The organism is Streptomyces tyrfis (assembly GCF_037034285.1).
Lineage (GTDB): Bacteria > Actinomycetota > Actinomycetes > Streptomycetales > Streptomycetaceae > Streptomyces.
On record NZ_JBAGJZ010000006.1, the window covers coordinates 113,482 to 170,751 of the forward strand.

A 57,270-nucleotide genomic window follows, 5' to 3' on the forward strand; every position below is an offset into this window, starting at 1 on the left:
ACCGGCCCGGCGGACGGCAGCGCGTCGCCCTCTGTGACGGGAGCTTCGTCGACGCGGACGTGGTGGTCCTCGCCCAGGGCAACATCGACGGCAGCATGGACGCCGCGCAGCGCCAGCACGCGTCGTCCGCCGCCCGCTGGGGCGGGGCCTATCTGCCGCCGAGCTGCACCGCGGACGTCGATCTGTCCGCCTTCCCGCCCGGGGCCGATGTGATCGTCTCCGGTCTCGGCCTGGCGTTCGTCGACCTGATGTCCCTGATGAGCGAGGGACGGGGCGGCCGCTTCGTCCGGGACGACGGGGGCGGCCTGCGCTACGAGGCGTCGGGGTCGGAGCCCGTGCTGTGGGTGGGATCCCGCAGGGGCGTGCCCCATCTGCCCAAGAACGGGCTCCGGACGCGGGGCGCGGAGCCCGGACCGGCCCGGTTCGCGACCGTGGCGAACTTCAAGGCGGCCCTGGCCGGCGCCCCGGACGGCCCGGCGCCCGGCGCCGGCCCGGCGCCGGCCCCCGAGGCGGACCCGGCCCCCGACCTGTGGTCCCTCACCGCCAAGGAGGTCGGCTGGGGCTACTACCGGGAGCTGTTCACCGGGCACCCCGGCCGGACCGCCGTGTCCTGGGCCGACTTCGCCCGGGCGTACGCCGAACTCCCCTGGGACGGACCGGAGTCGCGCGCGCTGATCCGCCGGTCGGTGCCGACGGCCGACGACCGGCTGGACCTCGACGCGCTGCGGCGGCCGCTGGCGGGCCGGCGCTTCCCGTCGGGGCGCGCGCTGGACGCCTGGATGCGCCGCCATGTGCGGGCCTCGGTCGACCGGGCGACCCGGCCGGTCCACAGCGCCTGGGCCGGAGCGGCGCGGGCCCTGTTCGAGGCGGGCAACGAGCTCGGCGAACTGCTGGTGTCCGACGGGGACGCGCTGGGCCCGGGCGGCGAGCGGGACATCGAGCGGATATCCGAGTTCAACAGCTTCTTCACGTCCGGGCCGCCGCCGTTCCGGCTGGAGCAGCTCATGGCGCTGTCCGACGCCGGTCTGGTCCACTTCCTCGGGGCCGGACTGCGGGTCCGCGCCGACGAGACGGCGGGCTTCTTCGCGGCCGCGTCCGACTCGCTCGCGGACGAGTTCCGCGGCCGGTACTTCGTCGAGGCGCGCCTGGCCGCGCCGGACGCGCGCGGCGGCGAGGACCGGCTGCTGCGCGGCCTGATCGCGCGGGGCCGGGCGACGGCCCGCCGCCCCGCGGACGCGGAGAACGCGTCCCGGCTGGTCGCGCGGGAGGGCGACTACCGGATCACCGAACCGTCCGGGGAACCGCACCCGCGCCGCTACGCGCTGGGCGCGTTCGCCACGGGAGGCAGCCTCGGCTCGTTCTCGGTCCCCGGCACGAACTCACCGTTCTTCCGGCAGAACGACGACGTGGGCCGCCGGCTGATACGGCAGCTCCGCGCCCTGAGGTCCGTCCCGTGATCCGCGGCCGCGGCGGGCCGGCGCGCGGCGCTTTTGGCCGGGGCGGTGCGCACCGTCCCGGCCTTTCCCCCTCACCGGGGGCGGGGCCCGCCCGGGGGCTGTCCCGTCATCACGTGCCCGCCGCGGACGACGGGACGGCCCCTACTTCTGGGCGACTCCCCGGTACAGGCCGTACAGCACCTCCAGCGCGCCCAGGGCCATCAATACGACACCGAGCTTGGTCAAGGTGACGACAGGCGTCTCTATGTCCCCGGTGAACTGCCAGAGCACCAGGCCGATGACGAAGGTGATGCCGCCGCCGACCAGCGCCTTGAAAGCCGGATTCATCTCATACCCTTCTGGCCCTGACGGGCCGGCTTCTCTTTTCGCACCTTGACCCCGGCCGCGGCGGCCGGTGAGACTTCGACCGCGCCGGGACGTGCGAGCGTTTCCGCACCCGACGGGCGGGAAACATCTTTCTTTTCCTTCTTCACTCCGATTTCCTCGGCGTGAATCCTTTCCAGGTCCTTCCGCAGGAGACCGACATGGCGACGTTGCAGGAAATAGCCGAGTGGTACCAGGAACGAGCGGGCCGGCACTGCGGCCACAGCGACTGGTTCGAGATCACCCAGCGGGACGTGAACGCCTTCGCCGACCTCACCCGTGACCGGCAGGAGATCCATGTGGACCCCGACCGGGCCGCGGCCGGGCCGTTCGGGGCCCCGGTGGCCCACGGCTTCCTGGTCCTGTCCCTGATCACCTTCCTGACCGACAGCCTGCTGGATCTCGACTGGTCCGAGGTGGGGCTGAACCACCGTCTGGACCGGGTGCGGTTCCGCGCCCCGGCCGTCGTGGGGCGCCGGGTGCGGGCCGGTGTGACCGTCGTCGGGGCCCGCACCCGGCCGCGGGACTACCTGGAACTGGTGCTGGCCGTCGCCATCGAGGCGGAGGACGGCGGTGTGGTGTGCACCGCGGAGCAGACCCGTCTCTACCGGGCCCGGCCCGATGCGCGGCTGCCCCGCTTCCCGTCGCCGGAGGCCGACGTCCCCCGGGTCCCCGGGCCGGAGGCCCACGCCTGACACCGCCCTTCCGCCGCGCCGCCGGCCGTCATCCGCCGTCGGGCAGGTCGTCCGCGAGAGCCAGTCTCGTCCCGACCTGCTCGGCGAACTCCCGCCACAGCTCGGCGTTCTTGCGGGCGGTCTCGACCACGACGCCGACCTGGTGCGGGGGCACCCGGTCGATGAAGTGCCGCCACTCGTGCGGGGAGATCAGCCGGGACTCGAACCAGCGGAGGAAGTCGCGCCCGGCGGTGCTCAGGCGCAACGACGGGTCCTTGCGCAGCAGTTCCAGCACGTCGATGCCGCTCTGCCGCGCGCCGGTCCGGCCGGGGGCCGCGCCGCGGGCGCCGACGGCCGAGGCCGCCGACCGCTGCCGGGGGACCGCGTCGAGCGTCGCCGCCCCGGGCCGGCTCCTGGCGGCGGCTGCCATCGCCTTGCGCTGGCGCGGCGGCACGGGGTCCTCGCCGCGCTGGACCCGCGCCCGCACGTCCCAGGCCGTCGAGATGGAGATCCCGGCCCGCTGCGCGATCTCCCGCAGCGGGGTGTCCGGCCTGCGGCGCAGCAGCTCATGGGCGCGCAGCCGGCCGGAGGCCCCGTTGAGCGGTCGTAAGCGGCCGTCCTTGCCGATCCGGACGTTCGACTGCGCAGACCCCTCGGTCGAACGTCTTCGTACCCCGGCGACGGTCCTGGCCGAGAGGCCGACGGCCTCCGCGATGATCCGGTCCGACCACTGCGGATGGCTCTCCATGATGCGCCGCGCCGCCGCGGTGCGCTCGGCGACGGACAGCGGCAGACCGTGGGTGACGTTGGTGTGGACGGCGAGCACGAACGCGTCCTTCGCGTCGCCCTCGAAGAAACGCGCCTCGATCTCCTCCTCGCCCCGCAGTTCGGCGGCAAGGACCCGGTGGATGCCGTCGATCACCCGCATCGACTCCCGCTCCACGAGGATGGGCGGCAGGTCCGCGTCCGAGTCGGCCAGGAGCCGCGCGTGGTCCTCCCGTCTCGGCGCGAGCCGCGGTGAGTCGGTCATCCGCAGCGACCGGATCGGGATTCTGACCGCGGCGCCCTCGCGGGCCCGGCGGACCAGTCGCGGTATCGCCGCGTCGGCGCCCTCCGCGGGCAGGGCGGATTGATCATGTACAGCGCTTGCCATTGAAGTACTCCCCCGCTGAGCTCAATCGACGATCCGATCCTTCCATCAGCGGACGGGTACGACACCCTACGAAAGTAGGAGAACCCTCCCATCAGGCAGAACGGGCGTCGGGCGGGGTGCGCGCGGCCGTTCCTAACCGGGGCGGCACAAGGCCGCGGGCCGTGTCCGGGGGCGGTCGCGCCCCGATTCCCGGGGCCGCCGCGGCCTGTGTTCCGGGGCCGGGCGCGGGCCGCACCCGGGGCCGCCGCGACCCCGTGGGCCGGACGTCCGCACCGGCGTCCGCCGTACGACGGCGGTGTGCGAACCCGGCCCCGGGGCCACTGCTTTAACCTTTATGCACCTCGGGTGACGGTGCGCGGAGGCTTGTACGCCGTGCGGTCCGCGCCGCCCGCGTCCTGCGCCCCGAGGGTGCTCCGCGTGCTGTGGACGCCCGGTGTGCTCTGGATCCCCGCGGCCCCGGGCACGCCCGGCGCGGTCCTCCCGGACGGGCCGCCCTGCCCGGCCCGTCGCACCGGGACGACCTGATGCACCGGCACGGCCTGGGCCGGCGGGGCCTCCCGGTCGATCTCGCACCAGATGCGCTTGCCCGCGCCCTCCGGCTGCCAGCCCCAGCGGTCGGCGAGGCCGTCGACGAGCTCCAGGCCCCGGCCGCCGGTGTCCTCCCCCTCCGCGTGACGCTGCCGCGGCGGGCGGCAACTGGCGTCCGCCACCTCGACCCGTACCGTGCCGGATCCGCCCGCCGAGCCGAACAGCATGCGCAGCACGGCCGGGCACCCGGTGTGGACCACCGCGTTGGTGACCAGTTCCGAGATCAGCAGGATGAGGGTCTCGGCCAGCGGCTCGTCCCCCCTCATCCCCGACCCGATCAGTCTCGACCGCGCCCATCTGCGTGCCCGTCCGACCTCCGCGGGATCCGGACCGACCTCCAGCTGAACCTGAAGCACCTGCACCGCTCACACCATCCGAACCGGCGGACACATCGCCTCGCGCCTCCTCGGGGTCACGGAACGTGACTCCCCTACGAGACAGCATGGTTGACGTACAGTCACCGCAACAAGCGCTTCGGGCATATTCCAGCGCGAAGGAGTACGCGTAGTGCATACTGTGCGACGCACATTGCGGGGAGTCGAACAGAAGCGCGTGGAGGCTGCGGGAATCTCCCGGGCGGGACCGGCGTCACCACCCGGAACACAGGCCGGACGACCTTTCGGGACCGGCGTCGCCACAGGGGCGACACCCGGATCACCCGGCACACCCGGTTCCAGAACCTCTCGCACCCCACGGAGGGTACCCGAGGCCGCCGCCGACTCCGCCCCGTGACGAATCCCACTGCCGGGACGGACCCGGACCCGGACGCGAACGACTCCGCTGCGTGACTCCGCAGCGTGAGGTTCAGCGGCTCACCTGCCCCCTGCCCAGGTCAGCCACTCGCACATTCCTGCGGGCAAAGGCCTTCACGGAACCCGACCGGCATCAGCACAGATCCGCCGCGAGGTGCTCCTCGGCGGCGTCCGCCGCGAGCCACTGCCCGGCCCTCAGCCAGGCCCGTTTGAGGTGCAGATGGACGTCCGCCTCCCAGGTGAAGCCCATGCCGCCGTGCACCTGGAGGCAGTCGCGGGCGTTGCGGACCGCCGCGTCGTCGGCGAGCAGTTTGGCCCCCGCGATCTCGACCGGGTCCCCGGTCACGGCCGCCGCGTAGACGGCGCAGCGCGCCAGTTCGGCCCGGACCAGCATGTCGGCGCACAGGTGCTTGACCGCCTGGAAGGAGCCGATCGGCGCGCCGAACTGCTCGCGCGCGCCGGCGTGCCGGACGGCCAGGTCGGTGGTGCGGGCGGCGCTGCCGAGCTGTTCGGCGGCGGCGAGCAGGGCGCCCTCGTCCCGCAGCCGGGCCCCGTCGGGCAGCGGCTCGCCGAGGGGCCGCGCGCCGGGTGTCCGCGCGCCGGGCCCGGCGGTCGTCGCCCCGGCGCCGTCGGCCGGGCCGGCGATCCGCCACAGGGGGGTGAGCGGGTCGAGGGACCTGAACGGCTCGGCGAACTCCCGTACGAGATCACGCAGTTCCTCCCCGGTCAGGGCGCACGCCTGTTCCACCGGGCGTTCGGGTGCCTGTTGCGTCGGATGTTCGGGGGGCTGTTCCCGTTCGGCTCCGGGGCCCAGCAGCAGCAGCCCGTCCACGTCCCCGAGGTGTCCCACCGGCCGGCCCGGCTCCAGCGCGGCGACCACCGCCGTGCCCTCGGCCGCGCCCTTCACGGCCCCGGCGGCGAGGTGGGTGGCGATCAGCGGTCCGGGGAGCAGCACCCGCCCGGCCTCCTCGAAGAGGAGGACCGCCTCGGGCAGCCCGAGTCCGGCGCCGCCGTCCGCCTCCGGCAGCCGCAGCGCGAAGAACCCGGCCTCGCCGAGCTCCCGCCACAGCCCGCGGTCCACCCCCGCGCCGGCGTCGAGGGCGGCCCGCATCCGGTCCCGGCCGAAGCGCCCGGCGAGGATGTCCCGTATCCCGGCGCGCAGCGCCCGCTGGTCGTCCGAGAGCTGGAAGTCCATGTCGGCTCAGCGCCCCTTCGGCAGGCCGAGTATCCGCTCGGCGACGATGTTCCGCTGGATCTGCGAGGTGCCGGCGGCGATGGTGTACGAGAGCGAGGAGAGCCGGTCCAGGACCCATTCCCGGTCCAGGTCGGCGCCGTCCGCGCCGAGCACCTCGGCGGCCGCCTCGTAGAGCTCCTGGCGGGCGTGCGAGTAGCGCAGCTTGAAGACCGAGCCGCCGGCGCCGGGCACGCCGCCCGGGGCGCGGCCGGCCGCGCCCGCCTGCGCCTCGCTCACGTTCCACTGGGTGAGCCGCCACAGCGCCCGGAACTCGGCGTTCAGCCTGCCCAGCCGGCGGCGCAGCACCGGGTCGTCCCAGCGGCCGTTGGCCCGCGCCCCGGCGGCCAGGGCGTCCAGGGTGCGGCGGCAGGCGACGACCTCGCCGACGAACGCCGTGCCGCGCTCGAAGGAGAGCGTGACCATGGTGACCCGCCAGCCGTCGTTCTCCGCGCCGACCCGGTGGGAGACCGGCACCCGCACCTCGTCCAGGAACATCTCCGCGAACTCGGTGGACCCGGCGAGGGTGCGCAGCGGGCGGACGGTGACGCCGGGGCTGTCCATCGCCATGGCGAGCCAGGTGATGCCGCGGTGCCGGGGGGCCGCCGGATCGGTGCGCACCAGCAGTTCGCACCAGTCCGCGACCTCGGCGTGCGAGGTCCAGATCTTCTGCCCGCTGACCACGTAGTGGTCGCCGTCGCGCACCGCCCGGGTGCGCAGCGAGGCGAGGTCGGACCCGGCGTCGGGCTCGCTGAAGCCCTGGCACCAGATCTCGTCGCCGCGCAGCACGGGCGGCAGCCAGCGCGCCCGCTGTCCGGCGGTGCCCTCGGCGGCGACGGTCGGCCCGGCGTGCAGCAGTCCGACGAAGTTCGCGCCGACGTAGGGGGCGCCCGCCCGTTCCGTCTCCTCCAGGAAGATCAGGTGCTGGGTGGGGGTGGCGCCGCGCCCGCCCGCGTCGACGGGCCAGTGCAGGCCCGCGTAGCCGGCGTCGTACAGCATCCGCTGCCAGGCGGTGTCGTACGCGCGCCGACCCGGCCAGTCGGCGGGGTCGGGCTTCGGGGGCAGCGTGGGGAGCACGGCGGCCAGCCACGCGCGCAGCCGTGCCCGGAACTCCTCCTCGGCCTCGGTGTACGCGAGATCCATCGCGCGCCTACCCGGCCGTCCCCGGGCGGCGGTCCCGGTCGAGGTCGAGGCCGAGCATCCGGATGGCGTTGCCGCGCATCAGTTTGTAGACGGTCTCGTCGTCCAGTCCCTTGACGTGGTCGAGCGCGATCTCCTTGGTGTGCGGGAAGGTCGAGTCGACGTGCGGGTAGTCGGTCTCGAAGGTGGCGTTGTCCCGGCCGACGACGTCGAGCGAGGCGACTCCGTGCTTGTCGCGGAAGAAGCAGCAGAAGATCTGCCGGTAGTAGTAAGCGGACGGCGGCTCGGGGATCAGGTCGCGCACCCCGCCCCAGGCCCGGTGCTCCTCCCAGACGTCGTCGGCGCGCTCCAGGGCGTACGGGATCCAGCCCATCTGGCCCTCGCTGTAGGCGAGTCTCAGCCGGGGGAAGCGCACCAGGACCCCGCTGAACAGGAAGTCCATCATCGAGGCCATGGCGTTGTTGAAGGAGAGGCCGGCCTGGACGGCGGGCGGGGCGTCCGGGGAGGCGGCGGGCATCTGCGAGCTGGACCCGATGTGCATGTTGACGACCGTGCCGGTCTCCTGGCACGCGGCGAAGAACGGGTCCCAGTACCCGGTGTGGATCGACGGCAGCCCGAGGTGGGTGGGAATCTCGGAGAACGTGACCGCGCGCACCCCGCGCGCCGCGTTCCGGTGGATCTCCGCGACCGCCAGCTCGATGTCCCAGAGCGGGATGATGCAGAGCGGGATCAGGCGTCCGCCGCTGTCGCCGCACCACTCCTCGACCATCCAGTCGTTGTAGGCGCGGACGCAGGCGAGCGCGACCTCCTTGTCGTGCGCCTCGGCGAAGGTCTGCCCGCAGAAGCGCGGGAAGGTCGGGAAGCACAGGCTGGCCTCGACGTGGTTGAGGTCCATGTCCTTGAGGCGCTCGGCCGGGTCCCAGCAGCCGGGCCGCATCTCGGCGCGGGTGATGCCCTCCAGCGTCATGTCGTCGCGGTCGAAGCCGACGGCGGCGATGTTCCGCTTGTACGGGAACTTCAGGTCCTCGTAGATCCACCAGTCGGTGGGCGGCCCGTCCGGATCCATCGTGATGACGTACCTGCCGCCGGTGTACTCCAGCTCCCCGATGCCCGCGGTGAGCGGCTGCCCGCCGGTCCCGGCGAGCCCGTCCGCCCCGCACACCCCGCCGGTCCCGCAGGGGCCGCCGGAGGCGCCCGCCCTGCTGCTGCCGCACCGGGTCCTCAAGGCGCTGCTCGGCGCCTGGGCGCTGGCCGCGTGCTCGGCGGAGGAGACCGACGCCGTCGAGGCGCATCTGACCGAGTGCGCCGCCTGCGCGGACGAGGCGCTGCGGCTGCGCGACGCGGTCGGCCTGCTGCAGACCGACCGCAGTCTGGACCTGGATCCGGCGCTGCGCTCCCGGGTGATCGACACCTGTCTGAGCCGCCGCCCGGCCGCCATCCCGGTGCCGGACTGGGCCGCCCCGTACGACGCGGAGACCGCCCGGCTCGACGCGCTGCTGCACGACATCGGCGGCCCGGAGTGGCACGCCCCGGTGCGGCTGAAGTGGTTCGAGGGCGAGGAGCGGGTCCACCGCAGGACCACGGTCGCCGGTGTCGTCGGCCATCTCATGACCGTCGACGGGCTGGTCGGCACGGCCCTCGGCCTCGACGTGCCGCTCGGGGACGGCGTCGCCGAGCGCGCCGAGGACTGGCCGCTGTCGCCCACCGCCCGCACGGAGCGCTACTGGTCCGCGGCGCGGCTGCCGCCCACCCGCTCGGTCCACGAGCCGTGGCGCGCGCAGAGCCACACCCTCATCCGGACGGTGTCCTTCGCCGGCCGCCGGGTCTCCGAGCTGTCGGTCTCGTACGGCGACTTCGCGCTGCCGATGCACGACGCGCTGCTGGAGCGCGCCTTCGAGTGCTGGGTGCACGCCGGCGACATCGCGGACGCGGTGGACTACCCGTACGAGCCGCCGTCCGGCGTCCATCTGAACCGGATGGTCGACCTCGCGGTCCGGGTCCTGCCCGCCGCGCTCGCGGAGCGTCGCAGGACGGGACTGGCCGGGCCCGCCCGGCATCTGGTGACGACGGCCGGTGCGCCGGGCCGTTCGCTGCACCTGGAGATCGAGGGCTCGGGCGGCGGCGACTGGTACATCCCGCTGGACTCCCCCGCCGCGTGCGGATCGCCCGCGCACACGGTGGCGCAGGTCACGCTGGACGGCGTCGAGTTCTGCCAACTGGTCGCCGGGCGCGTGCCTCCGTCGGACGCGGCGGCCGGACAGCAGGGCGACCGCGAGGCGATCCACGACGTGCTGTCCGCCGCCGCGTCGCTGAGCCGCCTCTGAGCCGCCGCCGAGCCGCCGCCGAGATAAACCGCCCCGCGGCCCGGCACACGGCGGACCCGCACGCCCGCGCGGGGCGGGACCGTGCGGGGCCCGGCGCGGCGGTGCGGGGCGGTGCGCTACGCGGCTACGCGAAGACCACCGTGCGGCGGCCGTTGAGCAGGATGCGGCGTTCCGCGTGCCACTTCACCGCGCGCGCCAGCGCCTGGCACTCCACGTCGCGGCCGAGCGCGACCAGTTGGTCCGGGGTGACGCCGTGGCCCACCCGCTCGACCTCCTGCTCGATGATCGGCCCCTCGTCGAGGTCGGCCGTCACATAGTGCGCGGTGGCGCCGATCAGCTTCACGCCCCGGGCGTGCGCCTGGTGGTACGGCTTCGCGCCCTTGAAGCTCGGCAGGAAGGAGTGGTGGATGTTGATGATCCGGCCGCTCAGCCGCTTGCACAGGTCGTCCGAGAGGACCTGCATGTAGCGGGCGAGGACGACCAGCTCGACGTTCTCCTTCTCGACCAGGTCCAGGAGCTCCGCCTCCGCGGCGGGCTTGGTCTCCTTCGTCACCGGGATGTGGCGGAACGGGACGCCGTACGAGGCGACGAGCTCCGCGAAGTCCGTGTGGTTGGAGACGACGGCGGCGATCTCGACCGGCAGCGCCCCGATCCGGGAACGGAACAGCAGGTCGTTCAGGCAGTGGCCGAACCTGCTGACCATCAGCACGACCCGCATCCGCTCCGACGAGCGGTGGATCTGCCAGTCCATCCGGAAGGAGTCGCCGATCGCGGCGAAGCTGGCCCGCAGCTTCGCCACGCTCACCGGGGCGTCCGCCGAGAAGTGGACCCGCATGAAGAACAGACCCGTGTCAGGGTCCCCGAACTGCTGGCTGTCCTCGATGTTGCAGCCCGTCATGAAGAGATAGCTCGACACGGCGTGCACGATGCCCTGCTTGTCCGGGCAGGAGAGCGTGAGGACGTACTGCTCGGGACCGGTCTCGGCGGTTCCGGTGGGTTCGGCGGGTTGTGGCGCGGTCATCCCCGTAGGGTGCCACATCGAAACCGGATCAGGCCGATCCGGTCAGAATGCGGAGCACGTCCAGGGAGCGCGGCGGCGTGTCCGGGTCCTCGCCGTCGTTGACGGCGAGCAGCACATGGGCCTCCCGGGCGGCGGCCACGGCCTCCGCCCAGCCGGGGTGCTCCAGATACGCCGACACCGGGGCGTCCGCGCCGGTCTGGTGCAGGATCCGCAGCACCCGCAGCACGGCGGCGTCGACCAGGGCGGCCTCGTCGGCGTCGCGGAAGATCGTGCCGACGTACTTCTCGGCGGACCAGTTGTCGAGCCAGGTGTCCTCGACCAGGCGGTACACGGCGTCGGTGACGTCGCCGTACCCTTCCCGTCCGGCCACCCAGCACTCCTGGTGGAAGACGGGGTCGGAGAGCATGTGCAGCGCCGAGCGCACATTGCTGCGCCAGCGCCACCACGGCATGTCGTTCAGCGGCATGCCGCCCATGGTGGAGGAGCGACGGCCGCGGCGGGAAGTGTTCGGCGAACCTTGCTGCACAGCAGTCGATCGTACGTTCCCTTTTCGGCGCGGTGCGTCGGCCCCCGCAATTCACCGGGACGTCACCCCGCGTTGCACGGAGCACACAGCGGCGTTACCCCGGGGGCGGAAGTCTCCTTGCCCATGACCGGACGGCGACGCCCCACCTCCCCCCGCCCCCGCGGGCTCCTCATGAGCGCGGTGGCGGCCGGGGCGTTGCTGGTCACCGGCTGCGGGGCGCTCCCTGGGGGCCCGGGGGACTCCAGGGAGCCCCTCACCGTGGTGACCTGGGCGCCCGAGGGCACGACGGGCCCGGACGCGGCGAACATGTCCGGCATGACCGCCACGGCGCGCGCGTACGCCCGCTGGGCCAACGCGCACGGCGGGCTCGACGGGCACGAGCTGCGCGTCGTCACCTGCGACGAGCAGGACACCCCGACCGGCGCCGGCGACTGCGCCCGGCTGGCCGTCGAGAAGAAGGCCGTGGCGGTCGTCGGCTCGTACAGCCGGCACGGCTCGTCGTTCATGGCGCCGCTGGAGACCGCGGGCATCCCCTACATCGGCGGCTACGGCGCCTCCGACGAGGAGTTCAGCAGCTACGACTCCTACCCCGTCAACGGCGGCCAGGCGGCACTCCTCGCGGGCAACGCCCGCCAGCTGGCGCGCGGCTGCGAGCGGGTGTCCGTGGTGCGGCCCGACACCCTGGGCGGCGACGGCCAGGCGTGGCTGCTGAAGACCGGCCTGACCAGCGCCGGACGCCCGGCGCCCGCCGACATCCGGGCGGCGGAGTCCGCGACGTCGTACGACGAGGCCGCCGGGCGCGCGCTCGACGCGGCGGGCCGGAGCGGCGGCTGTGTGACGGCCGTGCTCGGGGACCGCACGGAGACCTTCTTCGACTCGTTCCGGCGGCTGGAGCCGTCGTACGGCGAGGTCAGGATCTCGTCCGTCCTCGGCAGCGTCGGCCAGCGGATGATCGACAGCACCGGCGGCCGGAGGAGCCCGTTCGAGGGGGCGTACGTCACCGGCTGGTACCCGGCACCGGGTGACGCCCGCTGGGCGCCGATGCGGTCGGCGATCCGCGAGCACGCCTTCGGCGACAACCGGATCGACCCGGACGACACCGGCGTCCAGACCACCTGGGTCGCCTACACCGTGCTGAGCGGGATCGTGAAGGGCATCGACGCCCCGCGGATCAACGCCGGGAAGGTCGCCGAAGCGCTCAACCGCGGCCCGGAGGTCGGCACCGGCGGGCTCACGCCGCCGCTGCGCTGGCACTTCTCGGACACGCTCGGCTCGTCCGCGTACCCGCGCGTCGTCAACAGCCAGGTGACGTTCCAGGTGGTCCGCGACGGACGGATCGTCGAGGACCGGAAGGGCTTCGTGGACGTCGCCGAGACCCTGTCGGACGCCAGCGCCAAGGGCTGAGCGCGCCCGGCCGCCGGGCGCGCCGAGGCCCCGGCGGAGGACGGCCCCGCCCGGAAGCGGCCGGCCGTCAGAGGCCGGCCGCCGTCAGAGGCCGGCCGCCGTCAGAGGTCGACCGCCTCGCGCCGGGTCAGGCCGTACTTCGACGCGATCTCGTTCCACAGCTCCGACGCCTGCTTCTTCGCCTTGCTCGCCTCGCCGCTGCTGACGTTCGCCTTCTGCGTCTCGGAGGTCGTGCGGGCGTGGCCGTGCTTGCAGACCTTCTTGCCCTGCTTCGCCTGCTCGGCCCACGCCGCGTAGTGGTCGTCCGCGGAGGCGGACGCCTGCCACGCCCTGGTAAGGGCGTCGGTCAGCCGCTCGTGGTCCGGCAGCTTGTCGACGCTGAGCCCGTCGAGCCGGGTCACCAGATCGCGGCGCTGCCGGGCGGCGTCCTTGAGGCTGGCGACGGCCTGGTCCAGGTCCCGGCAGTTCTTGGTCTTCTCGACCGCGTCGATCACCGCGGAACGGCTGTTGCCGCTGTCCGCCAGCAGCTTGTCCAACCCCTCGGCCTGGGTCTTCGCCGGGTCCACCGCCTCCTTCTCGGCGGGCTTCTCGGCCGGTGCGCCGGTGGCCGCCACCGGCTGCTTGTCGTCCTCGCCCTTGTCGCCGCCGCCGCTCATCAGCGCGCCCGCGCCCAGCCCCACGACTGCGCAGCCGGCCACGACCGCGCCGATGAGCTTGACATGGGGCCGCTTCCTGCGCTCCCCGCCCCGTCCCGGCCCCTCGCCGGCCGGCTGGTACCGGGGCTGCGGGGCCGGCGGGACCGGCGGCGCCTGATGCGGCTGGTGCGCCTGCGGGGCGGCCCGGTGCCGGGACTGGTCGAGCTGCGGCATCTGCTGGGTGGCCCCGGCCGTCCCGTCCTCGCGGAACAGGTTGTCGAACTCGGCCGGCGGCTGCCGGTCGCCGGGCGCGCCGGGCCGGATGCCGTACGGGGCGCCGCCCGGGACCGGCGGGATGTACTGGGTGGCGGCCGAGTCGCCGCCGTACGCGGGCTGCTGCTGCGGCACGCCGTGGTCGAGGAACTGGGTGGCCTCCGCGGGGCTCTCCGGCGGCAGTCCGCCCGGCGCCGGCCCCCCGGGCACCGGCGCGATGTACTGGGTGGCGTCCGCGTCGCCGCCCGCGCCGGGACCCGCCTCGGGCGGCAGCGGCTGCGCGTACGGCTGCGGCTGATGCGCCTGGGGGTGCGCCTGATGCGGCTGCGGCTGGGGCTGCGCGTACGGCTGCTGCGCATAGGGCTGCTGGTGCTGGGGCTGTGCCGGGGGCAGCGGCTGCCCGTACGACGCCCCCTGGGGCGGCTGCCCGTACGGCGGCTGCGCCGGAATGCCCGGCTGCGACGAGGGGTCCTGGTGCGCCGCCTGCGGCCCCCAGGGCTGCCCCCACGGCTGGCCGCCCGCCGGGGCGCCCTGGTCCGCGGGCCCCCCTGGTATCCAGGGCTCTCCGCCACCCGCGGGCAGCACGACACCTTCGTGCGCGGGCCGTACAGCAGGGAGCTGCCGCTCGTCACCCTGTCCGCTCTGCGTCACCGGGACTCCTACGTGTGAACCTACGGAATCGTCGGCTCACGCTATCGGGTGGTCACCGCGGTCCGCCAAGCGTGTCCGCCGGCTCACCACCCCTTCACAGGAGCGGGGGCACGCGGGACCGGCGCGAGCGGTCGGCGGGCCCGGCCGCGACCGGCCCCGCGCCCCCCGTCAGGCGGCCTGGAGTTCCAGCCGCGCCCCGAACTCCCGGACCGCCGCCTCCTCCCCGTAAGGGACCAGCCGCTGCTGCAGGTCGTCCAGATACTCCGTGCCCCGGCTGGAACGCACCGCGGACAGCAGTTCCATCGCCCGGGTGCCGGTGTGGCAGGCCTGTTCCACCTCGCGCAACTGCACCTGGGCGGTGGCCAGGAGCACCAGACCGATGCCCCGGCGGCGGGCCCGGGACTCCGGATGGCCGTCCAGCGCCTCCTTCGCCCGTCGCGCGGCGGCCTCCGCCTGGCCGAGGTCGCGGTGGCAGTGCGCCAACTCGTCGGCGAGATAGGCGTGGTCGAAGTGGACGATCCAGTCGGGGTCGTCCCCGCTGTCCGGGTCGACCAGTTCCATGGCCGCCAACGCCCGCCCCGCCGCGCCTTGGCAGGTGCGGGCGTCGCCGAGCAGGGCGTGGCCGCGCGCCTCCGCCGCGTGGAACATCGCCTGCGCGCGCGGGGTGACGCGCCCCCGCGCCCCCTCCTGCGCTGCCCGGGCCAACTGGGCGATCTCGCGCGGGTTTCCGAGCTGTGCGGCGAGATGGCTCATCGACGCGGCCAGGACGTAACCGCCGTACGCCCGGTCGCCCGCCGCCTGGGCCAGCCGCAGCGCCTGGATGTAGTAGCGCTGGGCCAGCCCCGGCTGGCCCGTGTCGACGGCCATGTACCCGCCGAGTTCGGTGAGCCGGGCGACGGCGGCGAAGAGCTGCCGCCCGACCGACTCCCGGTACGCGCCCGAAAGCAGCCCGGACACCACGCTGTTCAGGTAGTGCACGAGGACCGGCCGCACGTGTCCGCTGCCGAACCGGTGGTCGAGGTCGACCAGCGCGGACGTCATCGCGCGGACCGCCGCCACGTCCGACATCCCGACCCGGGACCCGGCGGACCGCGCCACCTGCGGGTCGGCGCCGGTGATCAGCCAGTCGCGGCTGGGCTCGACCAGGGCCGACGAGGCGACCGCCGAACCGGACAGGAAGTCACGGCGGCCGACGTCGCTCCGCCACAGCTCGCAGACCTGCTCGATCGCGCCGATGACGGTCGGGGCGAACTGCAGGCCGACGCCGGACGCGAGGTTCTTGCCGTTGGCCATGCCGATCTCGTCGATCGTGACCGTACGGCCGAGCTTGCGGCCGAGCGCCTCGGCGATGATGCCGGGCGCCCTGCCGCGGGGTTGCTGCCCGCGCAGCCACCGGGCCACGGAGGTCTTGTCGTACCGCAGGTCGAGCCCGCGCTCCGCGCCGACCATGTTGACGCGGCGGGCGAGGCCGGCGTTGGAACATCCGGCTTCCTGAATGAGCGCCTGGAGCCGTTCGTTCGGCTGGCGGGCGACGAGAGGCCTGGCTGCCATGTTTCCCCCAGAGGCCGCAGTGATCGATGAGCGGATCACTGCCCGGCGATTGCACGGAAAATGCACACATCCATCGTGATCGTCACGTCCGTCGTGTTCCTTCCCATTCCTGTCGGCATATGACAGAGGCCGACCGTTCCGGTGCCGCCGCGAGCGACCGTTCCGGCGGCCCCGCCGACGAGCGGCGAGCGACCGCACCGGCCGTGCGGCGCACGGGCGTTCGACATCCGCCGGGCCGGCCGCCGCGGCACCGCCCGTACATGGCTACCCGACCGGCCGGAGGCCGTCCCGTACGCGCCCCCGCCCATGCATCCATGCGCCCTGCGGCCGGATTCGTACGCCGTGGCCGCACCCGTACGCCCGTGACCCGGAAGAGTGGACCGGCGACCGCGTCCGGGGACCGATCGGCGCCCTCCTCGCCGCCCGGCCGACGTCCGGACGCCGGCGGGCGCGGAGGCGGTCGTCGGCCCGTTCGCCCCTGCCCGCGCGCGCAGCGGCCGGCGCCCGGGGCCGCCTTTCGTAAGCTGTCCCCACAAACGGGGTCAACGAAAGGCAAAAACATGCAGGACCGGACCGAGAACGACAGAGACGTCCGGCCAGGGGGGTCGGCAACGACGGGCGGGGAGCCCACGGCGCCGCCCGCCGTTCGCGTTCAGGGGCTGTGGAAGCGGTTCGGGGAGCAGACCGCCGTCGCCGGGGTCGACCTGGAGCTGCCCGCGGGCAAGTTCATCGGCCTGGTGGGACCGAACGGCGCGGGCAAGACCACCACGCTCTCCATGATCACCGGGCTGCTCCGCCCCGACGAGGGGCGCATAGAGATCGGCGGCCACGACGTGTGGCGCGACCCGGTCCAGGTGAAGTCCCGGATCGGCGTGCTGCCGGAGGGGCTGCGTCTCTTCGAGCGTCTCTCGGGGCGCGAACTCCTCGCGTACACGGGGCGGCTGCGCGGGCTGCCGGGGGACGAGGTCGACAAGCGGGCCACCCAGCTGCTGGACGTGCTCGGGCTGGCGGGCTCCCAGCACAAGCTGGTCGTCGACTACTCGACCGGCATGCGGAAGAAGATCGGCCTGGCCGCCGCCCTGCTGCACAACCCCGAGGTGCTCTTCCTGGACGAGCCGTTCGAGGGCGTCGACCCGGTGTCGGCGCAGACCATCCGCGAAGTCCTGGTGCGGTACACCCACTCGGGCGCGACCGTCGTCTTCTCCAGCCATGTGATGGAGCTGGTGGAGTCCCTCTGCGACTGGGTCGCCGTCATGGCGGCCGGGCGGATCAGGGCCCAGGGTCCCCTCGCGGAGGTGCGCGGCGACGCGCCCTCGCTGCAGAACGCCTTCCTCGAACTGGTCGGCGCGGGCTCGCAGACCGCCGGTGAGTCCCTGGACTGGCTGGGCGGCGACCGATGAGCGTGCTCGACGCCCCCGCGGGCGCCGCCCCCGCCCGCCCCGCGACCGGGCGCACCGCGCTCGTCCCCGTCTTCGTCCGGCTCAAGCTGGCCCTGCTGCGCAACGGGCTGCGCCAGTCGGCGGGCCGGCGCGCCGCGTACATCACCTCCATCGTCTTCGCCGCGCTGTTCGGCGCGAGCCAGGTGCTGGGGCTGATCCTGCTGCGCGGGAACGCCCATGTCGCGTCGGTGGTCGTGCTGATGGCCGTGGTGCTGGCGGTCGCCTGGGCGGTGATGCCGCTGTTCTTCGCCGCCGGCGACGAGACGCTCGACCCGAGCCGGCTGGTGATGCTGCCGCTGCGGCCGCGCCCGTTGATCACGGCGCTGCTGGTGGCGTCGCTGGTCGGGATCGGCCCGCTGTTCACCCTGTGTCTGGCGGTGGGCTCGGTGATCGCGGTGGCGCACGGGGCGGCCGGTGCGGCGTTCGCGGTGATCGCCGCGCCGCTCACGCTGCTGCTGTGCGTGACCCTGGCCCGGGCCGTGGCCACGGCCAACACCCGGCTGCTGACCTCGCGCAAGGGCCGCGACCTGGCGGTGCTCAGCGGCCTGGTGATCGCGGTGGGCTTCCAGTTCGTCAACTTCGGCATGCAGCGGCTGGGCGAGGCGGGCGGCCTGTCCGCGCTGACCCCGGCGGCGGACGTGGTGCGCTGGGTGCCGCCCGCCTCGGCGATCGGTTCCGTGGACGCGGCGTCCCGGGGGCACTACGGGGAGGCGGCCGCGCAACTGCTGCTGTCCCTGGCCGCGCTGGCGCTGCTGCTGTGGCTGTGGCAGCGGAGCCTGGCGAAGCTGATGACGGCCCCGGACGGCTCCACCCTGGCCGCCGCCGCGCCGACCCGTGAGAAGGCCGGCCGGAACGGCTCGGGCCTCGCCGCGCTGCTGCCCGCCGGGCGCACCGGCACGGTGATGGAGCGCAGCCTGCGGTACATCGCCCGCGACCCGAAGACCAAGGCGTCCTGGGTCACCGCGCTGGCGGTCGGGCTGATCGTGCCGGTGGTCAACGCGATGCAGGGCCACGGTTCGGTCTACTTCGCCTGCCTGGCCGCCGGGATGCTCGGCGTCCAGATGTACAACCAGTTCGGTCAGGACACCTCCGCGTTCTGGATGGTGGCGCTGACGATCTCCACCGCCCGGGACGCGTACGTCGAACTGCGCGCGCGGGCGCTGGCGCTGCTGCTGGTCACCCTGCCGTACACGGCCGTGGTGACGGTGGTCACGGCCGCGATGGTCGGCGACTGGGTGGCGCTGCCGGGGGCGCTGGGGCTGTCCTTCGCCCTGCTGGGCGGGATGCTGGCGACGGGCGCGGTGGCCTCGGCGCTGTTCCCGTACTCGATCCCGCAGGACGGCGCGTTCAAGAACGTCGCCCCGGGACAGGCCGGGCTGGCCTGGATCTCGATCTTCGGCGGCATGCTCTCGGCGGGGGTGCTCAGCGCCCCCGTGATCGCGACGACCGTCTGGCTGAGCGTCACGGACCGGCACGAGTGGCTGTGGCCGCTGCTGCCCGGGGGCCTGGTGTACGGCGCGCTGCTGGTCTGGGCGGGCCTGCGGATCGCCGCCCCGCGCGCCGCGAACCGACTGCCGGAGATCCTGACGGCGGTCAGCAAGGGCTGAGGCGGCAGGCGCGGCGGGCGGCTGTGATCCGCCCGCCGCGCCCGTCGTCCGGCGGGCGGCCGGGTCCCGTTCGGGCCCCGCGGGCCCGCTCGGCCGGGCCGCGACCGGTCCGGGACCGCCCCGGGCCGGCCCCGGGCCCGCCGCCGGCCGCCCGCCGGGAACCGCTCACGGGGCGGCGGTCCCGGGCTCGTGGCCGTCGACGAGGGGACCTTCGGCGTGGCACTCCAGGAACGGCTGGACGGCCGCGCGCCAGCCCTCCGGCTGGTCGTAGTGGACGAGGTGACCGGCGTCGGCCACCTCCGCGTACTGCCCGCGCGGAAGCACCCGGACCATCTCCTGGGCCTCCGCCCGGCCGAGCTCCCCGTCGAGGCCCCGGAGCACCAGCGTGGGGCACCGGACCTGGGCCAGCTCCTCCCAGTGCGCGTCGAACACCCAGGTGGCGCGGGACCGGAGCATCTGGCGGCGGGAGAAGACCGGGCGCCAGCCGTCGGCGCGTTCGGCCATCACCTCCGCGAAGAAGTCGCCCCGGGCCGGATTGGGCCGCTCCACCCGGGGATCGTCCTCGCCGAACCACTTCCGCACGTCGGAGAGCGTCGCGAACGGCACCGGCCAGGACGCGAACCACTCCTCCCACTCCCGCTGCGAGGCGGCGCCCGGCGCGGAGGCCCGCATGTCGCAGACGACCAGGGCCCGCACCAGATCGGGGCGCTTCGCGGCGAGCTGCCAGGCGGTGAGCGCCCCCATGGCGTGGCCGACCAGGGTGACGGGGGCGAGCCCGAGCTGTTCGATCGCGGACTCGACGTCGGTCACATAGGCATCCCGGGTGTACGGACCCTCGGCCGGCTTCTCGCTCCGGCCGTGCCCGCGCTGGTCGAGGCCGACGGCCCGGAACCGCTCGGCGAGCCAGCGGCCGGTCGCGGCCCAGTGCGAGGCCCGGCCCATCAGGCCGTGGAGCAGTAGGACGCCGGGGGCCCGCTCGCCCTCCGCGCACCCCTTGGGCGGGTCGGAGAACTCCCAGGCCGCGAGGCGTACGCCGTCGGCCCCGGTCACATCGATGCGCCGCGCCATAGGTTCTGGCACCCCCTTCTGGTCCTCGGATCACCGCTTGATCACGCTCGATCACCGCGTGGCCGCACCACGCCAGACTATCGAACTCTTATTCGAAAACCGGGTTCCGCCGTCCGACACCCCTCGTTCGAGTGACCGGTCCGGAGGGTTGGCGGCGGCGACGGAGGGGAGATCTTCCCCGGGAGGCGGGCCGCTCGGGGATGAGGGCCCGCGGGGAGCGACCCTGAGAGCTCGGGGCTCCGGGTCGAAGCAGGGGGAGGACAGGCCCCGGCGTCGGGAGGCGCCGGGGCCCTCTGCCGTCCGGACACCCCCGCCGCCATGACGGCCCCCGCCGTCCGGGGCCCGCGCCGGGCCGCCGCACGGGGCGCGCGGGCCGGGCGGGCGGGGACGTGCGGACGGGACGGACGTGCCAGTTCGACGGGCGCATGCGCCTGCTCCCTCCCCGGCCGCGCGGCCGAGTGCCGACGCTCTCCGGCATGCCTGGAGCCACAGCCTGGCACGGGACCCGTCCGAGCGCTGCGGTCCGGACGGAAAAACCAGAAGCGGACTCCCCGTTCCGGAGCCCGCCGCCGTGCGGCGCGCGGCCGCCGGCCGGCCGGACGGGGCCCAGGACGGGCGGGGACGCGGTGGAACGGGGCGGGAGCACGACCGGACAGTCGTACAAACGAGCGGGGGAGCAAACGAGCGGGGCGGGTGTGACCGGGACGTTCCCCGGTCACACCCGCCCCATCGGCTCGGCGTCGGCCCGGCCGGTCAGCGCTTGCCCACGAACACGTGCGAGGCGATGTCCGCGTCCAGCTCGGCCGCCTCGCCGCTGCTGCCGACGAGCACCCCGCCCGGCGACTGGGTCACGCTGACCACGGAACCGGGCTGCACGCCCGCCCGCCGCAGCGTGTACATCAGCTGGGCGTCCGTCTGGATCGGCTCGCCGATCCGGCGCACGACCACCGTCTTGCCGTCGGTCCCCGGGTCGAGCTCGGACAGGCTCACCATGCCCTCGTCGAGGAACGGGTCGGCCTCGGCCTTCTCGCCCAGCTCCTCCAGTCCCGGGATCGGGTTCCCGTACGGGGACTCCGTGGGGTGGCGCAGCAGCTCCAGCACCCGCCGCTCCACCGCCTCGCTCATCACGTGCTCCCAGCGGCACGCCTCGGCGTGGACCTGCTCCCACTCCAGGCCGATGACGTCGACCAGGAGGCATTCGGCGAGGCGGTGCTTGCGCATGACCCGGGTGGCGAGGCGGCGTCCCTCGCCGGTCAGCTCCAGATGGCGGTCGCCCGCCACCTGCACCAGGCCGTCGCGCTCCATCCGCGCCACCGTCTGGCTGACGGTCGGACCGCTCTGGTCCAGCCGCTCCGCGATCCGGGCGCGCATGGGGACCACGCCTTCCTCCTCGAGTTCGAGGATGGTGCGGAGATACATCTCCGTGGTGTCGATCAGTCCGGACATTCGTGCCCCTCGGTGCTGTGACAGGAAAACGTCGTGCGCTAGGCCCTGCACCAATTCTGACGCATACCGCTGACAACCGTGCCGAGCCGCCCGGCACACCGGACGGCGGGGCCCCGGGGCGCTATTGACAGGCCACTGGTCCAGACCGCACGGTGATCGCGTCCGCGCACCACTCCTCGCGGGCGTCCCACGGACCCCGTGGGCCTCATGGACACGTCTCCCCCGGTGGAAAGGGCCTCCTCGATGAGCGACAGCAAGCTGGCCGGTCAGTTCTTCGACGCAGCGATCGGCCTGCTGGAGCGCGTACGCGACGAGGAGTCGGGGAACATCGCGGCGGCGGGCGCCGCGATCGCCGACACCGTCGCCGCGGGCGGCCGGCTCTTCGCGTTCGGCGCCGGGCACTCCTCGCTGCCCGCCCAGGACGTCGTCTACCGGGCGGGCGGGCTGGCCCTGATGAACCTGCTGGCGGTGCCGGGGACGGTCGGCGTCGACGTCATGCCGGCGACGCTGGGCTCGGCGCTGGAGCGGGTCGACGGGCTGGCGGGCGCGGTGCTCGACTCCAGCCCCGCCCGGGCCGGCGACCTGCTCGTGATCATCTCGCTCTCGGGCCGCAACGCGCTCCCGGTGGAGATGGCGATGAACGCGCGGGCCCTCGGCCTGAAGGTCGTCGGCGTCACCTCGGTGGCATACGCGGAGGGCACCCGGTCCCGGCACGCCTCGGGCGGCTTCCTGCGGGACCACTGCGACATCGTGCTCGACAGCAAGATCGCCATCGGGGACGCGGAGCTGACCGCCGAGGGCATCGAGGCGCCGTTCGCCCCCGCCTCGACCGTGGTCACCAGCGCGGTGATGCAGGCCATGATGGCCGCCGCGGCGGAACGGCTCGTGGCGCGCGGCGTCGAGCCGCCGCTGCTGCGTTCCGGCAACGTCGACGGCGGACACGAGTGGAACGGGCGCGTGATGACGGAGTACCGCGACCGGATCTTCTACCGCCAGGGCTGACCGCCACCGCGGAAATAAATGGGTTGAGTCCCGTTCCCCGGGTTCCTAGGCTGCAGGCACACGTGAAAGGAGGTGTTCCGAAAAGTGATTTCTTCTCGGACTCGTGAGGTGGCTGCGGGCTGACGCCCGTTGCCGCATTCTTCGCAGTGCAGGCCGGTCATCGGCCAATACCAAGCAGTCACCGACCCGCAGGCTCGCCGGTAAGTCCGGCCGGCTCCTCCGTGAGGAGGGACCAGAGCCTGCGGGTTTCCGCGTGCTACGGGCACAGGCGCTCGACGCGCCAGCCCTCGCCCTCGCGCACGTACCGCAGCCGGTCGTGCAGCCGGTTCTCGTGCCCCTGCCAGAACTCGATCGTGTCGGGGACGACGCGGAAGCCGCCCCAGTGCGGGGGCGCGGGGACGTGCTCGCCCTCCGGGTAACGGGCGGCGAGTTCCTCGTAGCGGTGGAGCAGTTCCGTGCGGGTGCCGATCACGCTGGACTGGGCGCTGGCCCAGGCTCCGAGCTGGGAGCCGTGCGGGCGGGTGCGGAAGTACGCCACGGTCTCCTCCCGCCCGACGCGGCTCGCGGTGCCGGTGACGACGACCTGGCGGGCCATGGGGTGCCACGGGAAGAGCAGCGAGACGTACGGGTTGGCGGCCAGTTCGCGGCCCTTGCGGGAGTCGTAGTTGGTGAAGAAGACGAAGCCGCGCTCGTCGTACTTCTTCAGCAGCACCGTGCGCGAGGACGGCCGGCCGTCGCGGGTGGCGGTGGAGACCACCATGGCGTTGGGCTCGTACAGCAGCCCGCCGACGGCGACCTGCCGGAACCAGTGGGCGAACTGCTGCATCGGCTCGGCGGCCAGCGAGTCCTCGGTGAAGGGCTCCGAACGGTACTGCTCGCGCATCGCGGCCGGATCGGTGATGGAATCGGAAGGGGAATCTGCGGTGGGCACGGGGTCATCCTGCCCCAGCGCCCCGCTCCGTCCGGCAAGGAGGGGTCTTGGTCCGTCTTCGGCCGATCGGGAAGCTGTGCCGGACGTCACGCTTCCCCGGAGTCGTGGGAACCCTCCAATATCCTGGGGCAGGCCGCTGTGGCCTCCGTACAGCCGTCGACCGAGGGAGCCGCCATGTCCGACTTCGTACCGGGTCTAGAGGGAGTCGTCGCCTTCGAGACGGAGATCGCCGAGCCGGACAAGGCGGGCGGCTCGCTGCGCTATCGCGGGGTCGACATCGAGGATCTGGTCGGCCATGTGTCGTTCGGGAACGTCTGGGGGCTGCTCGTCGACGGGGCGTTCAGCCCGGGGCTGCCGCCCGCCGAGCCGTTCCCGATCCCGGTGCACTCCGGTGACGTCCGGGTCGACGTGCAGGCCGCCCTGGCGATGCTGGCCCCGGTCTGGGGGCTGCGGCCGCTGCTCGACATCGACGAGGCGACGGCGCGGGACGACCTGGCGCGGGCCGCGGTGATGGCGCTGTCGTACGTCGCCCAGTCGGCGCGCGGGCCGGGGCGGCCGATGGTCCCGCAGCGCGAGATCGACAAGGCCGCCTCGGTGGTCGAACGGTTCATGATCCGCTGGCGCGGCGAGCCGGACCCCCGGCACGTGAAGGCCGTCGACGCGTACTGGACGTCGGCCGCCGAGCACGGCATGAACGCCTCCACGTTCACCGCCCGGGTCATCGCCTCGACCGGCGCCGACGTGGCCGCCGCGCTGTCGGGCGCGGTGGGCGCGATGTCGGGGCCGCTGCACGGCGGCGCCCCGTCCCGGGTCCTCGGCATGATCGAGGAGATCGAGCGGACCGGGGACGCCACCGCGTATGTGAAGGGGGCCCTGGACCGGGGCGAGCGGCTGATGGGCTTCGGCCACCGGGTCTACCGGGCGGAGGACCCGAGGGCGCGCGTCCTGCGGCGCACCGCCGAGGAGCTGGGCGCGCCGCGCTTCGAGGTGGCGCGGGCGTTGGAGAAGGCCGCGCTGGAGGAGCTGCACGCGCGGCGCCCGGACCGGGTGCTGGCGACGAACGTGGAGTTCTGGGCGGCGATCGTGCTGGACTTCGCGGAGGTCCCGGCGCACATGTTCACCTCGATGTTCACCTGCGCCCGCACGGCGGGCTGGTCGGCGCACATCCTGGAGCAGAAGCGGACGGGCCGGCTGGTGCGGCCCACGGCCCGGTACGTCGGGCCCGGGCCGCGCGACCCCCGGTCGATCGAGGGGTACGAGCAGCTCGCGGACCTGGGGAACTGAGCGCCGGGGCGAGGCCGGACGCGGGGCCCGGAGGCGGGGCGGCCTCCTGCCCCGGGCTTCCGGGGCTGGAGCCGGCTCCAGCCCCGTCCCGGCCCGGCGTCGGCCCGCCCTGTTCCGGCCCGCCCTGTCCCGCCCCACCCCGCCCCGTCTCGTCCCGTCCCGGCGCCCGGTCTGTCAGCCCTGGCGGACCCGGCCGGTCCGCTTCGCGCAGGTCCGGTCCGTCGCGGGCAGCTCGCCGGTGGCCAGGTAGCGGTTGACCTGGTCGTCGACGCAGGCGTTGCCGTACTCGCCGTAGAGCGCGTGCCGGTTGGCGCCCTCAAGGGTGACCAGCTTGGAACTCGGCAGCTGGCCGTGGAGCTTGAGGGTGCTGCGGTAGGTGGTGCGCGGGTCGCCGGTGGCGGCCACGATCAGGGCCGGGGCGTCGTGACGTACCCGGGTGGGCTCCTCGCGGGGCCGGTCCCAGAAGGCGCACGGCAGGATGCTCTCGGTCATGGGCCCGAACAGCGGGTGGGCGGCGCGGGCGGCCTCGATGTCCCGCCAGTAGCTCTCGGGGTCGCGGGGCACGGCCCGGTCCCCGCAGAGGATCGCGGCCTGCACGCTGCCGGTCTGCGAGCCGTCGCCGGTCAGTACGTACCGCAGCATCTCGGCGAACCCCGGTGACAGCCGGGTGGAGTTCCCCTTCGCCGCCTCGGACAGCACGGAGACCACCTCGCCGAGGTCCGACCGCGTGGCGTCGGTGTCGTCCGAGAGCGTCGTGAAGAGGAGCAGCGGTATGTGGGAGTCGTCGAGCCGGAACGTTTCGCTCCCGGTGCCGACGGTCAGCGGGTGGCGGGCGGCCGCCTCCGCCACGCGGTCGACGAGGGCGAGGACCTGGGCGCGGGTGCGGCCGAAGTGGTAGGCGTCGTCGCGGGCGGCGGCCCAGTCGGCCCAGTCCGCGAGCGCCTGCTCGTTCTCGCCCAGCGCGTCCCGCATCAGCCGGGGGCCGTAGTCGTCCGGGGCGATCGCCCCGTCGAGCACCATCCGGTCGTGGCGTCCGGGGAACATCTGGCTGTAGACGGTGCCCAGATAGGTGCCGTACGAGTAGCCGAGGTAGGAGATCTTCCGCTCGCCGAGCGCGCCCCGGATGACGTCCATGTCGCGGGCCGTGTTGCGGGTGGTGACGTACGGCAGCACGGAGGCGTTGGTGGCCCGGCACTTGTCGGCGAGGTCCTTCTGGAAGGCGACCTGGCGGTCGAAGCCCGCCCGGTCGGGACCGGCCGAGCGGAAGAACATGCCGGTGGGCCAGGAGCAGTCCAGCGGGGTGCTGCGGCCGACGAAGCGCGGGTCGAAGCCGACGATGTCGTAGCGCGCGCCGACGCCCTTCATCGCCTCGCGGATCTGCGGCGGGGACTCGACCGCGGTGCCGCCGGGGCCGCCGTTGTTGAGCAGGATCGCGCCGATGCGGTGGCGGGTGTCGGTGGCCTTCAGCCGGGACATGGCGACGGTGATCGTGCGGCCGCCGGGGTCGGCGTAGTCGAGCGGCACGGTCACGTCCGCGCACTGGACGCCGGCCTTGTCCAGCTCCTGGCCCATCGTGTCGTCGGGGCCGGTGGCACAGCTGCCCCAGGCGAGGTGCTGCCGGTAGTAACGGTCGAGCCCCTTGCCGTCGTTCTTGCCGACGCCGTGGCCCGTCGTGGACGCCGGGCGGTCGCGGTCCGGCGCGGCGGCCGAGGCCGTGGCGGGGGACACGGCGACGCAGGCGGCGAGGGCGAGGCCGACGGCCGAGGCGCGGCGCACCGCCCCGGCCGGGCGGGGCGCGGCCCCTGCCGGACGGGGCACGCGGCGGGTCGAGGTGGTCACGCGGTCTCCTTGAGCTGGTGGGTGCGGTCGGTGTGACTCATGTGGTTGGTAGGGCTGGTGTGGTCGGTAGGGCTGGTGTGGTCGGTACGACGGATGTGGTCTGTGCGGCCTGTGTGACCGGAGCGGCCCACGGAACTCGTACGCCCCGTACGGTCCGTACGGTCCGTACGATCCGCACGACTCGTACGGGTGGTGGGGCCGGCCGGGCAGAGGGCGGTGTCCACGGCGGCGAGGTAGTCCTCCTCGGCCCGGTCGGTGTCGGGCACCTTGGTGAGGGCGAGCGCGACGCCTCGGCCGTCGGGGCCGATCGCGCCCAGCGCGCGGTGCCCGCCCGGCACCGTTCCGCCGTGCCCCCACCACAGGCCGCCGCACTCCAGCGGGGAGGCGATCAGGCCGAGCCCGTACCGGGCGCCGGGCCAGAGCCGTTCCGGGTCGGCGGGGACGGTGCGCCTCATCTCGGCGAGCCCGTGCGCGGACACGAGCCGTCCACCGAACAGTCCCTGGAGGAACCGGTTCACATCGGCGGGCGTCGAGACCAGCGCCCCGCCCGCGCCGCCGACGCTCATGTTCCACTCGGTGCCGTCGACCCACGTGGGTACGGCCCCGGCCCGTTCGGGGGCGGGGAAATAACTGCGCGAGTGCGGGCCCCGGATGCGGGTGCGGTCACCGGGCCAGTAGGTGTCGCGCAGGCCGAGCGGCTCGATGATCCGGCGGGTCACCTCCGCCTCGACACCGTGCCCGGTGACCTTCTCGACGAGGAGCCCGGCGATGACGTAGTTGGTGGTCGAGTAGTGCCACCCGGCGCCGGGGCGGGGCAGGGCGAGCGCCATCGCGACCAGTTCCCGGGGCTCGAAGCGGCGGAAGCGCCACTCCTCGACGGGGCGCGCGGCGATCGCGTCCATGTGGTCGGGGAGGCCGCTGGTGTGCTGGAGCAGTTGCCGCACGGTGATGGCGCGGCCGTCGTATCCGTGGCCCCGGATCAGCCCGGGCAGGTATCGCTCGACCGGCTCGCCCAGCCCGATCCGGCCCTCGTCCGCCAGCTGCATGACGACGGCGGCGGTGAAGGTCTTGGTGGCGCTGCCGATCCGCAGCCGGTCCGTGGCGCGCATCGGCCGCCCGGTGCCGAGATCCGCCACGCCCCGGGCGACGGTCTGCCGGCCGCAGTCCGGGCCGACGGTCTCGGCCGCCGCGCCCGGGATGCCGTCCCGGTGGACGAGGGTGTCCAGCCGGCGGGCGAGCGCCTCGCGGGCCGCGTCACAGCCGACGGCCGCGGCCGTACGGTCCGCTCCGGCGGTCGCGGGCCCCACGTTGGTTCCGGACGCTCCGGCGGTCCGGTGTGCCGCTGCGGCCCCGTTCCCCGTGGTCGCCGCCGCCACCGTCGGTACGGCGGTCGCCAGCAGGACCGAGGCCGTGGCCGTAACCGTGGCCAGCGCTGTCGCCCGACGCCCCGCCCGGCCGCGCGCCCGCGCACCGGGCTCGTCCGCTCTGCTCCGCCCGGGCCGGTCCGCTCTGCTCCGCCCGGGCCCGTCCGCTCTGCTCCGCCCGGGCCCGTCCGCTCTGCTCCGCCCGGGCCCGTACGCCCCATCCTGCCCGGGTCTCGGTCCGAGAATCAGTCCGTTTCTCACACGCCCCGACGCTAGAGAAGCACGGACCGGTGCTCACTACGGCTGCCACCCCAACCGCCTTGGTGCCAGCCCCACTTGCCGAGGCGGCCGGAGTGCGGGTCGGGGACGCCCCGGTCCCGCCGCCCCCGGCTCAGCCCAGCGCCTCGTCCAGCAGGACCGCCCACTGCGCCACGACCCTGCGCCGGCGGGCGGTGTCGTCGGTCAGGACGTTGGCCAGGCCCAGGCCGCGTGCCATGTCGAGGAAGCCCTGGACGGTCTCACGCACACCGGGCCCGGTCTCGTCGGCGGCCAGGAGCTCGACGGCGATGCGGTGGGTCTCGCGGCCGACGCGGGCTTCGAGCTCGGTGACGCGGGGCCGGAGCTGCTCCTCGTTGGAGGCGGCGACCCAGAGCTGGAGCGCGGCCCGGAACAACGGGCCCGTGTACAGGTCGACGAGGGCGGCGACGACCTCCGTACGGCCCTGTACGGGCAGGGCGCGCAGCGCGGCCGAGCGTTCCTCCGCGACGTACTCGACGGCGGCGGTGAACAGGTCCTCCCGGGTGGGGAAATGGTGCTGGGCGGCACCGCGCGAGACCCCGGCGCGTTCGGCGACGACCGAGACCGTGGAGCCCGCCCAGCCGTGCTCGGCGAGGCAGGCGACCGCGGCTTCCAGGAGCCGCCTGCGGGTGGCGCGGCTGCGGTCCTGCTTGGGCGTCCTGTCGGTGGGGGGCGTCACAACACCCATGCGGGGTCCCGTCGTTCGAGGAAGGCCGTCATCCCCTCTCGCGCCTCGGCGGAGGCGAAGAGTTCCGCCGAGCGGGCGATGAGGTCTTCGGCGTACCGGTCGAAATTCTCCAGCACAGTAGCCGTGACCAGCTCCTTCGACGCGGCCAGCCCCTGCGGGGAGGCCCTGCGCAGCCCGTCGAGCACGGGCGCGAGCGCCTGGTCGACGTCGTCCTCGGTCGCGAGCGTGACGAGCCCGACACGGGCGGCCTCGGCGGCGTCGAAGCGTTCGCCGGTGAGGTAGTAGCGGGCGGCGGCGCGCGGTTCGGTACGGGGCAGCAGCGGCAGCGAGATCACGGCGGGGGCCAGCCCGAGCCGGGACTCGGTGAGGGCGAACGAGGCGCCGGGCCCGGCGACGGAGATGTCGCAGGCGCTCAACAGCCCCAGCCCGCCCGCCCGGACGTGCCCGGTGACGCGGGCGACGACGGGCTTGGGCAGCGCGACGATCCCCCGCATCAGGGCGACGAACGCCGCCGGGTCGGGCGGCGCGGCCAGGTCGGCGCCGGCGCAGAACGTGTTGCCGGTGTGGGTGAGCACCACGGCCCGCACGGCGTCGTCGGCGGCGCACGCCGCCAGCGCGCCGGACAGCTCCCCGACCAGCGCGGCGGAGAGCGCGTTGCGGTTGCCCGGCGAGTCGAGCGTGAGGGTGGTGACGCCCCGGTCGTGGACGGGGGCGGCGAGCGGCGTCATACGGTTCGTCTCCTTGTCCCGAAGGCCGATTGTCCCGGGGCGCCGGTTGCCCTGGGCCGGTCGCCCGGGAACGGCTCCGGCCGGGGCCCCGCCGAGTGGTCCCGCGGTGTCCCGCCGAGCGTGACAGCAGACCAAAGAACAATCAAGCGTGCTTGCATGGTTCTGTGTGGGCGAAACATGGGCGCGGCGTGTGAGGTCGCCGCCGCCCCGTCACCCCGCGCTCTCGCCCAGGGCGCTGCGCAGCCAGTCGATGGCTCCCTGCGAGAGCAGCTCATCGGCCAGCCGGTTCGCGGTCTCGGTGACGAGCCGCCCACGGCTGTTGTCGATCCACCGCTGGGCGTTCCCGTAGCCCTGCGCCCTGTACTCGATGCCCTGGAGCAGGCACTCCAGCTTGTCCGCGTCGCGGGCGCAGATCGCTTCCGGCGTCTCCTTGGCCTCGTACTCCGCGACCGGTTCACGGACCGCCGAGGCCAGGACCTCGGGCATGCCCGACGTCTGATCGGCGGTGACCTCCTGCGGATCGGCAGCAGGCGCGTACTTCTTCCCGAGGTGGTTCACGTCCCCGGTCCGGCTCTCCTGCGTGTCGTGCCACACCGCCAGGTGAGCCGCTCGGGCGGGGTCGGTGCCCTCCAGCTTCGCGATGACCGAGGCGATCAGCGACGTACGCCAGGAGTGCTCGGCGACGCTCTCGGGGTCACGGACCCCGGCCATCCACCACCCGGTGCGCCGCGTCCGCTTGAGCGTGCCCGCCTCGTACAGGAACCGGCCCACTGCTGACAGTTCGTCGGTCACTGCCCTCTCCTCTCAGGAGATCAGCCGTCGAGTGGCCGGGCCCCGTGCGCGTAGGCAATCTGATCGATCCGGGCCGCCAGGTCGAAGTCGGCTTCGGTGAGCCGATGCCCGGCGTCGTGTGTCGTGATGCCGAAACGTATGCGGTCCCATCGCAGGTCGATGTCCGCGTGGTGGCCAAGAAGGCGTTCGGTGTCGGCAACGTGCACGATCAGTGCGACTCCGCCGTGGTATCGAATGCCGAACCAGCGGGAGATCTCGTCCCCTTGACGGACCCATCCCGGCAGGTCCCCCAGCCTCGCAGTGATTTGCTCGTCTGTCAGGGGGTCCTTGGCCATGGTCAGCTCCCATCGGTCACAGACGCCAGGATCTCCGCGAGGTCCCGGCCGACCGGTGCATCGTGCCACGGACGCATTGCCCGCTCCAGAGTGACCAAATCACGGCATCTCCGCGCAGGTCGACGCGCGTAGTCCCTTCACCCAGGTCCGGCGCGAAGTCGAAGGCTCTGGTCGGCCGGGCGGGGGCGGCCGGTCAGTCGGTCGATGTCACCCAGATGCGGCCCCGTCCCGCCGTATGTCAGGAGTCAGCGCAGAGAGAGCAGTCCCACCTGCGCACGCACACGCACCGACTGCGTGCCCCGGGCGGCCTCGACTGCTCGGCATGCCTCGGCTGCGCCGCCCACCACGTCATTCGCCAGGGAATGGCATTCAGCCAGGCCGATGCGATCCGGCGCTGCGTAGGATCGGCCGGCTTCTGCGCCACGAAGCGACAGGGCGGTCCGACTCTCCGCAGCTGCTCGGCTCGCATGCTCGCGTGGATCGTTCCGGGCGAGGTCGGGAAGTCGCCCGCCGGTCACCCCGGGTCGCGGCCGTACACCAGAGAGGGATGGCCGGGGAGTCGCGCACCGATGGCCGGGCGGCGTACCGTCGGCCACGTGAGTGAGCACCTGGGCGACAAGCTGCGCCGCCTCCGACGGCAGTCCGGCCTGACACAGGAAGCTCTGGCGGGGCGGGCGGGGGTGTCGGTCGACGTCGTGCGACACCTTGAGCAGCACCGGAAGAGCTCGGCGCGCCTACCGACCCTGCACGCCCTGTCCAAAGGGCTCGGTGTGGAGTTGACCGCACTGCTCGGTGACCCTCCAGGAGTGCGGTCGACGGGAGAGGTCGACCCGCCGCAGCTCGTCGCCGTCCGTCGGGCGATCATGCCTCCGCTGTTCGCGCCGCCCGCAGAACCCGCCGACGTGGCGTCGTTATCCCTTCCGGTCGTTCGCGCGGAGATCGCGGATGCGTGGACCCTGTACCACTCCGCAGAGTTCGAGCGGCTGATGGCGGTACTGCCGGGCATCATCGCGGACGCTCGTCTGACGGCGGCGGTGGGCGGGGCCGACGACCGCGCGGCGGGACAAGCGGTTCTGGGCAAGGCGCTCCAGCTCGGCGGACACCTCGCCATCCGCCTGGGCAAGACGGACCTCGCGTTGGCCGGCCTGGAGAAGGCCATGGCGGCTGCGGGGGCATCGTCGGACCCCTTGCTCGCCCCCATGATCTCCAACTCCGTCGCTTGGGCGTACCAGCGCCAGAACCGGCTGGAGGACGCCACGGCGCTGGCAGTCCACGCCGCAGACGGGGTCGAGCGGTCGCACGCCGCGGATTCGGCGGGAGTGCGCGTCTGGGGCGGGCTTCTGATGTCCGCCGCGACGAGCTACGCACGGAGCGGAGACTACGAACGGGCCGACGACATGATGCGTACGGCGGAGACGGCCGCCGGACGCCTGGCCAGGCTGCCCGCCCCGCCGGATGGACGCCTGGTCTCCGTGTTCAGCAGGTCGTCCGTCCGCATCGAACGCGTCCGTCTGGCAGTCCAGTACGGCCACCCGGAAGGCGCACTGGACCTTGCCAGGGGAATACGTCTGTCGGCGGACACGCCGCCGTCCTGGCGCACATGGCTCCTGCTGGACGTCGCCCGCGCGCACACGGACGTCGGGAACGCGGAGAAGGCCGTGAAGGCCCTGGAAAGTCTGCGGCGAGTAGCTCCGACGTGGATGCGGCATCACACGCTCGCGGTCGCCATCGTGCAGGACCTCTTGGCGCACCCTCGCCCTCCGGCCGGCATCCGGAGGATCGCCGATTTCCTCGGCATCGCGCCCTGAGGGCTGTCCCATAGCATCGCCGAACTAGGACGTGACATCCCTGTCGCCCCCTCCCTCCTCGGCGAGATGCTGAGCCTCCGCTTCCCCACGGTGGATGAGAGGCAAGAGCCCAATGGGCATGACGATCAAGGTGTACGAGGTGGACCGGTACGGGCGGACGCGTGTCGTCCGGCCGAAGGCCGAAGTGGTTCCGGCCGAGACGGTGGAGCTGTCGACCGAGTACCCGGTCTGCCGGTGCGACCGGTGCAAGGGGGCGAAGTGACCGCGGGCCCGCGTCCGGGACCGATCCCGGTGGTCGATGGCTCCGGGCCCGGTTGGTGTGACTGGCACAGGGGACCGTCCGGAACGGCGGTGCTGATCGAGATCGTCGAGCAGGGCTCGGGCCCCGGAACCGCCCTGTACGCCTGCGCCCCGTGCCGCGAACAGCGCCGCCTGGTCCCGTACGGCGAGCAGCCGTGACCGCGCCGACACCGACCCGGGAAGGGTTCGCGCCCGCGTGCCGGATCGGGGAGCACGGGGAGTGCCCGGGGCCGGCCGTCACCCGTCGGGCGGGGGCTCCGGAATGGGAGGCGCCCATCGAGATCCGACGGTGCGCCTGCCCCTGCCACCGCACGAAGTGAGAGCGGGAGAAGTGTGGGGGCAGGGGGCGCCCCGTGTCACCGGGCGTCGCCGCCCCGCGCCGTCGGCACGGGGACCCCGGCCCGGATCCGCAGTTCGCGCCGGAGGATCTTTCCCGAGGTCGCGCGGGGCACGGCCGTGACGAACTCGACCTGGCGCACCTTCTTGTACGGGGCGACGCGCTCGGCGACGTACGCCAGGACGGCGTCCGCCGTGAGCCGCTTCCCCGCCTCGCCGGGGCCGGGGACCACGTACGCCCGGGGGACCTCGTTGCCGTCGGGGCCGGGGGCGCCGATGACGGCGGCGTCGGCGATGGCCTCGTGGCCCAGGAGCAGGGCCTCCAGTTCGGCGGGGGCGACCTGGTAGCCCTTGTACTTGATCAGTTCCTTCACGCGGTCGACGACGAAGAGCCAGCCGTCGGCGTCGACGCGTCCGATGTCCCCGGTGTGCACCCATCCCTCGGCGTCGATCATCTCGGCGGTGGCGTCGGGGCGGCCGAGGTAGCCCTTCATGACCTGCGGTCCGCGGATCAGGATCTCGCCGACGGCGCCGGGCGGGGCGTCCTCGCCGTCCCCGTCGAGCGGGACGATCCGCATCTGCGTGCCGGGCAGCAGCCGGCCGACCGTGCCGGGCGGCGGGTTGGCGGCGGCGAGCGGGACGACGTGGGTGGCGGGCGACAGCTCCGTCATGCCGTACGCCTGGCGGACCGGCGGCAGGCCCAGACGGCGGGAGCAGGCGGCGGCGAGCTCGGCGTCCAGCGGGGCGGCGGCGCTGACGACGTACTCCAGGGAGGACAGGTCGTAACGGTCGACCGAGGGGTGCTTCGCGAGGGCGAGGACGATCGGCGGGGCCACGTACAGGCCGCTGATCCGGTGCTTCTCGATCGCGGCGAGGAACTGTTCGAGGTCGAAGCGCGGCAGCACGACGACGGTGGCGCCGAGGCGCAGGGGGCCGTTCATCAGAGCCGTAAGACCGTAGATGTGGAAAAAGGGCAGCACTGCCAGGATGCGGTCGCCGGGGGCCATGGGGACGAGGGGGCGCAGCTGTTCCAGGTTGGTGGCCATGGAGCGGTGGGTGAGCATGACGCCCTTGGGGGTTCCGGTGGTGCCGGAGGAGTACGGGAGGGCGGCGACGTCCTCGGCCGGGTCGACGGCGACCCGGGGCTCGGGGTGGGCGGTGGCGAGCATGTCGAGGACGGAGTTGTGCCCGTCCGCGCGGTCGCAGACGAATATCTCCGTGACGCCGCCCGCGAGTTCGGCGGCCCGGCGGGCGGTCGCGAGGAGCGGGGAGACGGTGACGATCCAGCGGGCGCCGGAGTCGCGCAGCTGCTTGGCGAACTCCTCGGCCGTGGCGAGCGGATGGGCGGTGGTGACGGTGGCGCCCGCCCGGGTCGCCCCGTGGAAGACCACCGGGTAGGCGATGGTGTTGGGGCTGTGCAGGGCCAGTACGTCGCCCTTGCGCAGCCCGGCCCCGGCGAGTGCGGCGGCGACCTTGCGGTGGAAGGCGTCGAGCTGCCGGTAGGTGAGGGCGGCGCCGTCCTCCGCGCCGTCGATCAGGGCGGGTGTGTCGCCGAACGCGGCAGCCCGCCCGAGGACCGCGTCGTGGATGGGTGCGTCGAGTGCCCGGACGGGCGGGTGGTCGCTGTGGAGCACGTGCGCCATGGCGGTGGGTCCCTTCGAAGCGGCGGACGGCGGCCGGGGGCCGCCACCGGTACGGCTCGCGGCGCGGGGCCGGCCGCGCGAGGACGGCCGCGACCGGCCCCCGCGCGCGGTCGCGGCACGGTGGGAGGGACAGCATGTCCCGGATCAGTACGACTTGGGGAGACCCAGGGACTGGTGGGACACGTAGTTGAGGATCATCTCCCGGCTGACGGGGGCGATCCGGGCGACGCGGGCCGCCGTGACCAGGGACGCGAGGCCGTATTCGCGGGTGAGCCCGTTGCCGCCGAGCGTGTGCACGGCCTGGTCGACGGCCCTCACGCAGGCCTCGCCCGCCGCGTACTTGGCCATGTTGGCGGCCTCGCCCGCGCCGGCGTCGTCGCCGTCGTCGTACAGCCGGGCGGCCTTCTGCATCATCAGCCGGGCCAGTTCGAGGTCGATGTGGGCCCGGGCGAGCGGGTGGGCGATGGCCTGGTGGGCGCCGATGGGCTCCTTCCACACCTGCCGGGTCTTCGCGTAGTCGACGGCGCGGGCGAGCGCGTAGCGGCCCATGCCGATGCCGAACGCGGCAGTCATGATGCGTTCGGGGTTGAGCCCGGCGAAGAGCTGGAGCAGTCCGGCGTCCTCCTCGCCCACCAGGGCGTCGGCGGGCAGTCGTACGTCGTCGAGGACGAGTTCGAACTGCTTCTCCGCGGCCTGGAGTTCCATGTCGATCGGCGAACGTCCGAAGCCCGGGGTGTCGCGCGGGACGATGAACAGGCAGGGCTTCAGCCGGCCCGTCCTGGCGTCCTCGGTGCGGCCGACGATCAGGGTGGCGTCCGCGATGTCGACGCCGGAGACGAAGACCTTGCGGCCGGTGAGCAGCCAGTCGGCGTCCGCCCCGGAGCCGTCCCGGCGGGCGGTGGTGGTGATGCGGTGGGAGTTGGAGCCGGCGTCGGGCTCGGTGATGCCGAAGGCCATGGTGAGGTTGCCGTCGGCGAGTCCGGGCAGCCACTGCCGCTTCTGCGCCTCGGTGCCGAAGCGGGCGATGACCGTGCCGCAGATCGCCGGGGAGACGACCATCATCAGCAGCGGGCTTCCGGCGGCCCCCAGTTCTTCGAGGACAATGGAGAGTTCCGTGATGCCGCCGCCCCCGCCGCCGTACTCCTCGGGAAGGTTCACGCCGAGGTAGCCCGACTTGCCTGCCTCGGCCCACAGTTCGCGGGGGTGCCCGCCGTCGCGCACGGCGGCGGTCATGTAGTCGCGTCCGTAACGCTTTCCGAGGGCGGCGACGGCGGCGCGCAGGGCCCGGTGCTCTTCGGTTTCGAGGACGGTGCTCATGGCGTTGCTTCCTCCTGTACGGCTGTGGCGTGCGGGGCGGGGGCGGCGTCCGGATCCGGGCCCTGCACGACGGCGAGCAGGGCGCCGACCTCGACCTGGAGGCCGGGGGCGGCGTGCAGGGCGGCGAGGGTGCCGGAGGCGGGGGCGAGGATGCGGTGTTCCATCTTCATCGCCTCCAGCCAGATCAGCGGCTGCCCGGCCTCGACCGCGGCCCCGGGGGCCAGTCCGTCCGCGAGCCGGACGACGGTGCCGGGCATGGGGGCGAGCAGGGAGCCGGGTTCGGCGCGGTCGGCGGGGTCGGTGAAGCGGGGCAGCGCGGTGAGGGTGTACGAGCCGGTGGCGGTGTCCACGTACACCGTGCCGCGCCGGCCGGTCTCCCCGCGCGCGCCCCGCTCATCGGCGCTGACGGTGAAATGGCGTGTGACGGGGCCGACTTCGAGGGTGACGCGGTCCGGGCGGGCGACGATGACGCGCTCCCCGGTCTCGGGGACCGGTCCCGCGCGGCCGGTGCGGTACGCGACCTCGTACTCGGCGCCGTCGGGTTCGGCCCGGTAGCGCTTGGTCTGGGGCCCCGAGGCGTTGTTGCGCCAGGCGCCGAGGCGGACGGGGCCCGGCCCCGGTCCCCGCTGCCGGGCGGCGGCGTCGGCGAGGGCCGCGGCCAGGGCGGCGAGGCGGAGCTCCGCCGGGTCGGGGGACGCGGTGAGGGCGGCGAGATGGCGGTCGTAGAAGCCGGTGTCGAGGCGGGCGGCGCGGAAGTCGGGGTGGCGCAGGGACCGCACGAGCAGATCGCGGTTGGTGACCGGGCCGTGGACGCGGGCGCGTTCCAGGGCGCGGGCGAGGAGGCGTACGGCCTGGTCCCGGGTCGGGGCGTGGGCGATGACCTTGGCGAGCATCGGGTCGTAGTGCACGCCGACGGTGTCGCCGCCGGTGTAACCGGTGTCGAGGCGCAGTCCGGGCATGTCCCCCGGCACGTCCAGCGCGAACAGTGCTCCGGTCTGCGGCTGCCAGTCGCGTGCGGGGTCCTCGGCGTAGAGCCGGGCCTCGACGGCGTGGCCGCGCGGCTCCGGGGGCGCGGCGGCGGGCAGGGGCCCGCCCTCCGCGACGCGCAGTTGCAGGGCGACCAGGTCGACGCCGAACACGGCCTCCGTCACCGGGTGTTCGACCTGGAGCCGGGTGTTCATCTCCAGGAAGTACGGCCGTCCGTCCGGGGCGAGCAGGAACTCCACGGTGCCCGCGCCCCGGTAGCCGACCGCCCGCGCCGCCGCCGTGGCGGCCTCGTGCAGCCGGGTCCGCAGGGCGTCGTCCAGCCCGGGGGCGGGGGCCTCCTCGACGACCTTCTGGTGGCGGCGCTGGAGCGAGCAGTCCCGGGTGCCGAGCGCCCAGACCCCGTCGTGCCCGTCGGCCATGACCTGCACCTCGACGTGGCGGCCGCGCTCCACATACGGCTCCGCGAAGACCTCCCCGTCCCCGAACGCCGCCTCCGCCTCGGCGGACGCCGCCTTCAACTCTCCGGGCAGTTCGGAGAGTCCCCTTACGATCCGCATTCCGCGCCCGCCGCCGCCCGCCGCCGCCTTCAGCAGCAGCGGCAGGTCGGCCGCGGTGACGCGTTCGGGGTCGACGGGGGCCAGCAGCGGCACTCCGGCCCCGGCCATGAGCTCCTTGGCGCGGGTCTTGGACGCCATCAGCTCGATGGCCTCGGGCGGCGGCCCCACCCAGACGAGTCCGGCGTCCCGCACGGCCCGGGCGAAACCGGCGTTCTCGGAGAGGAAGCCGTAGCCGGGGTGGACGGCGTCGGCGCCCGCCGCCAGGGCGGCGCGTACGACGAGGTCGCCCCGGAGGTAGGTGTCGGCCGGGGCCGCGCCGGGCAGCCGTACGGCGGTGTCCGCCTCCCGTACGTGCAGCGCGCCGGCGTCCGCGTCCGAGTACACGGCGACGGTGGCGATGCCGAGCGCGCGGCAGGTGCGGAAGATCCGGCAGGCGATCTCGCCCCGGTTGGCGACGAGCAGTGTGGAGATCATCTCGGTCATCCCTGGCCTCACATCCGGAAGACGCCGAAGCCGCCGCGAGCGCCTTCGACCGGGGCGGTGTGGATCGCGGACAGGCACATCCCGAGGACGGTCCTGGTGTCGCGCGGGTCGATGACCCCGTCGTCGTACAGCCGGCCGGACAGGAACATGGGCAGCGACTCGGACTCGATCTGCTGCTCCACCATGGCCCGCAGCCCTGCGTCGGCCTCGTCGTCGTACGGCCGCCCCTTCGCGGCGGCGGAGGCGCGGGCGACGATCGAGAGCACCCCGGCGAGCTGCTGCGGCCCCATGACGGCGGACTTGCTGCTGGGCCAGGAGAACAGGAACCGGGGGTCGTAGGCGCGCCCGCACATGCCGTAGTGCCCGGCCCCGTACGAGGCGCCCATCAGCACGGACAGATGCGGGACCTTCGAGTTGGCGACCGCGTTGATCATCATCGCGCCGTGCTTGACGATGCCGCCCTGCTCGTACTCCTTTCCGACCATGTAGCCGGTGGTGTTGTGCAGGAACAGCAGCGGGATGTCCCGCTGGTTGGCGAGCTGGATGAACTGGGCGGCCTTCTGCGACTCCTCGCTGAACAGCACGCCCCGGGCGTTGGCGAGGATGCCGACCGGGTATCCGTGGAGAGCGGCCCATCCGGTCACCAGGCTGGTCCCGTACAGCGGTTTGAACGCGTCGAAGTCCGAGCCGTCGACGATGCGGGCGATGACCTCGTGCGGGTCGAAGGGCACCTTCAGGTCGCCGGGCACGATGCCGATCAGCTCGTCCTCGTCGTACTTCGGCGGCTCGGCCGGGCCCGGGTCGGGGTGCGCCTTGCGCCAGTCGAGGCGGGCGACGATGCGGCGGGCGCGGCGCAGCGCGTCGTGCTCGTCGACGGCGAAGTGGTCGGCGAGGCCGGAGACGCGGGCGTGCATCTCGGCGCCGCCGAGCGACTCGTCGTCGCTCTCCTCGCCGGTCGCCATCTTGACCAGGGGCGGGCCGCCGAGGAACACCTTGGACCGTTCCTTGATCATGACGGTGTGGTCGGACATGCCGGGGACGTACGCGCCGCCGGCGGTCGAGTTGCCGAAGACCACGGCCACGGTGGGGATGCCGGCCGCCGACAGCCGGGTGAGGTCGCGGAACAGCGCCCCGCCCGGGATGAAGATCTCCTTCTGGGAGGGCAGGTCGGCCCCGCCCGACTCGACGAGGCTCACGCAGGGCAGCCGGTTGGCGAAGGCGATCTCGTTGGCCCGCAGCGCCTTCTTCAGCGTCCACGGGTTGGAGGCGCCGCCGCGCACGGTCGGGTCGTTGGCGGTGATCAGGCACTCGACGCCCGCCACCACGCCGATGCCGGTGACGAGGGAGGCGCCGACCGTGTAGTCGCTGCCCCAGGCGGCGAGCGGCGACAGCTCCAGGAAGGGGGTGTCCGGGTCGACCAGCAGCTCGATCCGCTCGCGCGCCGTCGACTTGCCGCGTTTCCGGTGGCGTTCGACGTACTTCTCGCCACCGCCCGCCCGCGCCCTGGCGTGTTCGGCGGAGAGTTCGTCGAGCTTGGCGAGCATCGCCGCCCGGTTGGCCTCGTATTCGGGGCTCGTGGGGTCGAGCCCGGTGCGCAGGACGGTCATACGGTCACCTCCGGTGCGTGGACGGCCTCCAGCAGCGGTACGGGTACGGGAAGACGGCGGGACCGCAGCCACTCCCCCACCGCCTTGGCCTGCGGGTCGAACCGGCGCCGCGCGGCGACGCCCTCGCCGAGCAGCCCGCGCACGACGAAGTTCAGCGCGCGCAGGTTGGGCAGGATGTGTCGCGTGACGCCCAACTCGGCGCATTCCGGGAGGAGTTCCTTGAACCTCTCCACGGTCAGCTCGTGCGCCAGCCATCGCCAGGCGTCCTCGTCCCGCACCCAGACGCCGATGTTGGCGTCGCCTCCCTTGTCCCCGCTGCGGGCCCCCGCGATCCGGCCCAGCGGGGCGACGCGGGTGGGGCCGGGCGGCAACGGCTCGGGCAGCGGGGGCGGTTCGACGTCGCGGAGGGGCCGCGTACGCGCGGGAGGGTCCTGGCGCTCGCGCCGGCCGTCGGGGAGGACGGCGAGGTGCGGGACCTCGCCGGCCGGTACGTACCGGGCCTCGAACACGCCGTACGGACTGCCCTTCCCGGGCGGCGTGGTGACGTGGAAGCCGGGATAACTGGCCAGCGCGAGCTCGACCGCGGCCCCGGAGACGGCGCGCCCGACGGCCTCCGGGTCCGGGTCGCGGACGACGAGCCGGAGCAGGGCGCTCGCGGTCTCCTCGGTGGCGGCGTCGGGCCGGTCGGTGCGCGCCAACTCCCAGCGCACCTCGGCCGGTTCGCCGCCGGAACGGGTCAGCGCGTCCGCGAACTGCTCCCGCACCAGCCGCGCCTTGGCCTCGATGTCGAGCCCGGTGAGCACGAAGACGACCTCGTTGCGCCAGCCGCCGAGGCGGTTGAGCCCGACCTTGAGGGTGGGCGGCGGTGCCTCGCCCCGCACCCCGGATATTCGCACCCGGTCGGGCCCGTCCTGCGCGAGCCGTACGGTGTCGAGCCGGGCGGTGACGTCCGGCCCGGCGTACCGGGCGCCGCCGGTCTCGTAGAGGAGCTGCGCGGTGACGGTGCCGAGGTCGACGACGCCGCCGGTGCCGTCGTGCTTGGTGATGACGGAGGCGCCGTCGGCGTGGATCTCGGCGACGGGGAAGCCGGGGCGGCGGATGTCGTGGTCGCGGAAGAAGGCGTAGTTCCCGCCGGTGGCCTGGGCCCCGCACTCCAGCACGTGTCCGGCGACGACGGCCCCGGCGAGCGCGTCGAGGTCGTCCGGCCCCCAGCCGAAGTGGGCGGCGGCGGGGCCGGTGACGAGCGCGGCGTCGGTGACCCGGCCGGTGACGACGACATCGGCCCCGGCCCGCAGACAGGCGGCGATCCCGGCGCCGCCGAGGTAGGCGTTGGCGGTGAGGCATCCCTCGGGGACGGGCAGGCTGTCGCCCTCCACATGGGCGACCCGCGCCGGAACACCGGCCCTCTCCGCCAACTCCCTTACCTGCTGGGCCAGTCCGGCCGGATTGAGTCCCCCGGCGTTGGCGACGATCTTCACCCCGCGCTCATGGGCGAGCCCGAGGCCCTCTTCGAGCTGGCGGAGGAAGGTGGTGGCGTATCCGCGCGCGGGGTCCTTGAGCCGGCCGCGGGCCGGGATGAGCATGGTCAGCTCGGCCAGATAGTCGCCGGTGAGGACGTCGAGCGGGCCGCCGGTGAGCATCTCGCGCAGGGCGTCGAAGCGGTCGCCGTAGAACCCGGAGGCGTTGCCGATCCGGAGCGGCGCGGTCATGGCCGCTCCTCTCGGGGCGCGGGGGCGGCGCCGGGGGCTTGAGGGCGGGGCGCGCGGCCCGCGTCGGACTTCGCGGGGCCGTCCGGGCGGGGTGCGCGGCCCGCGTCGGTCACGAGGCCGTCGGGGCGGGGTGCGGAACCGTTGCCGGGGCCTTCGGAGCGGGGAGCGCGGCCGGCGTCGGCGGCGGCGGCGGACGTCTCGGACCGGGGAGCGCGTCCGGCTCCCGGAGGTCCGGCGAACGCCTGGGCGATGTCGAGCCAGCGGTCCGCGTCGGGACCGGTGGCCCGGACGGCGAGGTCGTCGCGGTGGGCGCGCTGGGTGACCAGCAGGCAGAAGTCGAGGAGCGGCCCGGTGACGCGCTGAGCGGCGCCCTCGGGCCCGTAGGCGATCAATTCGCCGCCCGGGGCTTCGAGTTCGACCCGGAACTCCTCCCCCGGCGCCTCGATCCCCCGTACCAGATACGCGTAGTCCCGGGCCCGCACGCCGATCCGGGCCACATGCCGCAGCCGGGCGGTCGGGACCCTGGTCACGCCGAGCGCGTCGGCGATGTCCTGGCCGTGCGCCCAGGTCTCCATGAGCCGGGCGGTCGCCATGGTCGCCACGCTCATGGGCGGCCCGTACCAGGGAATCCGGGTCCCGGCCGGCGCCGTACGCAGCATCCGCTGCACCCGTTCCCGGCCGTCCCGCCACCGTGCGAGCAGCACCTCCGGGACGGCCCCGGCCGTGCCCGCCCCGGCCCCGGCCGCCCCAGCCGTGCTCGTCTCCGCCGCGGTCGCAGCGGCTGCGTTCGCCTCGGCCACGATCGCCCGCGCGGCCACGTCCACGAAGGTGTCGGGCGCCTCCAGGGCCTTCGCCGTCTCGGCCGCGAAGGCGTCGGGGTCGGTCGCGGCGAGCAGTGCGACGCCGTCGGTCCAGGTGAGATGGGCGATCTGGTGGGCGATGCTCCAGCCGGGCGCGGGCGTCGGGGCGGACCATTGTTCGGGACTCAACTCCCGTACCAGCTGATCGAGTTCGGCGCTCTCGTCACGCAAATCGTCGATCACGGCCGTGACATCGGACACGGTGCGCTCCCCTCGGGGCGTGGCGGTGTGCCCAGGAGCATGACAGCGCGGCGATAAACAAGCAAGCATGCTTGCATGCTTTTCCGCCGAGCCCGCCCGACGGTCGTGGCGGCCGGCCCCGGGAGCCCGCGCCGACGCCTGGGCGGGCGGGCGGACGGCTCCTTGGAGGCTCAGCGTTCCGCCGCGGCCCGCTCCAGCGCCTTGTGGGTGAAAGAGCCCTCGTCCGCGGTCAGGACCACGAGTTCGAGCATGTGGGCGCCGGGGACGACGTAGGCGGCGTAGTCCAGGTCGAGCCGGCCGGCCCGGGGGTGGCGGAAGCCATGGCTTCCGGTGGCCGGGCCGCGTACGTCGTGTTCTTCCCATATCGCGGCGAACCGGCTGCTGTGCGCGGTCAGATCGGCCACGAGCCGGCTGCCGCGCTCGTTGTGCGGATCGGCGGCCACCGCGTGGCGCAGGCGGTGCACGTTGCCGCGTGCCGTCTTCTCCCAGTCCGTGAGGAGCTGCGGTGCGCGGGGGTCGCAGAAGACGAACCAGGCGAAGTTCCTGTGCTGGGGCGGAAGTTCGGCGTAGTCGAAGAGCAGCCAGGATTCGGCGTCGTTCCAGGCCAGGATGTCGCGCATGGGGGTGACCACGTGTGCCGGCCACAGGGTCAGCGAGTCGAGCAGCCGCAGAGTCGCTTCCGGCACGTCCGGGACCGTGGCGGCGGGCGGGCCCGCCTGGTGGGTCGGGCCGCCGGCGGCGAGGTGGTGGAGGTGCCGGTGGGCGTCGTCGTCGAGTCGCAGGGCGTCGGCGAGGGCGTCCAGGACGTCGGGCGAGGGGTGGCGCTGACGGCCCTGTTCGAGCCGGGTGTAGTACTCGGGGCTGATGCCGGCCAGGGCGGCGACCTCGGCTCTGCGCAGTCCGTTCAGCCGGCGGGTGCTGGTCCGGGGCAGGCCGACGGCTTCCGGGGTCAGCCGGGCCCGGCGCGTGCGCAGGAAGTGGGCCAGTTCGGGAAGTGCCGCGGACGGTGTCATGCACCGAGTATCGGCCCTCCGCCGGGGGTGTCCCCGACGGGGCCACCCCCGGCGGTGCCTGCCCGCGGCGGTGTCTCGTCGCGGTGCGCGCCCCGGCTCAGACTGGCTGCCAACGGTGCCGCACGACGCGGGCGGCCCCGGTCGCCGACGGGCCGGATCCGCCGCGTCGGCACGTCCGCGCGTCTCTCTTCCTCGGAGCCCGCACATGCCCGCACATCCCGGCGAACCGCCCTTGCCCGCTTCGTCCTCGCCGGTGTCCGGCGATCCGTCCGTGCGCACGCGTCCCGGGGCGCCGGAGCCCGGTGGTCCAGCGCCCGTCCGGTACGCGCCCCTGGCGGCGCTGAGCGCGGCCGCGGGCCTGGACGCCGGCGGGGTCGCCGTGCTCAACAGCGCTCTGCCCTCGATGGGCGCGCGGTTCGGTACCTCGGCGCAGAACCTGTCCTGGGCGGTGACCGGCTACGCGCTCGCGTTCGCGGGTCTGCTGCTGTGCGGCGGGGCCATGGCGGACCGACTGCGGCGTCGGCGGGTGCTCGTCGGGGGCCTGGCGATGGTGGCGGCGGGTGCCGTGCTCGCGTTCACGGCACCCGTGTTCCGGATGGTCGTGGTGGGACGTGTGCTGCAGGGGGCGGGGGCGGCGATCACCATGCCGGCGGCCACGGCCCTGCTGACCTCGGTGTATCCCAGCGGGCCGGCGCGCTCGCGCGCCCTGGGAGTGTTCTCCGCCGCGCAGGCGGGCTGCTACGGAGCCGGTCTGGTGCTCGGGGGCGTGGTCACCAGTGCATTCGGCTGGCGTTGGGTGTTCGCTCTGCAGGCCCTGGCGGCGGCGGTCACCGCTGTCGCCGCGGTGCGGTGGCTGCCGCCGGGCGCGCGACGCCGCCGGGGCCCTCTGGACCTGACGGGGGCCGGCGCACTGGTGGCGGCGATCACTCTGACCGTCTTCAGCGCCGACCTGGCCTCCCGCCCCGGGGGCGGCCTGCTCGCGGGGGCGACGGCGGCGGCCGCCGCGACCGGCGGATGCCTGTGGTGGCGCCGCGGCCGTGCCCGCGGCGGGGACGCGGTCCTGCTGGACGGGGACCTGCTGCGCTTGCGCGGTGTACGCACCGCGGCGTCGGTGGCCGTCGCCTTCTACTTCTGCGTCACCGGCTCCCTGTTCCTGCTGCCGCTCTACCTCCAGCAGGTGCGCGGGATGTCCGCGGCCTCCTCGGGTCTCGCGGTCCTTCCCGTCAGCCTGGCCGTCGCCGCTGCCGCGCTGTTCTCCGGACGCCTGATGAAAACCCGCGGACCACGCCCGCTCCTGGCGTCGGGCATCCTCCTCACAGCCGGCGGCGTGCTGATGTGGTGCGCGGCCGGGGCGCACAGCCCCTACGGGGGACCGGTCCTGGCCGGCCTGGTCGTCACCGGCGTCGGGCAGGGCCTGGCCTTCCCCGCCATCACCGCCACCGGCCTGCGCGACGTGCCGGGCCGGGCCCACGGCACCGCCTCGGCCGTCACGGCCACCGCCCTTCAGATCGGCAGCGGCGTGGGCCCCACCGTCCTGGCCGACATCGCCCAGTCCGTCGGCGCGTCGGGACACGGGGGCCTGTCACTGCCGGGCCACCACCTCGCCTACGCCGCGGCGGCCGGGCTCCTGCTCCTCATCGGCCTCCCCACCACCGCCCGTCTCACGAAGCGGTGCGGCTGACATTGCCGTACCAGGGGCTTCAGCCGCCCTGGGCAACCGGGGCGGTCATCCGCGGTCTCGCGGGCCCCCGGTCACGGGTCACCCGGTCGCGGGCTCCCACCACCCGCCCACGGTGGAACCGGGCGCAGGGCCGGAGGCGCACGCGCTCGAAACCGTCCGCCGCGCGGACGGCGGCGGCTCTCGGCGGCGGCTCTCGGCGGCGGCTCTCGGCGGCCGGCGGACCGGTCCGCCGTCAGCGCCCGGGGATCCGCCACTCCCGCCGGGGAATTCCGCCCCCGATGACGTCCCAGCAGCCGTCGGCCCATGTCTCGGCCACCATCACCGGCCGGCTCAGCGGGCCGACGCCGGTCCGCTGGACCCGCAGCACCAGCCCGTGCCGTGTCGAGCAGGGATCGGCGCACATCGAATACCTCGCCCCCGCTTCCCGGGCGGCGAGGCGGTCCGTGAACCACGCCTCCAGGGGCGACGGGGCCCGGCCCACCAGCCGGGTCCCCTCCCAGATCGCCTGCGGGCCGCGCAGCGCGTCGAGGGCGATGCCCGCCAGACCGGCCGAGCGGCTGAAGTACGCGGTGACCGCAGCTCCGTAGAACCCCACGTGGGGGCGGTGCCGGAGCCAGAATTCCGTCCACTCCTCGTCTCCCGCACGGCGGCGCGTGGCGTCGGCTTCGAGGACCCCGTCCACGGCGGCCCGCGCCTGGTCCGGCGTCATGCCGAACCGCAGCGGGCCGACGCCCTCCAGCGGCGTGTACGACCACACGAGGCGCTGTTCCTCGTCCAAGGGCGTCCCGACGTCCGCCACCACGTCCCCTCCACCTCCGGTCCGACCGGCCTCCGCTCGCACGAGGGCGTCCCCGCCCCGGCCGCCGGAGGAGACGCCCTCAGGCGAGGGCGTGGTTCCTCTCGGGTCCCCGGGGTCGTGTCTGGCTGCGGACCGCGCCCATGCTCGCGCCGATGACCAGGGCGATGGCCAGGGCGTCCGTCGCGGTGAGGGCCTGGCCGAGGACGAGGAAGCCGGCCGTGGCCGCTATCGCCGGTTCCAGGCTCATCAGGATCGCGAAGGTGGGGGCGGGCAGGCGGCGCAGCGCCATGAGTTCGAGGGTGTACGGCAGTACGGAGCTCAGCACCGCCACCAGCGCGCCCAGCCCCAGCGTGGACGGGACCAGCAGCTTGGAGCCCGACTCCAGGATGCCGAGGGGCAGGGTGAGCACGGCGGCGACCGTCATGGCCAGGGCCAGGCCGTCGGCCTGCGGGAAGCGTCGGCCGGTGCGGGCGCTGAAGACGATGTACGCCGCCCACATGACGCCCGCGCCCAGGGCGTACGCGGCGCCCACCGGGTCGAGGCTGTCGAAGCCCTCGCCGAACTCCCGGCCCGGATCGAGCAGCGGGGCCGCCATCCCGCTCAGCAGGACCACGCCGCCCAGGGCGAGCCCCGCCCACACCACGCTGATCAGGCGGCGGGACACGATCACGGAGAGGGCGAGCGGGCCCAGCACCTCCAGGGTGACGGCCGCGCCCAGCGGGATGCGGTCGGCGGCCTGGTAGAAGAGCGTGTTCATGCCGCACATGACCGTGCCGAAGGCGAGGACGGTGCCCCAGTCGGCGCGGGAGTATCCGCGCAGGCCGGGCCGGCAGACGAGCAGCATGACGAGTGCGGCGGCCCCCAGGCGCAGGGTGACCACGCCGAGCGCCCCGGCCCGGGGCATCAGCAGCACCGCGACCGAGGCGCCGAACTGGACGGACAGGCCGCCCGCGATCACCAGGGCGACCGGGGCCAGGGCCGCCGCCCGGCCCTGCCCCCGGGTCCGGGCGGGGCCCGGCGCCGGGCCGGCCGCCGTCTTCTCCGGTACGGCGAGGCCCGCCGCCCGCTCCGTCGCCGCCACTGGCGCCCCGCGCCGGTCGTTCACGTCCACGTACACACGTCCACTTGGGTTGTTCCTGTCGTTCCTGTCGTTCCCCGCCGGTCCGGGCCCCGGTCCCGGCCCCGGCGCCGGAGTCGGAGCCGTGGCCCGGTGCGTCCGGGCAGGGAACCCGGACCTGGAGTCGCGGGACCCCTGATGTCCGGGTGCTCGGAGCCCGCTGACCGCGGTGCGGAGCGCACCGCGTCGGCCGTGCGGGGGCGCCGCGTGCGAGCCCCCGTGCGGCGACGCCGTGTCGGACCGCGGGATACCTCCCTCTTACGGTAGGTATCTCCGCGTGCCCTGTGAAATGCCGGGTGGGCTCCGGTTATGCTCCCCGCGCATGAGCCCTGCACCGACCGGCGGCCCCGAGGTCCCCGGAGATCCCGATCGCCCCGGTGGCCCCGACGGCCCCCGCATCGGGAACGGGCCGGACCGCGGCCGGGACCGCGGCGTGGAGATCCGTCATCTGCGCGCCTTCCTCGCCGTCGCGGACGCGGGCAACGTCACCCGGGCCGCCGCCCGGCTCCGCCTCACCCAGCCCGCGGTCTCCCGGACGCTCGCCGCCCTGGAACGGAGCCTCGGGGTCCGGCTCGTCGACCGGTCCACCCATCATCTGGTCCTCACCGCCGAGGGCGTCGCGTTCCGGGACCGGGCGGCGGCCGCGGTCGCCGCGTTCGACGAGGCGCTCGGCCCGGGCGGGCCCAGCCGGCGGCCGCTGCGGGTCGGACACGCCTGGTCCGCGTTCGGCCCGTACACCACACCGCTGCTCCGCCTCTGGCAGGAACGCCACCCGCGCACCCCGCTGGAGCTGCTGCGGATCGACGACCGCACCGCCGGGCTCACCCGGGGCGACGTCGACGCGGCGCTGCTGCGGGGGCCGGTGACGGTGCCGGGGCTCGTCACCGAGGTGCTGTTCGAGGAGCCCCGGGTGGCGGCGGTGGCGGCGGACGGGCCGCTCGCCGCCCGCGCCGCGCTGCGGCTCGCCGACCTCGCGGACGGCACGGTCGTCCTCAACACCGTCTCCGGCACCACCGACCTCGAACTGTGGCCGCCGGACGCGCGGCCCGCCGCGACCCGTACGGTCGCCAACACCGACGACTGGCTGACCGCCATCGCGGCGGGGCGGGGCGCCGGGGTCTCCGCCGCCTCCACCGCCGAGATGCACCCGCACTCCGGGGTCGCCTACCGCCCGCTCGTCGACGCCCCGCCGCTCCCCGTCGTACTCGCCCGGCGCGACGCCCCCGGCCACCCCGCGCTGGCGGACCTCCTCGCGCTGGCCCACGAGATCGTGCGGAGCCGCCCGCCGCACGGAACGCCCTGATCCGTGCCGGGCTTCATGCCCCGTGACCGGTTCCGGACGCCATGGTCCGTGGCTCGTACCGGACACCGTGGCCCCGTTCGTCCGTGCCGGGCCGGTGATCCCGTGCCGGGCCCGGTGATCCCGTGCCGGGCGCCGCACAGCCCGTGCCGGACCCGGCGGCGGGCGTCCGGCGTCCTCACCCCTCCGGCGGCTCCCCTTGCGGCCCCTCCCCCGGCAGCCCCTCCGACGGCTCCCCCTGCGGCCTCTCCGGCGGCTCTCCCGGCAGTTGCCCCGGCGGCGTCTCCGGCAGGCCCTCCGCCAGCACCTCCGCCAGGTGCCGGGCCCGGAACCCGCCCAGCTGGGCGAGCTGGGTACGGCAGGAGAAGCCGTCCGCCAGGATCGCCGCGCCGGGTGCGGCGGCCCGTACCGAGGGGAGCAATCGCTCCTCCGCGCACGCCGTCGAGACCTCCTCATGCCCCTTCTCGAAGCCGAAGTTGCCCGCCAGACCGCAGCATCCCCCGCTCAGCTCCCCGCGCAGGCCGGCGCGTTCGCGCAGGCGGCGTTCCGCCGCGTCGCCGAGGACCGCGTGCTGGTGGCAGTGGGTCTGGCCGACGGCCGGGCGGTCCAGGCGGGGCGGCCGCCAGTGCGGGGCCAACTCCTCCAGGTACTGCGCCAACGTCCTGACGGAGGCGGCGAGTTCGGCGGCACGGGGGTCGCCGGGGAGGAGTTCGGGCAGGTCGGTGCGGAGGGTGGCGGCGCAGCTCGGTTCGAGGACGACGATCGGGTCGCCGAGGACCGGGGCGATCCGGTCCAGGGTCCGGCGCATCACCGTGCGAGCCCGGTCGAGCCGGCCGGTGGAGACGTAGGTGAGGCCGCAGCACAGCCCGGGGCCGGGCGTCAGCACGGTGCGGCCGGCGGACTCCAGGACGCGGACCGCCGCCCGGCCCACCTCGGGCGCGAGGTGTTCGGTGAAGGTGTCCGGCCACAGGAGGGCCACCTGGTCGTTGGAGAGGATCATCGTGCCCCTGCCCGTGCCGGTGCCCGTGGCTGTGCCCGTTCCCCTGCCCCTGCCCGCGCCCCTGCCCGTTCCCGCGCCCCTGACCCGGCCCCTGCCCCCGCCCGCGCGCGTGTCCCAGCGCCGCCGCAGCCACCGGCTGAACGGTTCGCGCGCGAGGACCGGGAGCTCGCGCTCCGGCGCGATCCCGGCGAGCCGCTTGGCCAGGGCGGCGAGCGGGCGCACCCGGGCCAGGGCGTTCAGCGGGCCCGCGAAGGGGGCGGCCAGGCGCAGCCACCGGGGCAGCCCGCCCATCGTGTAGTGGGCGGCCGGGCGCGGGCGTCGCCGGTAGTGGTGGTGGAGGAACTCCGCCTTGTACGCGGCCATGTCGACGCCCACCGGGCAGTCGGTGCGGCAGCCCTTGCAGGCGAGGCAGAGGTCGAGCGCGTCCCGTACCTCCGTCGAGCGCCAGCCGTCGGTGATCACCTCGCCCGCGAGCATCTCGTGCAGCAGCCGGGCCCGGCCCCGGGTGGAGTGGGCCTCCTCGCCGGTCGCCCGGAACGACGGGCACATCACGTCCGCGCCCGAGGGCTCGGCGGTACGGCACTTGGCGACGCCCACGCACCGCCGTACCGCCGCGGTGAAGTCGCCGCCGTCGTGCGGGTAGCCGAACGCGACGTCCACCGGGCGGCGCGGCAGCACGTCGAAGCGGAGGTTCTCGTCGAGCCGGGCGGGGCGGGCGAGGACGCCCGGGTTCATGCCGCCGTCCGGATCCCAGACGTCCTTGTACCTGGCGAAGAGGGCGACGAGTTCGTCCCCGTACATACGCGGGAGCAGTTCGGCACGGGCCATGCCGTCGCCGTGCTCGCCGCTCAGCGATCCGCCGTGCGCGACGACCAGATCCGCGAGGTCGGAGGAGAAGCGGCGGAAGCGGGCCACGCCCCGGGGGTCCAGCAGGTCGAAGTCGATGCGGACATGGACGCAGCCCTCGCCGAAGTGCCCGTACGGGGCCCCGCGCAGCCCGTGTTCGGCGAGCAGGGCGCGGAACGCGCGCAGATACGGGCCGAGCCGGTCCGGCGGCACCGCGCAGTCCTCCCAGCCGGGCCATGCCTCGGTGCCGTCGGGCAGCCGGGTGGCGGTGCCGGCGGCGTCCTCCCGGACGCGCCACAGGGCCCGCTGCCCGGCCGGGTCGGTGACGACCGTGCCGTCCAGCGGGTCGCCGGCGCGCAGGATCCGTTCGGCGTGCGCCCGCGCCTCGGCCGGGGTGGCGCCGCCGGTCTCGACGAACAGCCAGGCGCCGCCGCGCGGCAGCCCGGCCGCCCGACGGCCGCCGTCGGCGGTTCCGCGCACGAGATCGGCGGCCATGCCCTCCACGGTCAGCGGCGCGTACGGAAGCAGCCCGGGGGCCGCCTCGGCGGCCGCGGACTCGTCGGCGTAGCCGAGCACGGCGAGCGCGCGGGCCGCCGGCGCCTCGACGAGCCGTACGGTCGCCTCCGTCACCACGCCGAGCGTGCCCTCGCCGCCGCAGAGGGCGCGGGCGAGGTCGGTGCCGCGCTCGGGCAGCAGGGCGTCCAGGGCGTAGCCGGAGATGCGGCGCGGGAGCGGCGGGAACCCGGTGCGCAGCAGGGCGAGGTGGGCGTCGACGAGCGCGCGGAGCCCGTCCGGGAGTACGGCGTCGCGGCCGCGGCCCGCCCGGATCGTGCCGCCGCCGTAGCGGGCCACGGTCAGGGTGTCCACGTTGTCGGCGGTGGTGCCCCAGGCGACCGAGTGGGCGCCGCAGGCGTTGTTGCCGATCATGCCGCCGAGGGTGCAGCGGCTGTGCGTGGAGGGGTCGGGACCGAAGGTCAGGCCGTGCGGGGCCGCGGCGGCGCGCAGGTCGTCCAGGACCACGCCGGGCTGGACGACGGCGCTGCGGGAGGCGGGGTCCAGCGCGGTGATCCGCCGCAGGTGGCGGGTGAGGTCGAGCACGACGCCGGCGCCGGTGGCCTGCCCTGCGGTGGAGGTGCCGCCGCCGCGCGGGACCACGGGCACGGCGTGCGCGCGGCAGACGGCGAGCGCGGCGGCCACGTCGTCGGCGTCGCGCGGGGCGACGACGCCCAGCGGCACGCGGCGGTAGTTGGAGGCGTCCATCGTCGTCAACGCCCGCGCGGTGGGCGAGAAGTCGACCTCGCCGCGGACCTCGGCGCGCAGCGCCCGGGCGAGTTCGGCGCGTTCGGTCGGATTCTGGTGTGCGGCCATCGGCCCAGGATGCCGCCGCCCGGCCGCCGACGCCCCCGGGCCCCGCGCGTTTCCCGCGAATGCCTCAATACGCGGGAACGCCGGGGAACGCTCAAGAATGGCCTGGAATACGCAGGAATAGGGCGGGATGGGCAGGGACAGGCCGGATACGTAGTCACATACGTAACAGAGAACGCCAGAAGATCTTCCCAAAGAGAGCGTCAATTCTCATATAGTGACCACGACTTGCCGGGGAATTATCAACTCCAGTTGTCGCATTCCTCGCTGCCGCCCCGAGCCGTCCCGATAAGACCCATTCATCCCCCAGGCGCCGACCGGCCGCCGCTCCCGCCCGCCCCGTAGCCCCGACCGCCACCGCTCCGCCCGACCACCGCCGCCGCCACCCGCCCCGTCGCGCCGCCCGTTCCGCCCGTTCCGCCCGCCCCGTCCGCCCCAAGGACTCCACTTGAGCCCCTCATCCCGGCCGACCGCACTGGCCCTGCTGACCTCACTGGCCGTCACCGGTTCCCTGTGCCTGTGGGCGGTCGTCGCCGCCCCCGTATCGGTGCGGGCCCCGCTGGCCTGGGGCGCGGGCGCCGCCGCCGTGCTGCTGTCCGCCGCCGTGGCCGCCGCCGTCCACGCCCGCGCCAACGCCGACCGGCTGCGTGCCCGGCTCGCGTCGGAGACCCAGCGGTTCACCGGCGAGATCAGCCGACTGGTGTCCGCCTCCGCCGCCGACGGCCAGCGGTTCACCGCCGAGACCGCCCGCATCAAGGGCGCCGCCGACGCCGAGACCGCCCGGATCGCCGCGCGGGCCGCGGCCGACGTGGAGCGGCTGAGCGGCGAGGTCGAGCAGCTCACCGCCCGCGCGGCCCGCAGCGAGAGCGAGCGGTCCGCCGCCATCGCCGCCTGCGCCAACGCCGCCGGCCGGATGCAGGCCCTGGCCACCAGCATGCTCGCCGACCTGCGCGAGATGGAGCACCGGCACTCCGGCGAGGACGTCCTCGGCGACCTGCTCCACCTGGACCACCGCACCGCCCAGGCGGGCCGCCTCGCCGACTCCATCGCCGTGCTGACCGGCGCCCGTTCCGGACGGCGCTGGGCCAAGCCGATCGTGATGGAGTCGATCCTGCGCGGCGCCATGGGCCGGATCAGCGGCTACCAGCGGGTGCGTCTGCACTCGACGAGCGATGTCGCGGTCGCCGGCCACGCGGCCGAGGGCGTCATGCACGCGCTCGCGGAACTCCTCGACAACGCCGCGAACTTCTCGCCGCCCACGGCCGAGGTCCATGTGTACGTCGAGGAGGTGCCGGCCGGCATCGTCGTCACCGTCGAGGACAGCGGCCTGGTCATGAGCGATGTGCAGCTGCGCCGCGCCGAGCGCGCGGTGTCCGCCGCCGACCAGGACCTGACGGGGCTCTCCGGCACCCGGCTCGGCCTCGCCGTCGTCGGCCGGCTGGCCCGCAAGCACGGCCTGACCGTGTCGTTCCGGCCGTCCGCGCGCGGCGGCACGGGCGCGCTGCTGATGCTCCCGCAGGAGATCCTCACCCGGATCCCGGCCTCGAACGCCCCGCGGCCCGCCGTCCCCGCGCAGGCCCCGGCCCCGGCCCCGAACGCCCCCCGGCCCGCCGCCCCCGCCGCCTCCGGCCCGGCCCCGGCCGCCTCCGGCCCGTCGTCCGCACGGCCCGCATGGGCCACGGGCGCCGAGAGCACCGAGAACGCCGAGAGCGCGGCGTTCCGGCCGGCCGCCCCGGCGGCCCCCGAACCGGAGCCCTCGCACGGCACGGCCGCCGAGGCCGCCCCCGCCGAGGCCCGGCACCCGCGGCCCGCCCCGGCCGCGCCGGCCGGCCACCCGCCCGCCGCCGTGCCCCCGGCCGCCCCCGCCGCCCCGGACTCCGCCGCCTCCGACACCACCGGCGGCCTGCCCCGGTTCGGCGAGAGCGGGCTCCCCCGGCGGCCCCGCGGCCGTACCCTCGCCGCCGCCGAGGCCCGCATGGCCGAGGCCCGCGACAGGGCCGAGAACTCCGACGGCGCCGGCGAGTCCCGGCCCCGTGCAGCCGACCCCAAGGAACAGGCAGCCCGCTTCAGCAGCTTCCGCCGGGCTGTCCGGCCCAGTCCCCCGCACCCGGAAGAAGGCAACACCCGATGACCGCGACCACCGACGAGAAGCTCAACTGGCTGCTGGAGGGGCTCCTGGAGCGCACCCCCGGCGCCCGCCACGCCCTCGTCCTGTCCAGGGACGGCCTCAAGCTGTGCCGCACCCCCGAGCTGACCGTCGACCAGGCCGACCAGCTGGCCGCGATCTCCGCCGGCATCCAGAGCCTCTCGCACGGCGCGTCCGTCGAGTTCGGCGACGGCACCGGCGGCGTGCGGTCCGCCATGACCGAGTTCTACGGCGGTGTGCTGTTCATCGTCGAGGCCGGGGCCGGCGCCCATCTGGCGGTCGTCGCCTCCGACGAGGCCGACGTCGGTCTGGTCGGGCACAACATGAGCGAACTCGTCGAGCAGCTCGGCGAGCACCTCAGCGCCCCGCCGCGCTCGGCCGCCGGGGCGACGGGGTCCGCCTCCGCCGCGAACGCGAACGTATGAGCCGCCCCCGTCCCGGCCGGGACGACGCCCCCGACCGGCTGTACACCCTCACCGGGGGCCGCAGCCGGTCCGACTCGGACGCGTTCGACCTGGTGACCCTGGTGGTCTCCGAGTGCGAGCCGACCCCCGGCATGCAGTCGGAGCACGCGACGATCCTGCGGATGTGCACCCTGCCCACCGCCGTCGTGGAGATCGCCGCGGGTCTCGGACTGCCCGTCGGCATCGTCCGCATCCTGCTGTCCGATCTGCTGGCCACCGGCCGGATCAGCGCCCGCCACCCGCGCACCGCCCGGGTCGCGGACCGGCTCCCCGACCCCGACATCCTGGAACAGGTGCTCGTTGGACTCCGCAATCTCTGACCGTCCCGCCCTCAGGGCGACGGCCGACAACGGACTGAAGATCGCCATCGTCGGCGGCTTCGGGGTGGGCAAGACCACCATGGTCCGCTCCGTCAGCGAGATCCGCCCGCTGAACACCGAAGAGACCATGACCAGCGCGGGCGAGGCCGTCGACCACCTCGACGGCGTCCAGTCGAAGACGGCCACCACCGTCGCCTTCGACTTCGGCCGGATCACGCTCGACGAACGCTCGGTGCTGTACCTCTTCGGCGCCCCCGGGCAGGAGCGCTTCTGGTTCCTGTGGGACCGGCTGTTCGCGGGCTCGCTGGGCGCCGTCGTCCTCGTCGACACCCGCCGACTCGCCGACTCCTGGTACGCGATCGACCGCCTGGAGCACCACGGCGCCCCGTTCATCGTGGCCTGCAACGACTTCGGCGGCCCGGTCCACACCGAGCGGCAGATCCGGGAGGCGCTGGCCCTCTCGGACGACGTGCCGCTGGTGGAGTGCGACGCCCGGGACCGCTCGTCCAGCAAGTACGTGCTGATCACGCTGGTCGAGTATCTGCACACCCTGTCGCGGCGCCGGCTGGCCGCCGCGTCCGCCGACCCGTCCGCCACCCCTCCGGGGACCGCCCCGGAGAAGACCCCGGAGCCCACGTCGTGACCCAGCCCCCGGCGCCGCCCGCCGGCTGCCCCGCGTCCGAGGGCCGGGTGCCGCTCTCCGGCCCCCGGTTCCAGACCGAACCGACCCGGCTGTACCGGGAGATGCGCCGCGACCACGGGGCGGTGGCGCCCGTCGTCCTGGACGGCGACGTGCCCGCCTGGCTGGTGCTCGGCTACCGCGAACTGCACCAGGTCACCGGCGACCCGGTGCTGTTCAGCCGCGACTCCGACCTGTGGAACCAGTGGCACCGCATCCCGGACGACTGGCCGCTGCTGCCGATGATCGGCCGCAAGCAGCCGTCGATCCTCTACACGGTCGGCCCCCGGCACACCGAGCGCGCCGCGATGATCAGCAACGCGCTGGAGGGCGTCGACCCGTTCGCCCTGAAGCGGTACGCGGAGGAGTTCGCCGACGCCCTCGTCGACCGGTTCTGCTCCACCGGCGGCACCGATGTCATCGCCGACTACGCGATGCTGCTCCCGGCGCTCGTCCTGGCGAAGATCTACGGCTTCTCCGACGCCGTCGGCGCGGCGCTGGTCGGCTCGCTCAACGACATGATCGACGGCCGGGAACGGGCCCTGGCCGGGCAGCGGCACCTGGCCACGTCCATGTTCCAGCTGCTGGCCGACAAGCACGCCGTCCCCGGCGACGACGTCGCGACCCGGATGCTGGCCGACCGGGGCGGCTTCACCGACGAGGAGGTCGCCCAGGACCTCATGGTGATGATGGCCGCGGGACACCAGCCGACCGCCGACTGGATCGGCAACTCGCTGCGGCTGATGCTCACCGACGACCGCTTCGCCGCCTCCCTCTCGGGCGGCCGGCACAGCGTCGCCGAGGCCATGAACGAGGTGCTCTGGGAGGACACCCCGACCCAGAACGTCGCCGGCCGCTGGGCCTCGCGCGACACCCGCCTCGGCGGACGCCACATCCAGGCCGGCGACATGCTGCTGCTGGGCATCGCCGCCGCCAACTACGACCCGCAGGTCCGCACCGACGGCTCCGCGCTGACCGGCGGCAACAACGCGTTCCTCTCCTTCGGCCACGGCGAGCACCGCTGCCCGTTCACCGCCCAGGAGACCGCCGAGGTCATCGCCCGCACCGGCATCGAGGTGCTGCTGGACCGGCTCCCGGACATCGACCTCGCGTGCTCCGCCGAACAGCTCACCCGCCGCCCGTCCCCCTGGCTGCGGGGCCTGACGGCCCTGCCCGTGGTCTTCACCCCCACCCCCGCCATCGGCTCCGCCACCGGCGCCGCCCTCGCATCCGCCATCGGACCAGTCAACGGACCAGTCAACGGAGGCCCCAGATGACCCGGATCGTGCTCGACCCCCTCGTCACCGACCTCGACGGCGAGTCCGCCCGGCTGCGCGCGGCCGGGCCGCTCGCCGAGGTGGAACTGCCGGGCGGAGTGCCCTGCTACGCCGTGACCCACCACGCCGAGGCCCGCCGGCTGCTCACCGACGGCCGCCTCGTGAAGGACATCGACGTCTGGGGCGCCTGGCAGCGGGGCGAGATACCCGTGGACTGGCCGCTGATCGGCCTCGCCAACCCCGGCCGCTCCATGCTCACCGTCGACGGCGACGACCACCGCCGGCTGCGCACCCTGGTCGCCCAGGCCCTGACCGTGAAGCGGGTGGAACGGCTGCGCCCCCGCGTCGAGGCCCTGACCGCGGCGGGCCTGGACCGGCTGGCCGCGCTCGCCGAGGGCGGCCGGCCGGTCGACCTGAAGGCGGAGTTCGCCTACCCGCTGCCCATGAACGTGATCAGCGAGCTGATGGGCGTCGACAGCGCCGACCACCCCCGGCTGAAGGAACTGTTCGAGCAGTTCTTCTCGACCCAGACCCCGCCCGAGGAGGTCCCGCGGATGATGGCGGACCTCGGCGCGCTCTTCACGAAGATCGTCGACGGCAAGCGGGAGAACCCGGGCGACGACCTCACCAGCGCCCTGATCGCCGCGTCCGAGGACGGCGACCGCCTCACCGGCGAGGAGATCGTCAACACCCTCCAGCTGATCATCGCGGCCGGTCACGAGACCACGATCAGCCTGATCGTCAACGCGGTCGCCGCCCTCCAGACCCACCCCGGGCAGCGCGCCCGGGTGCTGAGCGGCGAGGTGCCGTGGGAGAACGTGATCGAGGAGACCCTGCGCTGGTCGACGCCCACGTCCCACGTCCTGTTCCGGTTCGCCGCCGAGGACGTCGA

At 74.4% G+C, this 57,270-nt stretch carries 47 protein-coding genes and 1 pseudogene (2 of these 48 cut by a window edge); 18 read left to right on the forward strand and 30 right to left on the reverse strand.

What is annotated here, in order from left to right; translation table 11 throughout:
* A protein-coding gene (locus WA762_RS06750) for an FAD/NAD(P)-binding protein (protein WP_335933886.1) crosses the window boundary here: on the forward strand, positions 1-1,457 show its 3' portion. It extends 442 nt beyond the left edge of the window; 1,457 of the gene's 1,899 nt are visible here — the last part of the coding sequence; its start codon lies beyond the left edge, outside the window; the stop codon is at positions 1,455-1,457.
* A 141-nt stretch (positions 1,458-1,598) separates the two neighbouring features.
* Here WA762_RS06750 and WA762_RS06755 read toward each other — a convergent pair whose 3' ends face one another.
* Complete coding sequence (locus WA762_RS06755; protein ID WP_335933750.1) at positions 1,599-1,784, reverse strand: DUF5708 family protein; 186 nt, start codon at positions 1,782-1,784, stop codon at positions 1,599-1,601.
* Positions 1,781-1,930, reverse strand: a complete 150-nt coding sequence (locus WA762_RS06760) for a hypothetical protein (RefSeq protein WP_335933751.1) — start codon at positions 1,928-1,930, stop codon at positions 1,781-1,783. Before WA762_RS06760 ends, WA762_RS06755 begins: the two co-directional genes overlap by 4 nt.
* 51 nt (positions 1,931-1,981) lie before the next feature.
* Between WA762_RS06760 and WA762_RS06765 the strand changes: the two genes are divergently transcribed.
* Positions 1,982-2,515, forward strand: a complete 534-nt coding sequence (locus WA762_RS06765) for a MaoC/PaaZ C-terminal domain-containing protein (RefSeq protein ID WP_335933752.1) — start codon at positions 1,982-1,984, stop codon at positions 2,513-2,515.
* A 28-nt stretch (positions 2,516-2,543) separates the two neighbouring features.
* Here WA762_RS06765 and WA762_RS06770 read toward each other — a convergent pair whose 3' ends face one another.
* From WA762_RS06770 to WA762_RS06790, 5 genes and pseudogenes are all read right to left on the reverse strand, one after another.
* A complete protein-coding gene (locus tag WA762_RS06770; protein WP_335933754.1) occupies positions 2,544-3,647 on the reverse strand; it encodes a ParB N-terminal domain-containing protein in 1,104 nt (367 codons plus the stop codon).
* A 332-nt stretch (positions 3,648-3,979) separates the two neighbouring features.
* Entirely contained in the window at positions 3,980-4,597 is a 618-nt protein-coding gene (locus WA762_RS06775; RefSeq protein ID WP_335933756.1) for an ATP-binding protein, read from the reverse strand.
* A gap of 523 nt (positions 4,598-5,120) precedes the next feature.
* Complete coding sequence (locus WA762_RS06780; protein WP_335933757.1) at positions 5,121-6,182, reverse strand: acyl-CoA dehydrogenase family protein; 1,062 nt, start codon at positions 6,180-6,182, stop codon at positions 5,121-5,123.
* Positions 6,183-6,188: 6 nt separating this feature from the next.
* Positions 6,189-7,361: an acyl-CoA dehydrogenase family protein gene (locus tag WA762_RS06785; RefSeq protein ID WP_335933758.1), complete on the reverse strand. Its 1,173-nt coding sequence runs from the start codon at positions 7,359-7,361 to the stop codon at positions 6,189-6,191.
* Between the two features lie 7 nt (positions 7,362-7,368).
* Positions 7,369-8,490 (reverse strand): annotated as a pseudogene (locus WA762_RS06790) (amidohydrolase family protein); the annotation flags it as partial.
* Here WA762_RS06790 and WA762_RS06795 point away from each other — a divergent pair.
* A complete protein-coding gene (locus tag WA762_RS06795) occupies positions 8,465-9,682 on the forward strand; it encodes a zf-HC2 domain-containing protein (protein ID WP_443080534.1) in 1,218 nt (405 codons plus the stop codon). The pseudogene WA762_RS06790 and the gene WA762_RS06795 overlap by 26 nt on opposite strands.
* A 124-nt stretch (positions 9,683-9,806) precedes the next feature.
* Here the strand turns inward: WA762_RS06795 and purU are convergent, their stop codons facing one another.
* Both purU and WA762_RS06805 read right to left on the reverse strand, forming a co-directional pair.
* Positions 9,807-10,703, reverse strand: a complete 897-nt coding sequence (purU, locus tag WA762_RS06800) for a formyltetrahydrofolate deformylase (protein WP_335933760.1) — start codon at positions 10,701-10,703, stop codon at positions 9,807-9,809.
* 28 nt (positions 10,704-10,731) lie between these two features.
* Entirely contained in the window at positions 10,732-11,178 is a 447-nt protein-coding gene (locus tag WA762_RS06805; RefSeq protein ID WP_443080539.1) for an SCO4402 family protein, read from the reverse strand.
* 174 nt (positions 11,179-11,352) lie between these two features.
* Between WA762_RS06805 and WA762_RS06810 the strand changes: the two genes are divergently transcribed.
* Positions 11,353-12,633 (forward strand): ABC transporter substrate-binding protein, encoded by a 1,281-nt coding sequence (locus WA762_RS06810; protein WP_335933764.1) that lies wholly within the window; start codon positions 11,353-11,355, stop codon positions 12,631-12,633.
* A gap of 101 nt (positions 12,634-12,734) precedes the next feature.
* Here WA762_RS06810 and WA762_RS06815 read toward each other — a convergent pair whose 3' ends face one another.
* Positions 12,735-14,192 carry a hypothetical protein gene (locus tag WA762_RS06815; RefSeq protein WP_335933765.1) on the reverse strand — a complete coding sequence of 486 codons (1,458 nt, stop codon included), beginning with the start codon at positions 14,190-14,192 and terminating at the stop codon, positions 12,735-12,737.
* A gap of 168 nt (positions 14,193-14,360) precedes the next feature.
* Positions 14,361-15,743, reverse strand: a complete 1,383-nt coding sequence (locus tag WA762_RS06820; protein ID WP_335933766.1) for a transcriptional regulator — start codon at positions 15,741-15,743, stop codon at positions 14,361-14,363.
* A 560-nt stretch (positions 15,744-16,303) separates the two neighbouring features.
* Here WA762_RS06820 and WA762_RS06825 point away from each other — a divergent pair.
* A complete protein-coding gene (locus tag WA762_RS06825) occupies positions 16,304-17,143 on the forward strand; it encodes an ABC transporter ATP-binding protein (RefSeq protein WP_335933767.1) in 840 nt (279 codons plus the stop codon).
* Positions 17,140-18,789 carry a transporter gene (locus WA762_RS06830; protein WP_335933768.1) on the forward strand — a complete coding sequence of 550 codons (1,650 nt, stop codon included), beginning with the start codon at positions 17,140-17,142 and terminating at the stop codon, positions 18,787-18,789. Before WA762_RS06825 ends, WA762_RS06830 begins: the two co-directional genes overlap by 4 nt.
* Before the next feature lie 165 nt (positions 18,790-18,954).
* Here WA762_RS06830 and WA762_RS06835 read toward each other — a convergent pair whose 3' ends face one another.
* Both WA762_RS06835 and WA762_RS06840 read right to left on the reverse strand, forming a co-directional pair.
* Positions 18,955-19,857 (reverse strand): alpha/beta fold hydrolase, encoded by a 903-nt coding sequence (locus WA762_RS06835; RefSeq protein ID WP_335933887.1) that lies wholly within the window; start codon positions 19,855-19,857, stop codon positions 18,955-18,957.
* 753 nt (positions 19,858-20,610) lie between these two features.
* Complete coding sequence (locus WA762_RS06840; RefSeq protein WP_335933769.1) at positions 20,611-21,303, reverse strand: metal-dependent transcriptional regulator; 693 nt, start codon at positions 21,301-21,303, stop codon at positions 20,611-20,613.
* Positions 21,304-21,546: 243 nt separating this feature from the next.
* On the opposite strand from WA762_RS06840, the gene WA762_RS06845 reads away from it, so the two are divergent.
* On the forward strand, positions 21,547-22,305 hold the full coding sequence (locus WA762_RS06845; RefSeq protein WP_335933770.1) for an SIS domain-containing protein: 759 nt from the start codon (positions 21,547-21,549) through the stop codon (positions 22,303-22,305).
* Positions 22,306-22,561: 256 nt separating this feature from the next.
* On the opposite strand, the gene pdxH is transcribed toward WA762_RS06845, so the two are convergent.
* The gene (gene pdxH, locus WA762_RS06850) at positions 22,562-23,188 is read right to left on the reverse strand and encodes a pyridoxamine 5'-phosphate oxidase (RefSeq protein ID WP_335933889.1); all 627 of its coding nucleotides are present in this window, start codon (positions 23,186-23,188) and stop codon (positions 22,562-22,564) included.
* Between the two features lie 222 nt (positions 23,189-23,410).
* Between pdxH and WA762_RS06855 the strand changes: the two genes are divergently transcribed.
* Positions 23,411-24,520: a citrate synthase 2 gene (locus WA762_RS06855; protein WP_335933772.1), complete on the forward strand. Its 1,110-nt coding sequence runs from the start codon at positions 23,411-23,413 to the stop codon at positions 24,518-24,520.
* A gap of 174 nt (positions 24,521-24,694) precedes the next feature.
* Here WA762_RS06855 and WA762_RS06860 read toward each other — a convergent pair whose 3' ends face one another.
* From WA762_RS06860 to WA762_RS06885, 6 genes are all read right to left on the reverse strand, one after another.
* A complete protein-coding gene (locus WA762_RS06860; RefSeq protein ID WP_335933773.1) occupies positions 24,695-26,359 on the reverse strand; it encodes an alpha/beta hydrolase in 1,665 nt (554 codons plus the stop codon).
* Complete coding sequence (locus WA762_RS06865; RefSeq protein WP_443080535.1) at positions 26,356-27,666, reverse strand: serine hydrolase domain-containing protein; 1,311 nt, start codon at positions 27,664-27,666, stop codon at positions 26,356-26,358. Before WA762_RS06865 ends, WA762_RS06860 begins: the two co-directional genes overlap by 4 nt.
* A 448-nt stretch (positions 27,667-28,114) precedes the next feature.
* Complete coding sequence (locus WA762_RS06870; RefSeq protein WP_335933774.1) at positions 28,115-28,708, reverse strand: TetR/AcrR family transcriptional regulator; 594 nt, start codon at positions 28,706-28,708, stop codon at positions 28,115-28,117.
* Complete coding sequence (locus WA762_RS06875; RefSeq protein ID WP_335933775.1) at positions 28,696-29,436, reverse strand: enoyl-CoA hydratase family protein; 741 nt, start codon at positions 29,434-29,436, stop codon at positions 28,696-28,698. The genes WA762_RS06870 and WA762_RS06875 overlap by 13 nt, the downstream gene beginning before the upstream one ends.
* 210 nt (positions 29,437-29,646) lie before the next feature.
* On the reverse strand, positions 29,647-30,228 hold the full coding sequence (locus tag WA762_RS06880) for an HD domain-containing protein (protein WP_335933776.1): 582 nt from the start codon (positions 30,226-30,228) through the stop codon (positions 29,647-29,649).
* 20 nt (positions 30,229-30,248) lie between these two features.
* Entirely contained in the window at positions 30,249-30,563 is a 315-nt protein-coding gene (locus tag WA762_RS06885) for a 4a-hydroxytetrahydrobiopterin dehydratase (protein ID WP_335933777.1), read from the reverse strand.
* Positions 30,564-31,132: 569 nt separating this feature from the next.
* On the opposite strand from WA762_RS06885, the gene WA762_RS06890 reads away from it, so the two are divergent.
* Positions 31,133-32,371, forward strand: a complete 1,239-nt coding sequence (locus WA762_RS06890; protein ID WP_443080536.1) for a helix-turn-helix domain-containing protein — start codon at positions 31,133-31,135, stop codon at positions 32,369-32,371.
* Positions 32,372-32,489: 118 nt separating this feature from the next.
* The gene (locus WA762_RS06895; protein WP_335933780.1) at positions 32,490-32,633 is read left to right on the forward strand and encodes a hypothetical protein; all 144 of its coding nucleotides are present in this window, start codon (positions 32,490-32,492) and stop codon (positions 32,631-32,633) included.
* Between the two features lie 394 nt (positions 32,634-33,027).
* Here the strand turns inward: WA762_RS06895 and WA762_RS06900 are convergent, their stop codons facing one another.
* The 7 genes from WA762_RS06900 to WA762_RS06930 all read right to left on the reverse strand — a co-directional run bounded on the left by WA762_RS06900 (position 33,028) and on the right by WA762_RS06930 (position 43,384).
* Entirely contained in the window at positions 33,028-34,650 is a 1,623-nt protein-coding gene (locus WA762_RS06900) for a 4-coumarate--CoA ligase family protein (protein WP_335933781.1), read from the reverse strand.
* 144 nt (positions 34,651-34,794) lie between these two features.
* Positions 34,795-35,967: an acyl-CoA dehydrogenase family protein gene (locus tag WA762_RS06905; protein ID WP_335933782.1), complete on the reverse strand. Its 1,173-nt coding sequence runs from the start codon at positions 35,965-35,967 to the stop codon at positions 34,795-34,797.
* Positions 35,964-37,985, reverse strand: a complete 2,022-nt coding sequence (locus tag WA762_RS06910) for an ATP-binding protein (RefSeq protein ID WP_335933784.1) — start codon at positions 37,983-37,985, stop codon at positions 35,964-35,966. Before WA762_RS06910 ends, WA762_RS06905 begins: the two co-directional genes overlap by 4 nt.
* Positions 37,986-38,002: 17 nt before the next feature.
* Complete coding sequence (locus WA762_RS06915; protein ID WP_335933785.1) at positions 38,003-39,601, reverse strand: acyl-CoA carboxylase subunit beta; 1,599 nt, start codon at positions 39,599-39,601, stop codon at positions 38,003-38,005.
* Positions 39,598-41,310, reverse strand: a complete 1,713-nt coding sequence (locus WA762_RS06920; RefSeq protein WP_335933788.1) for an acyclic terpene utilization AtuA family protein — start codon at positions 41,308-41,310, stop codon at positions 39,598-39,600. Before WA762_RS06920 ends, WA762_RS06915 begins: the two co-directional genes overlap by 4 nt.
* Positions 41,307-42,371: a TIGR03084 family metal-binding protein gene (locus tag WA762_RS06925; RefSeq protein ID WP_335933789.1), complete on the reverse strand. Its 1,065-nt coding sequence runs from the start codon at positions 42,369-42,371 to the stop codon at positions 41,307-41,309. The genes WA762_RS06920 and WA762_RS06925 overlap by 4 nt, the downstream gene beginning before the upstream one ends.
* A gap of 170 nt (positions 42,372-42,541) precedes the next feature.
* On the reverse strand, positions 42,542-43,384 hold the full coding sequence (locus tag WA762_RS06930; protein WP_335933790.1) for a helix-turn-helix transcriptional regulator: 843 nt from the start codon (positions 43,382-43,384) through the stop codon (positions 42,542-42,544).
* 271 nt (positions 43,385-43,655) lie between these two features.
* Here WA762_RS06930 and WA762_RS06935 point away from each other — a divergent pair, with 271 nt between their 5' ends.
* Positions 43,656-45,065, forward strand: coding sequence for an MFS transporter (locus tag WA762_RS06935; protein WP_335933792.1), 1,410 nt, complete (start codon positions 43,656-43,658; stop codon positions 45,063-45,065).
* 232 nt (positions 45,066-45,297) lie between these two features.
* Here WA762_RS06935 and WA762_RS06940 read toward each other — a convergent pair whose 3' ends face one another.
* Both WA762_RS06940 and WA762_RS06945 read right to left on the reverse strand, forming a co-directional pair.
* Positions 45,298-45,867 (reverse strand): hypothetical protein, encoded by a 570-nt coding sequence (locus WA762_RS06940; protein ID WP_335933794.1) that lies wholly within the window; start codon positions 45,865-45,867, stop codon positions 45,298-45,300.
* Positions 45,868-45,943: 76 nt separating this feature from the next.
* Positions 45,944-46,969 carry an EamA family transporter gene (locus WA762_RS06945; RefSeq protein WP_335933893.1) on the reverse strand — a complete coding sequence of 342 codons (1,026 nt, stop codon included), beginning with the start codon at positions 46,967-46,969 and terminating at the stop codon, positions 45,944-45,946.
* Between the two features lie 334 nt (positions 46,970-47,303).
* Between WA762_RS06945 and WA762_RS06950 the strand changes: the two genes are divergently transcribed.
* The gene (locus tag WA762_RS06950; protein ID WP_443080537.1) at positions 47,304-48,284 is read left to right on the forward strand and encodes a LysR family transcriptional regulator; all 981 of its coding nucleotides are present in this window, start codon (positions 47,304-47,306) and stop codon (positions 48,282-48,284) included.
* A 175-nt stretch (positions 48,285-48,459) separates the two neighbouring features.
* On the opposite strand, the gene WA762_RS06955 is transcribed toward WA762_RS06950, so the two are convergent.
* Positions 48,460-51,495 (reverse strand): FAD-binding and (Fe-S)-binding domain-containing protein, encoded by a 3,036-nt coding sequence (locus WA762_RS06955; RefSeq protein ID WP_335933795.1) that lies wholly within the window; start codon positions 51,493-51,495, stop codon positions 48,460-48,462.
* Positions 51,496-51,940: 445 nt separating this feature from the next.
* Here WA762_RS06955 and WA762_RS06960 point away from each other — a divergent pair, with 445 nt between their 5' ends.
* The 6 genes in view from WA762_RS06960 to WA762_RS06985 are tightly spaced (each overlapping or abutting the next) and all read left to right on the forward strand, a layout consistent with a single transcriptional unit that may run on beyond the window.
* Positions 51,941-53,623 (forward strand): ATP-binding protein, encoded by a 1,683-nt coding sequence (locus WA762_RS06960; protein WP_335933797.1) that lies wholly within the window; start codon positions 51,941-51,943, stop codon positions 53,621-53,623.
* Positions 53,620-54,063 carry a roadblock/LC7 domain-containing protein gene (locus tag WA762_RS06965; RefSeq protein WP_335933798.1) on the forward strand — a complete coding sequence of 148 codons (444 nt, stop codon included), beginning with the start codon at positions 53,620-53,622 and terminating at the stop codon, positions 54,061-54,063. Before WA762_RS06960 ends, WA762_RS06965 begins: the two co-directional genes overlap by 4 nt.
* Positions 54,060-54,422 carry a DUF742 domain-containing protein gene (locus WA762_RS06970; RefSeq protein ID WP_335933799.1) on the forward strand — a complete coding sequence of 121 codons (363 nt, stop codon included), beginning with the start codon at positions 54,060-54,062 and terminating at the stop codon, positions 54,420-54,422. Before WA762_RS06965 ends, WA762_RS06970 begins: the two co-directional genes overlap by 4 nt.
* A complete protein-coding gene (locus WA762_RS06975; protein WP_335933800.1) occupies positions 54,403-55,065 on the forward strand; it encodes a GTP-binding protein in 663 nt (220 codons plus the stop codon). The genes WA762_RS06970 and WA762_RS06975 overlap by 20 nt, the downstream gene beginning before the upstream one ends.
* Positions 55,062-56,378, forward strand: coding sequence for a cytochrome P450 (locus tag WA762_RS06980; RefSeq protein ID WP_335933802.1), 1,317 nt, complete (start codon positions 55,062-55,064; stop codon positions 56,376-56,378). The genes WA762_RS06975 and WA762_RS06980 overlap by 4 nt, the downstream gene beginning before the upstream one ends.
* Positions 56,375-57,270, forward strand: partial view of a cytochrome P450 family protein gene (locus WA762_RS06985; protein WP_335933804.1) — the 5' portion only. 316 nt of this gene lie beyond the right edge of the window; only the first 896 of its 1,212 coding nucleotides appear in the window; it begins with the start codon at positions 56,375-56,377; its stop codon lies beyond the right edge, outside the window. Before WA762_RS06980 ends, WA762_RS06985 begins: the two co-directional genes overlap by 4 nt.

Bases quoted from the DNA above. Each gene is read 5' to 3' on its own strand.
- WA762_RS06755 (WP_335933750.1), bottom strand. From the start codon at position 1,784: ATGAATCCGGCTTTCAAGGCGCTGGTCGGCGGCGGCATCACCTTCGTC.
- WA762_RS06765 (WP_335933752.1), top strand. From the start codon at position 1,982: ATGGCGACGTTGCAGGAAATAGCCGAGTGGTACCAGGAACGAGCGGGC.
- WA762_RS06770 (WP_335933754.1), bottom strand. From the start codon at position 3,647: ATGGCAAGCGCTGTACATGATCAATCCGCCCTGCCCGCGGAGGGCGCC.
- WA762_RS06780 (WP_335933757.1), bottom strand. From the start codon at position 6,182: ATGGACTTCCAGCTCTCGGACGACCAGCGGGCGCTGCGCGCCGGGATA.
- WA762_RS06785 (WP_335933758.1), bottom strand. From the start codon at position 7,361: ATGGATCTCGCGTACACCGAGGCCGAGGAGGAGTTCCGGGCACGGCTG.
- WA762_RS06795 (WP_443080534.1), top strand. From the start codon at position 8,465: ATGCCCGCGGTGAGCGGCTGCCCGCCGGTCCCGGCGAGCCCGTCCGCC.
- purU (WP_335933760.1), bottom strand. From the start codon at position 10,703: ATGACCGCGCCACAACCCGCCGAACCCACCGGAACCGCCGAGACCGGT.
- WA762_RS06805 (WP_443080539.1), bottom strand. From the start codon at position 11,178: ATGGGCGGCATGCCGCTGAACGACATGCCGTGGTGGCGCTGGCGCAGC.
- WA762_RS06810 (WP_335933764.1), top strand. From the start codon at position 11,353: ATGACCGGACGGCGACGCCCCACCTCCCCCCGCCCCCGCGGGCTCCTC.
- WA762_RS06820 (WP_335933766.1), bottom strand. From the start codon at position 15,743: ATGGCAGCCAGGCCTCTCGTCGCCCGCCAGCCGAACGAACGGCTCCAG.
- WA762_RS06825 (WP_335933767.1), top strand. From the start codon at position 16,304: ATGCAGGACCGGACCGAGAACGACAGAGACGTCCGGCCAGGGGGGTCG.
- WA762_RS06830 (WP_335933768.1), top strand. From the start codon at position 17,140: ATGAGCGTGCTCGACGCCCCCGCGGGCGCCGCCCCCGCCCGCCCCGCG.
- WA762_RS06835 (WP_335933887.1), bottom strand. From the start codon at position 19,857: ATGGCGCGGCGCATCGATGTGACCGGGGCCGACGGCGTACGCCTCGCG.
- WA762_RS06840 (WP_335933769.1), bottom strand. From the start codon at position 21,303: ATGTCCGGACTGATCGACACCACGGAGATGTATCTCCGCACCATCCTC.
- WA762_RS06845 (WP_335933770.1), top strand. From the start codon at position 21,547: ATGAGCGACAGCAAGCTGGCCGGTCAGTTCTTCGACGCAGCGATCGGC.
- pdxH (WP_335933889.1), bottom strand. From the start codon at position 23,188: ATGCGCGAGCAGTACCGTTCGGAGCCCTTCACCGAGGACTCGCTGGCC.
- WA762_RS06855 (WP_335933772.1), top strand. From the start codon at position 23,411: ATGTCCGACTTCGTACCGGGTCTAGAGGGAGTCGTCGCCTTCGAGACG.
- WA762_RS06870 (WP_335933774.1), bottom strand. From the start codon at position 28,708: ATGGGTGTTGTGACGCCCCCCACCGACAGGACGCCCAAGCAGGACCGC.
- WA762_RS06875 (WP_335933775.1), bottom strand. From the start codon at position 29,436: ATGACGCCGCTCGCCGCCCCCGTCCACGACCGGGGCGTCACCACCCTC.
- WA762_RS06885 (WP_335933777.1), bottom strand. From the start codon at position 30,563: ATGGCCAAGGACCCCCTGACAGACGAGCAAATCACTGCGAGGCTGGGG.
- WA762_RS06890 (WP_443080536.1), top strand. From the start codon at position 31,133: ATGGCCGGGCGGCGTACCGTCGGCCACGTGAGTGAGCACCTGGGCGAC.
- WA762_RS06895 (WP_335933780.1), top strand. From the start codon at position 32,490: ATGACGATCAAGGTGTACGAGGTGGACCGGTACGGGCGGACGCGTGTC.
- WA762_RS06900 (WP_335933781.1), bottom strand. From the start codon at position 34,650: ATGGCGCACGTGCTCCACAGCGACCACCCGCCCGTCCGGGCACTCGAC.
- WA762_RS06905 (WP_335933782.1), bottom strand. From the start codon at position 35,967: ATGAGCACCGTCCTCGAAACCGAAGAGCACCGGGCCCTGCGCGCCGCC.
- WA762_RS06910 (WP_335933784.1), bottom strand. From the start codon at position 37,985: ATGATCTCCACACTGCTCGTCGCCAACCGGGGCGAGATCGCCTGCCGG.
- WA762_RS06915 (WP_335933785.1), bottom strand. From the start codon at position 39,601: ATGACCGTCCTGCGCACCGGGCTCGACCCCACGAGCCCCGAATACGAG.
- WA762_RS06920 (WP_335933788.1), bottom strand. From the start codon at position 41,310: ATGACCGCGCCGCTCCGGATCGGCAACGCCTCCGGGTTCTACGGCGAC.
- WA762_RS06930 (WP_335933790.1), bottom strand. From the start codon at position 43,384: ATGACACCGTCCGCGGCACTTCCCGAACTGGCCCACTTCCTGCGCACG.
- WA762_RS06950 (WP_443080537.1), top strand. From the start codon at position 47,304: ATGAGCCCTGCACCGACCGGCGGCCCCGAGGTCCCCGGAGATCCCGAT.
- WA762_RS06955 (WP_335933795.1), bottom strand. From the start codon at position 51,495: ATGGCCGCACACCAGAATCCGACCGAACGCGCCGAACTCGCCCGGGCG.
- WA762_RS06965 (WP_335933798.1), top strand. From the start codon at position 53,620: ATGACCGCGACCACCGACGAGAAGCTCAACTGGCTGCTGGAGGGGCTC.
- WA762_RS06970 (WP_335933799.1), top strand. From the start codon at position 54,060: ATGAGCCGCCCCCGTCCCGGCCGGGACGACGCCCCCGACCGGCTGTAC.